The 55,926-nt window shown below is 68.5% G+C and carries 54 protein-coding genes (1 of these 54 only partly in view); 29 read left to right on the forward strand and 25 right to left on the reverse strand.

Annotation, left to right across the window (positions count from 1 at the left end; translation table 11 throughout):
* Positions 1–460 precede the first annotated feature (460 nt).
* Genes SCNU_RS17350 through SCNU_RS17370 form a run of 5 tightly spaced genes read left to right on the forward strand, consistent with a single transcriptional unit; the run spans position 461 to position 4,555 of the window.
* Positions 461–1,090: an MspA family porin gene (locus SCNU_RS17350; RefSeq protein ID WP_009680714.1), complete on the forward strand. Its 630-nt coding sequence runs from the start codon at positions 461–463 to the stop codon at positions 1,088–1,090.
* A gap of 41 nt (positions 1,091–1,131) precedes the next feature.
* Complete coding sequence (locus SCNU_RS17355) at positions 1,132–2,676, forward strand: hypothetical protein (RefSeq protein ID WP_139026091.1); 1,545 nt, start codon at positions 1,132–1,134, stop codon at positions 2,674–2,676.
* 4 nt (positions 2,677–2,680) lie between these two features.
* Positions 2,681–3,388, forward strand: a complete 708-nt coding sequence (locus SCNU_RS17360) for a DUF5642 family protein (RefSeq protein ID WP_139026093.1) — start codon at positions 2,681–2,683, stop codon at positions 3,386–3,388.
* Between the two features lie 10 nt (positions 3,389–3,398).
* Entirely contained in the window at positions 3,399–4,184 is a 786-nt protein-coding gene (locus SCNU_RS17365) for a hypothetical protein (protein WP_139026096.1), read from the forward strand.
* A 35-nt stretch (positions 4,185–4,219) separates the two neighbouring features.
* Complete coding sequence (locus tag SCNU_RS17370; RefSeq protein WP_009680718.1) at positions 4,220–4,555, forward strand: DUF1801 domain-containing protein; 336 nt, start codon at positions 4,220–4,222, stop codon at positions 4,553–4,555.
* Between the two features lie 25 nt (positions 4,556–4,580).
* Here the strand turns inward: SCNU_RS17370 and SCNU_RS17375 are convergent, their stop codons facing one another.
* From SCNU_RS17375 to SCNU_RS17385, 3 genes are all read right to left on the reverse strand, one after another.
* Positions 4,581–5,948 (reverse strand): SagB family peptide dehydrogenase, encoded by a 1,368-nt coding sequence (locus SCNU_RS17375; protein WP_009680719.1) that lies wholly within the window; start codon positions 5,946–5,948, stop codon positions 4,581–4,583.
* A gap of 4 nt (positions 5,949–5,952) precedes the next feature.
* Positions 5,953–6,930: an ABC transporter substrate-binding protein gene (locus SCNU_RS17380; protein WP_139026098.1), complete on the reverse strand. Its 978-nt coding sequence runs from the start codon at positions 6,928–6,930 to the stop codon at positions 5,953–5,955.
* Positions 6,931–7,002: 72 nt separating this feature from the next.
* A complete protein-coding gene (locus tag SCNU_RS17385; RefSeq protein ID WP_009680721.1) occupies positions 7,003–7,923 on the reverse strand; it encodes a TIGR03564 family F420-dependent LLM class oxidoreductase in 921 nt (306 codons plus the stop codon).
* Between the two features lie 215 nt (positions 7,924–8,138).
* Here SCNU_RS17385 and SCNU_RS17390 point away from each other — a divergent pair, with 215 nt between their 5' ends.
* On the forward strand, positions 8,139–9,353 hold the full coding sequence (locus SCNU_RS17390; protein WP_009680722.1) for an oxygenase MpaB family protein: 1,215 nt from the start codon (positions 8,139–8,141) through the stop codon (positions 9,351–9,353).
* A gap of 18 nt (positions 9,354–9,371) precedes the next feature.
* On the opposite strand, the gene SCNU_RS17395 is transcribed toward SCNU_RS17390, so the two are convergent.
* From SCNU_RS17395 to SCNU_RS17405, 3 genes are all read right to left on the reverse strand, one after another.
* Complete coding sequence (locus SCNU_RS17395; protein ID WP_009680723.1) at positions 9,372–9,998, reverse strand: TetR/AcrR family transcriptional regulator; 627 nt, start codon at positions 9,996–9,998, stop codon at positions 9,372–9,374.
* Between the two features lie 104 nt (positions 9,999–10,102).
* Complete coding sequence (locus SCNU_RS17400) at positions 10,103–10,699, reverse strand: hypothetical protein (protein ID WP_040518796.1); 597 nt, start codon at positions 10,697–10,699, stop codon at positions 10,103–10,105.
* Positions 10,692–11,792 (reverse strand): AI-2E family transporter, encoded by a 1,101-nt coding sequence (locus SCNU_RS17405; RefSeq protein WP_009680725.1) that lies wholly within the window; start codon positions 11,790–11,792, stop codon positions 10,692–10,694. The genes SCNU_RS17400 and SCNU_RS17405 overlap by 8 nt, the downstream gene beginning before the upstream one ends.
* Before the next feature lie 139 nt (positions 11,793–11,931).
* On the opposite strand from SCNU_RS17405, the gene SCNU_RS17410 reads away from it, so the two are divergent.
* A complete protein-coding gene (locus tag SCNU_RS17410; protein WP_009680726.1) occupies positions 11,932–12,378 on the forward strand; it encodes a DUF6325 family protein in 447 nt (148 codons plus the stop codon).
* A gap of 44 nt (positions 12,379–12,422) precedes the next feature.
* Entirely contained in the window at positions 12,423–12,779 is a 357-nt protein-coding gene (locus tag SCNU_RS17415; RefSeq protein ID WP_040518798.1) for an SHOCT domain-containing protein, read from the forward strand.
* A 19-nt stretch (positions 12,780–12,798) separates the two neighbouring features.
* On the opposite strand, the gene SCNU_RS17420 is transcribed toward SCNU_RS17415, so the two are convergent.
* Positions 12,799–15,366 carry a winged helix-turn-helix domain-containing protein gene (locus SCNU_RS17420; RefSeq protein ID WP_009680728.1) on the reverse strand — a complete coding sequence of 856 codons (2,568 nt, stop codon included), beginning with the start codon at positions 15,364–15,366 and terminating at the stop codon, positions 12,799–12,801.
* Positions 15,367–15,474: 108 nt separating this feature from the next.
* Here SCNU_RS17420 and SCNU_RS17425 point away from each other — a divergent pair, with 108 nt between their 5' ends.
* The 4 genes from SCNU_RS17425 to SCNU_RS17440 all read left to right on the forward strand — a co-directional run bounded on the left by SCNU_RS17425 (position 15,475) and on the right by SCNU_RS17440 (position 19,071).
* Positions 15,475–17,121: a SulP family inorganic anion transporter gene (locus SCNU_RS17425; protein WP_009680729.1), complete on the forward strand. Its 1,647-nt coding sequence runs from the start codon at positions 15,475–15,477 to the stop codon at positions 17,119–17,121.
* Between the two features lie 121 nt (positions 17,122–17,242).
* The gene (locus tag SCNU_RS17430) at positions 17,243–17,650 is read left to right on the forward strand and encodes a DUF7144 family membrane protein (protein ID WP_040518811.1); all 408 of its coding nucleotides are present in this window, start codon (positions 17,243–17,245) and stop codon (positions 17,648–17,650) included.
* A 106-nt stretch (positions 17,651–17,756) separates the two neighbouring features.
* Positions 17,757–18,407 carry a GAP family protein gene (locus SCNU_RS17435; RefSeq protein ID WP_009680731.1) on the forward strand — a complete coding sequence of 217 codons (651 nt, stop codon included), beginning with the start codon at positions 17,757–17,759 and terminating at the stop codon, positions 18,405–18,407.
* A gap of 19 nt (positions 18,408–18,426) precedes the next feature.
* Positions 18,427–19,071 carry a GAP family protein gene (locus tag SCNU_RS17440; RefSeq protein ID WP_009680732.1) on the forward strand — a complete coding sequence of 215 codons (645 nt, stop codon included), beginning with the start codon at positions 18,427–18,429 and terminating at the stop codon, positions 19,069–19,071.
* Here SCNU_RS17440 and SCNU_RS17445 read toward each other — a convergent pair whose 3' ends face one another.
* The 3 genes from SCNU_RS17445 to SCNU_RS17455 all read right to left on the reverse strand — a co-directional run bounded on the left by SCNU_RS17445 (position 19,072) and on the right by SCNU_RS17455 (position 21,931).
* Positions 19,072–19,722 carry an NAD(P)H-binding protein gene (locus SCNU_RS17445; RefSeq protein WP_009680733.1) on the reverse strand — a complete coding sequence of 217 codons (651 nt, stop codon included), beginning with the start codon at positions 19,720–19,722 and terminating at the stop codon, positions 19,072–19,074.
* A gap of 46 nt (positions 19,723–19,768) precedes the next feature.
* Positions 19,769–20,851, reverse strand: a complete 1,083-nt coding sequence (locus tag SCNU_RS17450) for an ATP-binding protein (protein ID WP_009680734.1) — start codon at positions 20,849–20,851, stop codon at positions 19,769–19,771.
* Positions 20,852–20,932: 81 nt separating this feature from the next.
* Positions 20,933–21,931 (reverse strand): TIGR00341 family protein, encoded by a 999-nt coding sequence (locus tag SCNU_RS17455; protein WP_009680735.1) that lies wholly within the window; start codon positions 21,929–21,931, stop codon positions 20,933–20,935.
* A 184-nt stretch (positions 21,932–22,115) separates the two neighbouring features.
* Between SCNU_RS17455 and SCNU_RS17460 the strand changes: the two genes are divergently transcribed.
* The 3 genes from SCNU_RS17460 (at position 22,116) to SCNU_RS17470 (ending at position 25,531) form a co-directional block, all read left to right on the forward strand.
* Positions 22,116–23,312, forward strand: coding sequence for an NAD-dependent epimerase/dehydratase family protein (locus tag SCNU_RS17460; protein ID WP_009680736.1), 1,197 nt, complete (start codon positions 22,116–22,118; stop codon positions 23,310–23,312).
* Between the two features lie 442 nt (positions 23,313–23,754).
* The gene (locus tag SCNU_RS17465) at positions 23,755–24,198 is read left to right on the forward strand and encodes a YybH family protein (protein WP_009680738.1); all 444 of its coding nucleotides are present in this window, start codon (positions 23,755–23,757) and stop codon (positions 24,196–24,198) included.
* A gap of 547 nt (positions 24,199–24,745) precedes the next feature.
* Positions 24,746–25,531 carry an SDR family NAD(P)-dependent oxidoreductase gene (locus SCNU_RS17470; RefSeq protein WP_009680739.1) on the forward strand — a complete coding sequence of 262 codons (786 nt, stop codon included), beginning with the start codon at positions 24,746–24,748 and terminating at the stop codon, positions 25,529–25,531.
* Positions 25,532–25,547: 16 nt separating this feature from the next.
* Here the strand turns inward: SCNU_RS17470 and SCNU_RS17475 are convergent, their stop codons facing one another.
* Positions 25,548–26,771: a Glu/Leu/Phe/Val family dehydrogenase gene (locus tag SCNU_RS17475; protein ID WP_009680740.1), complete on the reverse strand. Its 1,224-nt coding sequence runs from the start codon at positions 26,769–26,771 to the stop codon at positions 25,548–25,550.
* 142 nt (positions 26,772–26,913) lie between these two features.
* On the opposite strand from SCNU_RS17475, the gene SCNU_RS17480 reads away from it, so the two are divergent.
* Positions 26,914–27,849 (forward strand): LysR substrate-binding domain-containing protein, encoded by a 936-nt coding sequence (locus tag SCNU_RS17480; protein WP_009680741.1) that lies wholly within the window; start codon positions 26,914–26,916, stop codon positions 27,847–27,849.
* On the opposite strand, the gene SCNU_RS17485 is transcribed toward SCNU_RS17480, so the two are convergent.
* On the reverse strand, positions 27,828–28,805 hold the full coding sequence (locus tag SCNU_RS17485) for a D-2-hydroxyacid dehydrogenase (RefSeq protein ID WP_009680742.1): 978 nt from the start codon (positions 28,803–28,805) through the stop codon (positions 27,828–27,830). The genes SCNU_RS17480 and SCNU_RS17485 overlap by 22 nt on opposite strands.
* A gap of 76 nt (positions 28,806–28,881) precedes the next feature.
* Here SCNU_RS17485 and SCNU_RS17490 point away from each other — a divergent pair, with 76 nt between their 5' ends.
* From SCNU_RS17490 to soxR, 4 genes are all read left to right on the forward strand, one after another.
* A complete protein-coding gene (locus tag SCNU_RS17490; protein ID WP_009680743.1) occupies positions 28,882–30,168 on the forward strand; it encodes an aspartate aminotransferase family protein in 1,287 nt (428 codons plus the stop codon).
* A gap of 5 nt (positions 30,169–30,173) precedes the next feature.
* Entirely contained in the window at positions 30,174–33,098 is a 2,925-nt protein-coding gene (locus SCNU_RS17495) for an FAD-binding and (Fe-S)-binding domain-containing protein (RefSeq protein WP_009680744.1), read from the forward strand.
* Positions 33,099–33,122: 24 nt separating this feature from the next.
* Positions 33,123–34,586 (forward strand): NAD-dependent succinate-semialdehyde dehydrogenase, encoded by a 1,464-nt coding sequence (locus tag SCNU_RS17500; protein WP_009680745.1) that lies wholly within the window; start codon positions 33,123–33,125, stop codon positions 34,584–34,586.
* Positions 34,587–34,748: 162 nt separating this feature from the next.
* The gene (gene soxR / locus SCNU_RS17505; protein WP_009680746.1) at positions 34,749–35,210 is read left to right on the forward strand and encodes a redox-sensitive transcriptional activator SoxR; all 462 of its coding nucleotides are present in this window, start codon (positions 34,749–34,751) and stop codon (positions 35,208–35,210) included.
* Between the two features lie 12 nt (positions 35,211–35,222).
* Here the strand turns inward: soxR and SCNU_RS17510 are convergent, their stop codons facing one another.
* From SCNU_RS17510 to SCNU_RS17520, 3 genes are all read right to left on the reverse strand, one after another.
* Complete coding sequence (locus SCNU_RS17510) at positions 35,223–35,888, reverse strand: GntR family transcriptional regulator (RefSeq protein WP_040518814.1); 666 nt, start codon at positions 35,886–35,888, stop codon at positions 35,223–35,225.
* A gap of 5 nt (positions 35,889–35,893) precedes the next feature.
* On the reverse strand, positions 35,894–37,360 hold the full coding sequence (locus tag SCNU_RS17515; RefSeq protein WP_009680748.1) for an amidase: 1,467 nt from the start codon (positions 37,358–37,360) through the stop codon (positions 35,894–35,896).
* Positions 37,361–37,456: 96 nt separating this feature from the next.
* Positions 37,457–38,311: an LLM class flavin-dependent oxidoreductase gene (locus SCNU_RS17520; protein ID WP_009680749.1), complete on the reverse strand. Its 855-nt coding sequence runs from the start codon at positions 38,309–38,311 to the stop codon at positions 37,457–37,459.
* A gap of 32 nt (positions 38,312–38,343) precedes the next feature.
* Between SCNU_RS17520 and SCNU_RS17525 the strand changes: the two genes are divergently transcribed.
* The 3 genes from SCNU_RS17525 to SCNU_RS17535 all read left to right on the forward strand — a co-directional run bounded on the left by SCNU_RS17525 (position 38,344) and on the right by SCNU_RS17535 (position 41,531).
* A complete protein-coding gene (locus tag SCNU_RS17525; RefSeq protein ID WP_009680750.1) occupies positions 38,344–39,735 on the forward strand; it encodes a TrkH family potassium uptake protein in 1,392 nt (463 codons plus the stop codon).
* 74 nt (positions 39,736–39,809) lie between these two features.
* Complete coding sequence (locus SCNU_RS17530; protein ID WP_009680751.1) at positions 39,810–40,457, forward strand: potassium channel family protein; 648 nt, start codon at positions 39,810–39,812, stop codon at positions 40,455–40,457.
* 420 nt (positions 40,458–40,877) lie between these two features.
* Positions 40,878–41,531: a hypothetical protein gene (locus SCNU_RS17535; protein ID WP_009680753.1), complete on the forward strand. Its 654-nt coding sequence runs from the start codon at positions 40,878–40,880 to the stop codon at positions 41,529–41,531.
* A gap of 25 nt (positions 41,532–41,556) precedes the next feature.
* On the opposite strand, the gene SCNU_RS17540 is transcribed toward SCNU_RS17535, so the two are convergent.
* Genes SCNU_RS17540 through SCNU_RS17555 form a run of 4 tightly spaced genes read right to left on the reverse strand, consistent with a single transcriptional unit; the run spans position 41,557 to position 44,435 of the window.
* Complete coding sequence (locus SCNU_RS17540) at positions 41,557–42,510, reverse strand: hypothetical protein (protein WP_009680754.1); 954 nt, start codon at positions 42,508–42,510, stop codon at positions 41,557–41,559.
* Positions 42,507–43,028, reverse strand: coding sequence for an ImmA/IrrE family metallo-endopeptidase (locus SCNU_RS17545; protein ID WP_009680755.1), 522 nt, complete (start codon positions 43,026–43,028; stop codon positions 42,507–42,509). The genes SCNU_RS17540 and SCNU_RS17545 overlap by 4 nt, the downstream gene beginning before the upstream one ends.
* A gap of 4 nt (positions 43,029–43,032) precedes the next feature.
* A complete protein-coding gene (locus SCNU_RS17550; protein ID WP_139026100.1) occupies positions 43,033–43,974 on the reverse strand; it encodes a hypothetical protein in 942 nt (313 codons plus the stop codon).
* Between the two features lie 50 nt (positions 43,975–44,024).
* Complete coding sequence (locus tag SCNU_RS17555) at positions 44,025–44,435, reverse strand: helix-turn-helix domain-containing protein (protein WP_009680757.1); 411 nt, start codon at positions 44,433–44,435, stop codon at positions 44,025–44,027.
* A gap of 449 nt (positions 44,436–44,884) precedes the next feature.
* On the opposite strand from SCNU_RS17555, the gene SCNU_RS17560 reads away from it, so the two are divergent.
* From SCNU_RS17560 to SCNU_RS17570, 3 genes are all read left to right on the forward strand, one after another.
* On the forward strand, positions 44,885–45,214 hold the full coding sequence (locus SCNU_RS17560) for a hypothetical protein (protein WP_139026102.1): 330 nt from the start codon (positions 44,885–44,887) through the stop codon (positions 45,212–45,214).
* Positions 45,215–45,285: 71 nt separating this feature from the next.
* The gene (locus SCNU_RS17565) at positions 45,286–46,359 is read left to right on the forward strand and encodes a mechanosensitive ion channel family protein (RefSeq protein ID WP_009680759.1); all 1,074 of its coding nucleotides are present in this window, start codon (positions 45,286–45,288) and stop codon (positions 46,357–46,359) included.
* 157 nt (positions 46,360–46,516) lie between these two features.
* Complete coding sequence (locus SCNU_RS17570; RefSeq protein ID WP_009680760.1) at positions 46,517–47,224, forward strand: MTB12 C-terminal domain-containing protein; 708 nt, start codon at positions 46,517–46,519, stop codon at positions 47,222–47,224.
* A 65-nt stretch (positions 47,225–47,289) separates the two neighbouring features.
* Here the strand turns inward: SCNU_RS17570 and SCNU_RS17575 are convergent, their stop codons facing one another.
* Positions 47,290–47,901, reverse strand: coding sequence for a hypothetical protein (locus tag SCNU_RS17575; RefSeq protein WP_009680761.1), 612 nt, complete (start codon positions 47,899–47,901; stop codon positions 47,290–47,292).
* A 164-nt stretch (positions 47,902–48,065) separates the two neighbouring features.
* On the opposite strand from SCNU_RS17575, the gene SCNU_RS17580 reads away from it, so the two are divergent.
* Positions 48,066–49,301, forward strand: a complete 1,236-nt coding sequence (locus SCNU_RS17580) for a sensor histidine kinase (protein ID WP_009680762.1) — start codon at positions 48,066–48,068, stop codon at positions 49,299–49,301.
* Positions 49,298–49,987 carry a response regulator gene (locus tag SCNU_RS17585; protein ID WP_009680763.1) on the forward strand — a complete coding sequence of 230 codons (690 nt, stop codon included), beginning with the start codon at positions 49,298–49,300 and terminating at the stop codon, positions 49,985–49,987. The genes SCNU_RS17580 and SCNU_RS17585 overlap by 4 nt, the downstream gene beginning before the upstream one ends.
* Before the next feature lie 28 nt (positions 49,988–50,015).
* On the opposite strand, the gene SCNU_RS17590 is transcribed toward SCNU_RS17585, so the two are convergent.
* The 4 genes from SCNU_RS17590 to SCNU_RS17605 form a co-directional block, all read right to left on the reverse strand.
* Positions 50,016–50,324, reverse strand: a complete 309-nt coding sequence (locus SCNU_RS17590; protein ID WP_009680764.1) for a hypothetical protein — start codon at positions 50,322–50,324, stop codon at positions 50,016–50,018.
* Positions 50,321–51,169, reverse strand: a complete 849-nt coding sequence (locus SCNU_RS17595) for a sulfite exporter TauE/SafE family protein (RefSeq protein ID WP_009680765.1) — start codon at positions 51,167–51,169, stop codon at positions 50,321–50,323. Before SCNU_RS17595 ends, SCNU_RS17590 begins: the two co-directional genes overlap by 4 nt.
* Positions 51,166–51,903: a GntR family transcriptional regulator gene (locus SCNU_RS17600; RefSeq protein ID WP_009680766.1), complete on the reverse strand. Its 738-nt coding sequence runs from the start codon at positions 51,901–51,903 to the stop codon at positions 51,166–51,168. Before SCNU_RS17600 ends, SCNU_RS17595 begins: the two co-directional genes overlap by 4 nt.
* 272 nt (positions 51,904–52,175) lie before the next feature.
* A complete protein-coding gene (locus SCNU_RS17605) occupies positions 52,176–53,723 on the reverse strand; it encodes an acyl-CoA carboxylase subunit beta (protein WP_009680767.1) in 1,548 nt (515 codons plus the stop codon).
* Positions 53,724–53,784: 61 nt separating this feature from the next.
* Between SCNU_RS17605 and SCNU_RS17610 the strand changes: the two genes are divergently transcribed.
* Positions 53,785–55,443, forward strand: coding sequence for a hypothetical protein (locus SCNU_RS17610; RefSeq protein WP_139026104.1), 1,659 nt, complete (start codon positions 53,785–53,787; stop codon positions 55,441–55,443).
* Positions 55,444–55,453: 10 nt separating this feature from the next.
* Here the strand turns inward: SCNU_RS17610 and SCNU_RS17615 are convergent, their stop codons facing one another.
* On the reverse strand, positions 55,454–55,926 hold the final stretch of the coding sequence (locus SCNU_RS17615) for an MCE family protein (protein WP_009680769.1). The gene runs 781 nt beyond the window's last position; only the last 473 of its 1,254 coding nucleotides appear in the window; the start codon falls outside the window, past its right edge; the stop codon is at positions 55,454–55,456.

Consider the following 55,926-nt stretch of genomic DNA (forward strand, 5'->3'; position numbering starts at 1 on the left):
GTCCCCTCAGTCCGCGTTCACAACCTCGCGGGGAAGTACACCTAGGCACGCCCCTGGGGCGTGCTCATCGCTCAGGGCGCCGTCGGGGAGTCCGCTTCTGCCACTATCGGGACCTTCGGTGGTCGATATGGCAGATATCACAATTGCGTCGGCTAACGAATCAATGTTCAGTGTCGACGCAGGTGGCACCGTGGGGCAGCGGCCGAACGGCGATGATCGACAGTGCAGCGTCCGTCGATCAGTGGACGTGCGGTTTGGCTCGACGCCCCGGAACCTGAGATTCTCCTGTGCACGTTGAATCGGAATGTGGCTCTGCTGCAAAGCGATTCCGTGTCGGGGGATATCTATGCGCGGTCGATGCCGCGTGTCTGGAATGCGTGCCGGCCGGAGTCGCCGCGCGAGTCGAGTCGCTCCGCGGAATGATTCCGGAGGAGAGTCGTCAGTGAAATCGAAGTGGGCAATGCGCGTTACGGCGGCGGCTCTGGCCGTGGCGGGGCTGGCAGTCGGCAGTGGAGCGGCGGGGGCGACGCCCTCGGCCCTGGGCTCCAAGCACGACCGGCTCGTGACCGACGACGGGTGGACGATCTCGCTGGAGGCGAGCGAGCTGACAGTCAACCCGATGAGCAACTTGGCGAACTCGGCCTCGTCGCGAGAGGGCTGGATCTCGTCGAAGGTGCAGGGTCGCATCTCCGGACGGGGGACGGAGGCAGTCCAGTCGGCGATCCTCGAACACTTCCTCGTCGTCGGTTGTCAGGTGGACGTGTCCGACGGTGCGACACTCGGACTCGGGCTGCAGGTGGGACCTACGGCAAACGTCACGATCAGCGGGCAGCCGTCGGGCACGATCGGCATCGGGGCCCAGGTCTCGCCGTCGATCACGATGCCGCTCAAGCCAGGCCGGATCACTGAGATCTCGTTGGGTAAGAAGCGACTTCAGACCGACCGGGCCTCGGTGCGTGTCAAACGTGCGCGGGTGAGCGTCGACGGATGCATGGGGCCGACGACCGTCCGGATCATCGCGCGGCTCTCGGTGTCCACCAGGACCGCCGACGACACCATCAACGTCTACTCGGCCCGTCACTGGTTGTAGGCCCGCGAGTCTGACCAGGGGTGGAATCGGGTGGTGAGGTCGTGAGGGAAGAGATGAAGCACGCGGACCGTGCGGGCGGGTTCGGCAGACAGTTCTCGATCACGGTGGTGATCGGCGCAGTGATCGCGCTGATCGTCGCGATGGTCACGGTGCACGGCGCGGCGTCGGCGGAGACGCCGGCCGAGCGATGTGAGCGCGAGACGAATACCTACAACAGCGCGTGGGCGCAGTCGTGGGCCACAGCCAACGACCGCCCGGCGTCGGAGGCCCCGTCGCCTCCAGTGCCGTACATCTGCCACGACCCAGGCACCCCGACGCCGACGACGCCGACGCAGCCGACGATGACGGCACCGGAACTTCCGACTGCGACGCAGACCGCACCCGGAGCGGGCCCGGTGCCGACGGTCCACGCACCGACCGATATCCCGGAACCGGGGGACACGCCGATCGTCGAGGCGCCGGGGCGCCCAGTGCGTCCCTCCGCGGGTGTCCCGGTCCGGCCGACACCGGCGCCGGCCGAGGTCACGACCGCGGAAGATCCCGCTGAACAGCAGGCACCCGCCTACCGGCGGAAGTCTCCGCTGTACGGGCACCGGGGTGATTGCGGAACAGACATGCTGCCGCTGCCCACCGGGTCGAGGACGCCGGAGCAGACCGAGGCGTACAACCGGCTGCGGCCGCAGTCCGACCGGTACAAGGACCGGCGAGACGACGTCGAAGACGAGATCAACGGCGGTGGGAAGTGGCCTGAGATCGCGCCGGGAGAGTCGTTTCAGCTCGACCACATCATCGCGTTGGATCGCCTCGTCCGAGCTCCGGGCTTCACGGACCTCTCGCCCGACGTGCAGGACCGCATCGCCAACTCCGAAGCCAACACGCGGCCGCTGCCGAGCTCGTGGAACGGGTCCAAGAGCAAGCTCTCCTACGCCGAGTGGCCGGATCGTGACCCGACCGGGGCGAAGAACGCACCGACTCGCTCCGAGTGGGAGCAGCTCTGCGCCGAGGAATCACGGGCGACTGTCGAGGTCCGCCGGATGATCGCTGAAGAGCTGGCGAAGCAGGAGCAGGCGGAGCGCGGGACGACCACCGGCACCGATGACGGGTCGTCGACACCGACGGTGACAGCCATACCGGACACGGAGACCGCGTATCCCGGGCCGACTGACGCACCCGTGACTGAGCAGCCGGACACGCCGACGACGCGACAGCCGGAGATCCCGGCCACCGTGCAGCCGGAGATCACCGTATCGCCGCAGCCGGAGATTCCCGCGACACAGCACCCGGAGATTCCGTCGACAACGCAACCCGCGCCGACGAGCACGACGGCGACGACGCAGGACACCACACCCCCGCCCGGCATACGACCGCCGACCACTCCTAACACCCCGAACACCCCGGCGCCGCAGACCACTGAAGCTCCTGACGACGATCCGTCGTGGTGGGAGCGGAACCGCGGAACGATCGGCAAGGTCGCGTTGGGAGCGGCTGTCATCGGCGGCGTCGGCCTGGCATGTGCGACCGGAGTCGGGTGTGCGCCCGCAGTCGGCGCTGGGCTGGCCGGCGGTGCGGCGGTGGCGGCCGGGTGACGACGTGGATTCAGAACTTCGACAGATCGAGAACCAGGAGATCCAGATGATGTGGGCACCGAAACGACTGGCTGCATCGCTCACAGCGCTGGTCGCGGTCGCTGGAGTCGCCGCGTGTGGCGCCGAGAGCGGAGCGGATTCGCAGCGCGTGGATGTGGCTCGGATAGCGACGCTGTCCGCGCCGAAGGGATACCGAACGGTGCCGGGCGCCGACGACACCGATCTGTCTGCGAAGATTGCGGCGCAGCCGCTGCCGCCCGGTTATCAGGTGTTTCCTGCGCACTGCTCCCCGCAGGGGGCGACGGTGAGCAAGGACGATCTCGCGCAGGTGAAGGTCGTCGCCTTCCGTTCCCCAGAATCGGTGATCTCGGCTGTCGCATACCAGGATTCGAGCGGTCAACAGTTCGACGACGCTCGCTGCTCGGATGTCACCGTCACCGGTCCGAACGGTGCCGAGGCGATGACGGTGCCGGTCGACATCGAGGCGGTGCCCTCGGCCGACGACGTGAAGGGTTCCCACACCGTGGTCCGGGAATCAGCCGACAGTCGCGCATACAGTCAGTACGTGTACTCGGCACGGGTCGCCGACAGGTACCGGGTGGTGGTGTATCTGGCACCGGTGATCGACGCCGACGGGCCGAGACGGCCGGTGGATCCGGCGGATGCGGCGGTCGTTCTCGCCGATGCCGTGCATCGGATTGTGATTACCTAGTGTCTCATCGGTGAGGGGGACGGACATGGACGACAACGAGATCCGCGCAGGCTTCCGTGCGGCGTGGTCGGGTGAGTACGTGCCGATCGACGAGCTCACGGCTGATGAGGCCGCGTCGATTCCGGACGGATGGGCTGACCTCGTCGGACAGAGCGGGACCACCGTCGCGGCCGCGGTGTCCGGCCTCTGGCGTGATCTGGCCCCGGGGCTCACGCGGACTGCTGACCTGCTCGAGCGCGACGTCATGCAGATGGGACTGGCGCGGATTCGGACTCCTCATCACTACGTCCAGGAGTACCGGCTCGGGGCCTCCGCCTCGTCGGCGACGACTGAGATCGCGCTGATGTACCTGCTTCGCGACCCGCGGGGGCGGAAGCCGTACATCGCCTGGTTCGGTCGGACCCCGTTCACCGGCGACCTGCCCGACTGGTGGCCTTCCGCGCGTGCCGTCGTCGGGGACCTGGCGACCGGGTTCCACGACGGGTTCATGCGGTACTCGTGGGACTGCGGGCTGCTCGCGATTCCCGACATGCACACCGTGTCGCAGCGGTGGATCGAATACACCGACACCGAGGCGCAGCTGATCGAGGTCACCTCGGGAGACGACGACCGTCCGGTGCCGCGCGAAGCGTGGCCCGACTTCCGCAGCATGCATGTGATCGCGGAGAGCACAAGTGAGATGGGCTGGGCGGTTGCCGACGACGTCGCGAACGGAAGTGGATGGGGCGACGGGCCCGATACGATGCATCCGATCGCGAACCTCGCCGAGGCGATCGAGCCGATGCTCGGTAGGTGACCATCCGACCCGTCCGTCCGACTACCGTTTGATCCATGAGCAGCGATTGGCGGGTTGCCCGCGTCGATGAGATCCGTTCCCTGATCAACAAGGCGGCGCCCGACGTCGTCGAAGAGGCCAAGTGGAAGAAGGCGTCGAACCCGGACGGGGTTCCGACGTTCTCCCTCGACGGACTGATCTGCACTGTCGAGACCTACAAGGCGAAGGTCAAAGTGACGTTCGCCAAAGGCGGGTCGCTGCCCGATCCGGCGGGACTCTTCCTGCCCGCCACCGGTGTTCGCCGCGCCATCGACACCGAGGAGGCCGACGTGCTGGACGCCGATGCGTTCGTCGCACTCGTACAGGCGGCGGTCGCGCTCAACCAGGGCTGACGCCCGGAAGGTCGGCCGCAACGCGTCAGCCGCGCGGCCGTCCCACCACGAACGTCCCGACATTGCACTCGACGAGTTCGTCGCGGCCGGTGGCGGCGGCGAACGCCGCGGTGTCGCCGTAGCCCTGCGCGACACCGCCCAGACCCATCGCGGTGGCGGTCAGATACAGCGTTTGAGTCAGCACGCCGACATGTTTCAGGATCACCGCGTACGGCATCTGCTCGTACGTCCACATGATCCGGCCGGCTCTCGCCGCCATCGTCAGCATCACCTGCGGGAGCTCGCCGTCGGACAGGGTGAGCGCGGCGGGGGAGAGCAGTCGCTGCACCGCGGGGGCGTCGATGTCCGCGACACGCTGGAGCGTGTGCGCAACGGAGTCGTAGTGGTACATCCCGGACTCGACGCCCGCGACGTTACGGACCACCGGATAGACCTCGAGCTCATAGATCGAACCACCGGAGGGGTAAGGGCGAGAGGGTAGTTCGGTGACGGCCGTGCCCGGCTTCTCGATGGTGCGAACGCCCCGGGTGCGCGCACACCGGTACAGCAGTTCGCCCAGCTCCTCGATCGTCATCGGGGCGGCATCGTCGAAACTCCTTGTCGAGACCCGGCTCTCGGTCGCGCGGGTCAGTGGAACGTCCGTCGTGGCCAGTCGCTCCAGATCGGGTGCAGGCAGTTCGACGACCGCGCCGTCGTATGGCTCGGGGGCCGCCGGGACCGGGGCGAATCGGCCTTCTGCCCAGCGCGTCGGACCGAAGTGAGCCCAGCTGGTGCCGCGGTCACCCACCGTGCTGCGGCGGTGGAACCACAGCTCGTGCGGACTCCAGGACGCGGCGCCGAACTCGGACTCCTCGACTCCGGCGTCGGGTACGGCGTGGCCCGTCCAGGTCAGATCCGACCAGAACGAATCGGCGACGACCGCGTCGACGGTCCCTGGCGCCCCCGACAGCAGGCCCGCGACGCCGGCGTCGTGAACCACCACGTCGCACCACGACCGCGGGTGCTCGGCGACGAACTCCTCGCTGACGCGGCGGAGCACCGTGAACCGAGACAGCACTGCGCGGGCGTTCGCCGGTTCCGGGCGGGCCGAGTCCGTCGCACGGAACGGCCGGAGGCTGTACAGCGGAGTCTCGCCGCGCGACACGGTGAGTTCGACGGCGCCCGCGGACAGCAGCCGACGGAGCAGATCGGCGACCGGGGGCGGCGGGGTGGCGTCGAATGCGACGGGACCCGCGTTGAGGGCCTTGAGGAGGCCGCCCTGGATCGGCGCGAGCCCGGTCAGCTGTTGTTTGGCGGGCAGCACGGTGGCCGTCCCGGGAGCGCCGAGAACGGCTTTGCTCCCGGGCCGCCACGCGTAGCCGGTGCGCAGGTCGGCGGCGGAGGATCCGGTCATCGGATCAGTTCGCGGCCTTGGTCAACGCGGGCTTCATCTCGTCGAGCAGGTACGGAATCGACAGCGGCGTCGGCTGATTGAGGCCGCTGATGTCCGCGACGGAGAGTTCCGAGACGGCACCGTTCTGGACCGACGTGAGGCTCGAGTAGCCGGGCAGCTTGTGCAGCGCGTCCTTGAGCGCGGGGCTGTTCGCCGTCACGGCCAGGAGGTCGCCTTCGAGCATCGGCACGTTCTCCGTCGAGATCGGGAAGCGTGGATTCTTCGTCTTCTCGTACTGCGCCAACAACTTCGGTGCGATCTTCATGCCCAGTTCGTTGAACAGATATGCGGCGCCGTCGTTCGGGTCGGCCATCACCTGGATCTGGTCGGTCGAGTACATGTAGGCCATCGCGTAGGTCTTGCCTGCGAGTCCGGGCAGCTCCTGCTTGACGTCGGCGATCTGCTTGTTCACTCCGGCCGTGATCTCCTTGGCCTTGCCGTCCTCGCGCAGCAGGGTGCCCATCAGCGAGACCAGGTCCTGCCACGGATCCACCTGCTGACCGGTGACTCCGGGGATGGTCGGGGCGATCTTGCTGATCTTCGCGAAGTTCTCCGGCTGCGACTTCGGCATGTAGCCCTCGGCGAGGATCAGATCCGGCTCGGCCTTGGCGATCTGCGCGACCAGGTTCTCCGGATCGAGCGCGGTGGAGCCGTCGAGCTGGTCCTTGGTCCACGGCGACGGGCTGCCGGTGAGGATCTGAATGTTGTCGAGGTACGCGACGGGCTTCACGCCGAACGCCAGCGCGGTGTCGATCCACTGGGCCCCGAGCGTGACGATCCGCTTCGGGGTGCCGTTGATCGTGACCGGGCCCTGAGCGGTGTTCACCTGGATCGGGCCGCCCGCGGACTGCTCCTCTTCGGGGGCGCTGCAGGCGGACACCGCCAAGACCACGGCGAGCAGTCCCGCCACGAGCGCCAGGACGGTCTTCGTTGTCGACTTCATGAACCGAAGCATAACCCAGGCTCACCTAAGTTAGGTTAGTCGGCCCTGCCTGAAATCGAGTGGGCCGAGGGCTCAGTCCTCCAGGGTCCGAAGCAGTGCGCGTGTCCGGGCGCGGCCCTCGGCGTCGCGGTCGAAGAGGATGCCGACGAACTCGTCGACGCCGAACGCGCCGAACTCTCGGATGCGGTCGGCGACCGTGGCCTCGTCGCCGATGATCGCGGCGTCGGCGGGTCCGGTGAAGCCCTCCCGGTCGAGCATCGCCTTGTACGACGGAAGCTTGTCGTACATGGCGAACTGCTCGGCGGCCGCCGAACGCGCGCCGTCGACGTCGTCGGTGACGGAGACCGGGAGCATGGCGACGGTGCGGACGTCCGAGGTCTGCCGTCCGGCCTCCTGTGCGGCGGTGCGCAGGGTCGGGACGATGTGATCGCGCAGCGTCTTCGGGCCGGTCATCCAGGTCACAGTGCCCGCGGTGCGGCTGCCCGCGATGCCGAGCATCTTGGGGCCGAGGGCGGCCAGATAGACCGGGGGCGCGGGGACTTCGGAGATGGTGAGCGATCCACGGGTTGTCACGAGGTCGCCCGCGCTGCTGACCTTCTCGCCCTTCAATAGGGGAAGGAGACCGTCGAGGTACTCGTTGGTCCGCTGGATCGGGCGCTTGTACGAGACGCCCCACATGCCCTCGGTGACCACCTGGTGGCTCAAGCCGAGGCCGAGGTGCAGACGCGGGCCGATGATCGCGTTCGTGGTGAGCGCGCGCTGGGCCAACAGCATCGGATGCTGTACCTGCATGGGCAGGACGCTGGTGCCGAACTCGATCTCCGGCACCTCCCAGCCGGCGACGGTCAGCATGGTGAGCGCGTCCGGCTCGTTGGGCATCTGGGTGAGCCAGACCCGACGGAAGCCCTCCTGCTGGATCACCGCGAGGTTCTCCACGGCCTTGTCGATGGAGGCGGTGCGGGCATTGATCGTCCAGACGACGCTGACATCCATGAGGTGCTCCTGTGACGGGGACTGTGGTTGTCGATCCTATGCCTGCGGGGAAGCGCGCCAGAACTGTCGAATCGATGTTCTGCAGGAACGACGACTCGACGGTCTTCTCATGTTCCCCGAGGAGGCTGCGACAGCCGCCGATGGTTCGGGGCGAACCTGAGACGAATTGGTCACATGGTCTCAAAACGAGACGACGATCTCGTAGGGTCACCTGCATGCAGCTCGTCGTCTCGCCGGTACATCAACGACTCCGGGATCGCGTCAAGCGGATCGCGCGCATCGAACTGTTCCCCCGCGAGGAGGTGCGGGCCGCATTCGCCGCCGGTCACACCGCGGGCGATCCACTTGCCGAGGCCTTCGTCGCCGAGACGTATCACGGTGAGATGGGTGCGGAGAAGGCGCGCGAACTGCTCGACGAGGCGCTGCGGGTGGGGATCGACAACGTCCCGCATGCCCCCGACTCGATGCGCGCTCTCTTCGCGGAGTTCGAGACCGTGCCCGACTGGGTGGACCCGGACCTCGTCGAGCAGGGCGCGGCGGTGTGGCGCCGCTGGGGTTACAGCCTCGGCGCGGTCGGCAACGCCGGAACGATGGACACCTACACGGAGGCCTCGCTGGCCGTGCCGCTGTCGTTGTCGGGCGGCTACGCGGGTTCGAGTGCGCTGAACCGGTATCTCGAGACCAGTCGGTGGTGGCTCGAGGTCTGCCGGCCGGGCGCGGTGCTGTCACCGGGATCGACGGCGCGCGCAGTGTCGCTCAAAGTGCGGGTGATGCACGTGTCGGTCCGCGCCCGGGTCGCCGCGCATCCCGAGTGGGACTCGGCACGACACGGGCTGCCGATCAGCCAGAGCGAGATGATGCTGACCCTGCTCGGCGGCAGCGTGGGTCCGGCGCTCGGGCTCACGGCGCTGGGATTCCTCACCAGCTCCGCGGAAGTGCGGGCGGTGCTCCACTTCAACCGCTACCTCGGTCACCTGGTCGGCTGCCGCGTCGACGAGATATACCCGCAGACCTACGCCGACGGTCTCCGGCTGCTCTACTACTTCGACGCCACGCGCAGGCACGACGCCGGTCCGCTCGGCGCCGAACTGGTGGAGTCGTTCGTGCCGTCGTTCCGTCCGGCCCCGACCGTGCGCGGACTCGCGCGACTTCGCGCCGCATTCCACCTGCACCTCCAGGCCGGCTACACCCGATTGTTCATGCTGCCGTGGAATCGCCGCGGCTATCGACTGCCGAGCGGCATCCCCGGATTGATCCTGCTGCTCGGCAGGGCGCCGTTCATCGCGTTGATCGAAGTCATGCGGCGAGCGGTACCCGGCGTCGACGACCGCTGGCAGGCGGCCTCGATGAGGCGCTGGCGTCGTTGGCACGCCTGGCATCTCGGCCAGCGGGAGGAGGCCTTCGACGCCGGCCGCGCCCTACGCCGCTGAAGGTCCCGGATCCGCGGGTCAGACGGCCGTCCGCAGCGCGTGGTACACGCTCGTTCCGAGGAACTCGGCCAGTTCCTCCGGCGTCCACTCGGGATTGGCGAGCAGGGTCCGGACCGCTCCTTCGCTGGTCGACACCCACAATTCGACGAGCGGATAGAGCTTCTTCTCGACCTCCGCGTCGGGCATGCCCCACGCGGTGAGCGTGGGCCGCAGCAATTCGGTGCAGCGCTGAACCGCGTCGGCGCGGCCGCGGCCGAAGAGCTCGGCGACTTCGGCGTCCGGTGACCCGTACACGAGGCCCCACGTCTTCGGCTGTTCGGCGACCGTCTGCAAGAGCGCTCGGTACCCGTCGATGAACACCGAGGCGTCTGCGTCGACGGCACGACGGCGTAGCACCGTCGTCATCGACTCGCGAAGACGCCCCTCCTCGCGCTGAACGAGTTCCGCGAGCAGATCGACGCGATTGGCGAAGCAGGCGTAGACGACCGGTCGCGTGACATCGAGCCGATCCGCGACCGAGGCGATGGTGACCGCCGAAACACCTTCGGTTGCGGCGATGTCCAGAGCCGCGTCGAGGATCTGCGGTCGCCTGCGTTCAGGCCCGAGATGCTCGGCGCGCCGTCGGTGAGAGTTATGGGGAGGCATCGGAAGTCGAGTTTAGTCCGTACATGATCGGTCGATCACACCGTTTCGCGTCGTTGCGGCGCTCTCGACGTCGTTCGCCTGTGCCCGCTGGTCCGCCGTCCGGTTCACGACTGCGGCGCGGCCTTCTTTCTCGGCTCGATGCCGAGACGGTCGGCGAACAGGCGTCGCTGAACGATCCAGCCGGCCACCGACAATGCGACCCAGACGGCATTCGAGGTGATGCTGGTGATAGCGGAATCGGGGCTGTCGATCCAGCGCAGCCGCTCGAAGGTGAGCCCGATTCCGATGAGGATCATGCTGGCGCCGCCGATGGAGGTGAGCCACAGCAGGGCCCGCGCCCGGTACTTGTCGGCGAAGAACGCCGCGGAGACGGCGATCGCGACGATGATGATCGCGCTGGCCGCCCACGAGTTGTCACCGGGCTGAACGAGATCCGCGATGCGGGCACCGGCCACCGCGCCGGACAGTCCGCCGACGAAGAAGGCTGCGAACTTGAAGATCAGCGAGCAGACCACCCACGCCGACACACCACCGATGAGGCCGAACAGGAACAGCGTCAGACCGGTCGCATTGAAGAGACTGCTGATCATCCAGCCGGCGCCGAAGCCCGCGGCGATCACCCCGAGGTGAACCGACCGCACTCCGTAGAAGCAGAGGAGCGCACCGACGGCGAGAATCACCAAGCCGTTCGCATCAAACATCGTCGTGCCTTTCTGGTCCGGCGCTCGCGTCCGGTCGGACGGAGTCGGCGATCAAGAGGTTGACCCATCGCGTCGAGGGATCGATGTCGATCAGGAGGCACTTGACGAAGATCGTCAGCGGCACGGCGAGAATCGCGCCGAGCGGTCCGAGGATCCACGTCCACACCACGAGCGACAGGAACGTCAGCGTAGTCGACAGCCCGACGGCGTCGCCGACGAACTTGGGCTGAATGATCGACTGGATCACCACGTTGATGGCGCTGTAGACCACGATGACGATCAGCATCTTGCTCCAGCCGCCGTCGAGCAGGCCGAGGATCGCCGGCGGAATGACGCCGAGGACGAAGCCGATGTTCGGGATGTAGTTCGTGATGAACGACAGCAGGCCCCAGAGCAGTGGCAGCGGGATGCCCAGCGCCCACAGGGCGCCGGCGTCCAGGACTGCGACGATCAGACCGAAGACGGTGCTGACGACGAGATAGGTGCGCGTGCCCGCGGCGAAATTGTTCAGGGCCACCGAGACATTGGGCCGGAGACGGTCGAGCGCGGTGAGCCGATCGGAGAAGCCGACGGCGTCGACCGCCATGAACAGTGCGACCACCAGCACCAGGACCAGCCCCGACGTGGTCGACACCAGCCCGGAGAGGAGTGAGCCCGCGGCCGAGATGATCTTTCCGGCGTCGACGTTGGACAGCATGTTGTGGATGCTCTCGCTGTTCACGCCGTGCTCGCCGAGGAAGTGCTTCAGGTCGTCGACGATCGAATCGAACTTGTCGGCGTACTGCGGCATCAGGGTCGTCAGCCGGGCGGCCGAGTAGATGATCGAGCCGAACAGGATCACGAGGATGCCGTACACGCCGATGACCAGGGTGAGCGCCGCGAGCCATGCGGGGCAGCCGTGCCTGCGCAGCCAGCGGCCCATCGGATGGACCGCGATCGTCAGCATCAGGGCGAGGAAGACCGGGGCGATCAACCCGGCGATCAGCTTCATGCCGGCGACCGCGACGACGATCCCGGCGATACCGACGAGCACGATGATGCCGCGCGGCACCGTGGCCGGCGCGGTGTCGTCCGCCTGGGGGGAATTGTCCATGGGGGAAGTATTCCCCGGGGCGTCGCTGTGAACGCGGACTATCGCCCGGCGAGGATGAGACTTAGGCATTCGGCCGCCGCCCGCTGACATAGTCGATGGTGGAAAAACCCAGGTGACCGCGACTTTGGAGGACATACCCATGACTGGCATTGCCGACTCAGGATCGACGCTGTTCGGTCCGGTTGAACTGAACGTCATCTCGCTGCCCGGCTCGGCGCCGTCGCCGGAACTGCTCGCCGCGGTGGTCCAGCAGGTGCGATCCGGCGTGGTGCGTGTCCTGGACTTCGTGGTGGTCACCAAGGCGGAGGGTGGAGAGGTCGTGATCGAGGAGATCGACCTCGACGAGTCCGGCGTCACCGATCTGAACGTCGAGATCGTGGTGCCGGGACTGACCAGCAACGACGATCTCGAGCTGCTCGCCGCCGACCTCGCGCCGGGAACCTCGGCCGCCGTCGTCGCGTTTGAACTGGTGTGGGCCCGCGATCTCGCCGCACAGGTGGCGGCTGACGGTTGCACGGTGCTCGCGAGCGAACGCATTCCGGCTCCGGTCGTCAATGCGCTCGTCGAAATGGAAGCGGAGAGCTGAGACCGGCATCGGTCCAGGCGTCACTAGAGAAGGGATACCCCGACATGATGAGACGAGCCGGAAGGCCGGGACTGATCGGACTCGCCGCGCGCACCGCTGTGGTGGCCGGAACCGCCAATGCAGTGAGCGGCCGCCAGATGGACCGCCGCGCGCAGAAGCAAGAGCAGCAGGCGATGGCAGAGCAGCAGCGGCAGATGATGGCGCAGCAGCAGTACGCCCAGCAGCAGGAGCAGTACGCCGCTCAGCAGCAGTATGCGGCTCAGCAGGCCCAGCAGGCACCCGCCCCGTCTGCGGGGTCGGACCTCACGGCCGAGATCATGAAGCTGGCCGACCTCAAGACGCAGGGTCTGCTCAGCGACGAGGAGTTCGCGGCGGCGAAGGCGAAGCTGCTCGCAGGCTGACGCGGTGCGGCTGGCGTGCTCAGTGCGTCAGCCGCACGGCCTCGCGTCGCGACGCCACCCCGAGTTTGCGGTAGATCGCGCGCTGATGGGTCTTCACCGTGTTGATCGAGACCCCCAGATGCTCGGCGATCTCCTGCATGGTGCGCGTGGTACGGAGCTGTGAGTAGACCTCCAGCTCGCGATCGGAGAGCGCCGTGAGCGGCCCGTCGGAGACGGTCGTCGCGAGGCACTCGGCGATGAAGTCGTCGTGCTTCGTCCCCCAGGCCAGGTGGGCGGTGAGCAACTGTCGCAACTCCACACCGTCTCCCGCGAAGAGCCGTCGCAGCTTCTCCGGCGCGGCGATCTCGAGGGCCTGCTCCAGAATCTCGTGTGCACGGTTCGGCTGACCGTCGTTGAGCAAGGTCAGTGCGTCCGCCATCAGCGCTGCGGCGCGCACATACGAGATCCCCGAATAGCGATCGACCCGCCGGAGCATCTGGGATGCCACCCGCGGGCGCCGGGCGCGGATCGCGATGCCCGCCAACACCACCGTGACCATCGGGACGTCGTCGGCGTTCTCGTAGGCGAGCACGATCCGCATCGCGCGATCCCGGTGCCCGGTGGCCTCGAACAGTGCGGCGAGTGCGACGTGCCGGAACGCCGGCCACGACAGACCCTGCTCCATGTCCGCCGGGACCGCACGCAGCTCCGCGAGTGCTCGGCTGCATGCGGCGGGATCACCGCTCGCCGCCGCGGTCAGAGCGAGCATGATCCGGGCGCCGCTCACGAACGATCGATTGGACGCTCCGCTGCCGACCGCCCGTTGGAGCTGGTCGCGGGCGATCTCCAAGTCGTTCTGCCAGTACGCCATGTACCCGGCGCCGGTCGCGGCCGATCCGCCGACATAGATCGACCATGCGGTGTCGTCGGCGACGTCGAGCTCCCGGTCGAGAACCGCTCGCGCCTCGGTCATCCGGCCGGCCCAGGCGAGCGCATACACCAGATGCCCGAGCGCACGATGCGCCAGATGGGACTCGCCGGCCGTCCGTGCCTCTTCGGCCGCAGAGCTGAGCAATTCCACCGCGCGGTTCGACGAGGTGCGCAGCCTGATCTCGGCCCAGCCGAGCAGGTACAGCGTGGCCGCCCGATCGCGAGTGTTCAGCGCGGAGCTCTCGAATCGTCGCCGAACAGCCGTGCTGACTCGACTGAGTTCCGCGCGATCGTCGACCAGGAACAGCTGGGTCTGATCGCGCAGGAGGGTGTACGCGTCGCAGGCACCGTCCGGATCGTCTCGGGTGGTGGCGCGCGACTCGGCGCGGCTGTGGAGCATGCGCGCGTAATCGGTGTCACCGATCACCTCGTGCGCTGAGGCCCTGATCTCGAGGACGCGCGGGTCGTCGTTCCACGGCTCGGGCAGTGCGACGCAGAACTTGTCGACGGCTTTGGCATACGGTCCCACCACGAGGCCGACCCATCGCGTGGACAGCAGCTGAACCGCGTCTTCGGGTCGTCCGGCTTGGACCAGGTATGACGCCGCCGTCAGCGGCTGCGCGTCCTCCAGGTGGCTCGCCGCCGCCAGTCGTGCGGCCAGCAGACGCTCGGGCCGCGAGCTCTCGAGGATGCCGCGACAATGCCGCGCGAACGTGGCGTGCCACCGATACGCACGACCGTCGGTGGTGCGGTGACGGTCGATGAAGAGTCCAGCGCGAACGCACTGCTCCAGCAGATCGTCGGCGTCGTCAGCACCGCTGACCGCGGCGGCCAGCGGGATCGTCAGATCCTGGCACGCGGAGGTGACGAGCGCGAACTCGGCGAGTTCGGCGGGCACCGAGGCGAGGACGTGGTCGCGGATGTACGACTGCATCACCGTGTCGGCGGAGCCGTCGGCCGGGTCCGGACGGACCCCGGTCATCGCGATGAGCCGGACGGCGATGGGCCAGCCGTTCGACTCCGCGAGAATGAGATCGTGGTCGAGCTCGGTGCCCGACGAGGCGGCGTATGCGGCGACCTCCTCGGCGTCGAACGCGAGGTGGTAGGCGCGGATCACCGCATGGGGGCGAATCAGTGCAAGTCGGCTCAGTGCGAGCTCGGTGTAGCTGGTGCCAACCACGACCAGACGCAGGCCCGGCAGGTCGGCATGGATGAGCGCGCCGAGCAGACCCTCGTTGAGCGCGTCGCGGCCCACCTGGGCGTCGTCGACCACCAGTCGCACCGGCTCGGCCAGACCCGAGAAGCTCGACGCGATGGCGTCGAAGGCCGCCGCGGGTCCGGTGGTCTCGGGGTCGAGTCGGCGGAGGCGGTCGTAGGCGGACTCGGACAACTCGGCAGACAAGGACCGGAGAGCTCGCAGAATAGTCGCGGAGATTCGGGCGGCGTCGGTGTCGAATCGCCCGAGGGTCACCCAGACCACGGGGCCGGCGACCTGGGACGCCCACTCGGCGACGGCCGACGTCTTCCCGTATCCGCTCGGCGCCACGACCATCACGGTCGGTTCGTCTGTCCCGATCTTGTCGAGGCAGGCGATGACGCGCGGCCGGGCCAGGTGGCCAGGCTGCTGGAGCGGTGGCCGAAACTGGGAAGCGGCGACGGCGCCGCTGAGTTCGGTCATGGAGCAAATATACGTGCTGGGGCCTTCCGTCCTCTTCGTCGATCTCACCCATCGAGATCGAGGAGGCAGTCGGAGTCGAAGGAGAGACCGCGCCGCTACGGTGGTCCTATGACGACCGGTAACCCATCCGAGGCCCGGTCGACGGTCGCGGGTCTGTTTCGCCTCCCGGGCTTCTCGAAGCGGAACCTTCCCAGGGAACTCCTGGCGGGCATCACCCTGATGACCATTGCGGTTCCGCTGAACATCGGCTACGCGCAGATCGCCGGCCTGCCGCCGAGCGCGGGTCTGTACGCACTGATCATCCCGACCGTCGTCTATGCGCTGGTCGTATCGTCGCGGCAGGTGGTGGCATCGCCGGATGCCGCGGCGGCTGCGCTCGTCGCGTCCTCGCTCGGCGGGCTCGCCGCGGCAGGCAGCGACGCGTACCTCGCGATGGCACTTGCCCAGGCCATCATCTGCGGCGTCGTCATGCTCCTGATGTCGGTGTTCCGACTGGGCTTTCTCGCCGCCTTCCTGTCTGAGCCGATTCTTGTCGGCTTCATCAGCGGACTCGCACTTGAAGTGCTGGTCTCGCAGATCGCGAAGATGCTCGGGATCCACCTGGATCCCGGCGGGGAGTTCGTCTCCAAAGTCATCGATCTGGTCGCCGGGATTCCACACGCGAATATCTGGGCGGTGTCGATCGCCGCGGTGTCGCTCGTCGTGCTCCTCGGCCCGCGACGCAAGCTGCCACGCGTCCCATGGCCGCTGGTCGTCCTCGTCGCGGCGACAGTGGTCGTCGCATCGACCGATCTGACGGATCGGGGAGTCTCGGTCCTGGGGGAGATCCCGAGCGGCCCACCGGTATTCACCTGGCCGCAATTGGGCTGGCTGGATTGGATCGCCCTGGTGCCGTCGGCACTGGCGCTGGCGATGGTCGCAACGGTCGAGGGTCTGCTGATCGCGCGGTCGTACGCAGAGCGACACGGCTATCCGGTGAGTCCGGATCGCGATCTGGCGGCGTTCGGGTTAAGCAATGTGGCGGCGGGATTGACCGGTGGGTTCGCCATCGGTTCGTCCACCTCGCGGACCGCGGCCATGGAAGAGGCAGGCTCTCGTTCGCAACTGCCGTCTCTGGTGATGGCCCTGACGACATTGGCGCTCTTGCTGTGCGGCACCGGGTTGCTCGCGGACATTCCGTCGGCGGCGATCGGGGCGATCATCTCGGTCGCGGTGGTGCCGCTGCTCGGTGTCTCCAGATTCGTGGAACTGTGGAGACTCGAGCGATTCGAGTTCGGGATCGCCGTGGTGTGTTTCGGCGTGACTGTGCTCGTCGGGCCGATTCCCGGGATCCTCGTCGCCGTCGTCTTGGCCTTCATGAACCTCGCTCGACGTGTCGCGACTCCGGCGATCGAGGTCCGGCGGCTCGGTGGGGCTCAAGGCCCGGACGGGGTGACCATCGTCCGCATGTCCGGCCCTCTGTTCTTCGCCAACGCCGACGTCTTCGCGCGCACCCTGAAGTCTGTTGCGTGCGACGGCTCCGATTCCGTGCGATCGCTGCTGATAGACATGGGCGAGGTGACCGACGTCGATGTGACGGCGGCTGAATCGTTCCAGCATCTGCGGTCGTGGCTCGTCGGACGCGGTATCGATCTGGCCTTCGCCCGGCCGCGCGGGGCGCAGCTTCTCCGACTCCGGCGGCTGGGCGTGATTCGAGTCGACGATCGAGTCTTCGCGACCGTTCAGGAGGCCGAGGCCGCACTCCGCGGCGGCTGATCGCCGGAGGCGACGTCAATGAACGACTATCACTCGATTGCCCGAATCACTCGTAACGGGTGATGTGCGAGAGGCGTTCGGGGAGGATGATGGCAGTCACAACAACAGATGGGAGTTCGTCATGTCCGCTCCGAATCAACGTGAGGAGCACCCGGTACAGCAAGGATTCGCAGGCGGTACCACCTTCGCCGCAGCGATCCTCCTGTTCGTCGCCGGGCTGCTCGGTCTCTTCCAAGGTATCTCGGCCGTCGCGAAGGACGATCTGATCGTCGTCGGCCCGCAGTACACCTACGCATTCGATCTGACGACGTGGGGCTGGATCCACATCATCGTCGGCATCCTCGGCATGATCATCGCGGTGGGCCTTCTGGTCGGCCAGACGTGGGCTCGCGCCGCGGCGATCGTCATCGCGGCACTGTCGATCATCGTCAACTTCCTGTGGCTGCCGTACTACCCGTGGTGGTCGATTCTGATCATCGCCGTCGACCTTGTCATCATCTGGGCCGTCGCGACCTGGAAGACCGACTGATCACCAGTCCTCGCGCCCGGTCGGCCGTCTCCGACAAACACGTCGGAGACGGCCGACCGGGCGTTTGTGCGGTGACCGTCATCCCTTCGACGTAAGGACCAAAGACATGGGTGCAGTGATCGGCGACCTTCTGCCGATGGCCGTTGGTGTCGCGATCTCGCCGATCCCGATCATCGCGGCGATTCTGATGCTGCTCGGCAAGCACGCCCGGACGACGAGTCTGGGCTTCGCCGCCGGCTGGATCATCGGTGTGGTCGCGGCGACCGCGATCTTCACCACCGTCGGGTCCGCGGCCAGCGGCTCGTCGACCGCGGTCGGATGGGTCAAGCTGGTGCTCGGCGTCCTGCTACTGGCCGAGGGCGTCCGTGAGTGGCGCGCCCGCTCGGGACCGGCGTCCACCCCGAAGTGGATGAAGGCGATCGACGAGATGAAGGCGCCGGCGGGCGCGGGCATCGGCTTCGTCCTCGCGGCGGTCAATCCGAAGAACCTCATGCTGTGCATCGCTGCGGGCATGCAGATCGGTGCGGCGAGCCTGAGCACCGGCGACGACATCGTGGCGATCGTGGTGTTCTCGCTGATCGCCAGTTCGACCGTCGTGGTCCCGGTGCTGGCCTATCAGGTGGCCGCCGATCGCCTCCGCGGGCCGCTCGACTCCCTCAAGGCCTGGCTGGAGGCCAACAACAAGACCGTCATGGCGGTGCTGATCCTGGTGATCGGCGTGGTCCTGATCGGCAAGGGGATCGGCGGCGTGGCCTGATCGTGGTCGCCGAGTCGTCATGATCGGGGACGTCGGGTCGCTCGCTCTCGCCGTGTCGGTGTCGCCGGTTCCGGTTCTCGCCGTCCTGCTCGTCCTCCTCGGAAGACATGCCAGGGCGGCGAGTCTCGCGTTCGCCGCCGGTTGGGTGCTCGGCCTGGCGAGTGCGACCGGCCTCTTCATCCTGCTGGGGCGATCGGCTCAGGGCGTCTCCGCCGTCACGTACTGGATTCAGCTGGTCCTCGGTGTTCTGCTGGTCGGCGAAGGGCTGCGCCAGTGGCTCACCCGGGGCCGTCCGCGGCCGACACCGCGGTGGCTGTCCGCGGTGGACGAGCTCGTGCCGGCCGCGGGATTCGGTCTGGGGCTGGCGGTGTCGGCACTGAACCCGAAGATATTGGTGCTGTGCGCGGCCGCCGGAATCGCGATCGGCACGACGACAGCCGCGGTGCGCGACGATGTGCTCGCTCTCGTCGTCTTCACTCTCGTCGGCAGCTGGACCGTGCTGGTCCCGGTGGCCGCCTACCAGATCGCCGCGGATCGTCTGCGCGGGACACTCGACCGATTGAAGAGCTGGCTCGACGTCCACAACCGCGTGGTGGTGGCCGTCCTGCTGATCACCATCGGCATCGTTCTCACCGTTCGCGCGATCCCGGGGCTGACGCGATGATCAGGCGAGGGCCTGCTCGATCGGCACGGCGCCGTCGGTGAACGGCACCTCTCTGCCGATGGTCGACGGCGAGGCGAGCGCGGCCGCCGCGACCAGGGCGACGTTTGCGCGAGAGGTACCGGGATTGTCGGTCGAACGCTGAGCGCCCGGATCGACGGCGCCCGTCGGCTCGTCGAACGTCAAGCGGCCGGGCATCAGAATCGTCCAATCCAGATCCGACGATCGGAGCGCGGAGTCCGCGGCGGCTTTGGCTTCGGCGTACGGGAAGAACGAGTTGCCTTCGGGCACGCCGTGATCCGGACCCGCGCCGAGATACGACACCAACACATAGCGTCGGACGCCCACCGACTCGGCGGCCCGCATCGAAGCGATGGCGGCGTCGCGGTCGACGGCGTAGGTGCGGGCCGGATTCCCGCCACCGGCACCGGCGCTGAACACCACCGCGTCGGCCCCGCGGATCGCCTCGCCGATCTCGTCGGCACCGGCCTGCTCGATGTCGAGGACCAACGGTCGTGCACCGGTCGCGGCGACCTCGTCGGCGTGATCGGCGTTGCGGATGATCGACGTGACCGTGTCGCCGCGCGCGACGAGTATCGGGGCGAGGAGCAGAGCGATCTTGCCGTGACCGCCGATGATCGTGATGTCAGCCATGCCTTCGACGGTACGTGCGACTTCGCCGCGCGTCAGCCCGGTGGCGTCAGCGGAGCGGAACCGCGACGTCCGAGCCGCCCTCCTCGGTGAGTCTGGTGCCGACTTGGACGAGCTGCGCCTCCGGGGCGAATCCGCCGGCGAAGAGCGCCTGCCCCTGGCCGAAGGTCATGGCGCGGTCCAGCATGTCGGCCGGCGCGAATCCGAACACCTGGCCCAGGTCGACCAGGTCCCTCGCGGAGCTCATCCGCATCAGCGCGAGGTTGTCGCACTGCGACAGCGCGTTCGGATGCACCTTCGACGGCCGCTGCGTCGAGAGCAGCAGCCAGATCCCGTACTTGCGGCCCTCCGCGGCGATCTGAACGATCCGGTCGGTCAGCAACTGCTCCAGCGGGCTTCCGGGGGTCGGCGAGCACAGGTTGTGGGCTTCGTCGATGACGACGAGCCTCCCGACGCGTTCGTGACGCTGTGCCCAGAGCTGGTCGAGGACGGCGAGAGCGGCGGTCTGCATCTGCTCTTTGACGCTGAACGAGCCGAGATCGACGATCGTGGCGTCCGGCTTCTCGTTGATGACGGCCGTGACGTCGTCGTCGCCGTACGCCCAGAGGTCCCAGTCGACGATGCCGAGGTTCTCGATGCGCTGAGCGATGCTGTGGAAGGCGGGATTGTCGGTGCCGCGAAGGATCTCGACCAGCGGCATGTCGCGGTAGGGCAGCTCGGCCTCTTTGACGCGCAGCATCGTGTTGTACTCGACGGCGTCGAGAATGGGATCCAGCTGCAGGATCGCCGCGCGCGATCGGATGTCCATGTCGACGAACTTGACCTTGAGCTCTTCGCCGACGCCGCGCTTCGAATGGAGCACCCGGATGTCCCGTTGGGCCAGGTCCGCGGCCTCGTCCGCGGGAGCGTCGTCCCGGATCTCGCCGAGCCGGACGAAGTCCGAGTTCGGGTCGAGGACCACCAGCGGCAGCCGAGTGTGCAGGAGCACCTGCTCGAGCATCACGCCGAGCGAGTAGGTCTTGCCGGATCCACTCTGGCCGCACCAGAACGTGTGCCGGTTGAGTTTGGCCGCGCGCAGATGAGCGGGTCCGTCGAGATCGAGCAGGGTGCCGATGGGCAGATCAGTGGCCATTGGAGGATTCTAGATACTCTGCGGCGCGCGGTCGGCGAATACGGCGCACGATTTCCGCCCCGTCGCCGTCACCCGTCGCCGTCACCCGCCCGATGTCGTCCGGCCGCCGACGAAGTGCACCACGACGACTCGTGGATGCCACGGCACCAGACTGTCGACCGAGTTCTGCAGGTCGGTCAACGGCGGGAGGTCGGCCGGGCCGATGACGTCGACCGTCGCGGTTCGGCCCTGGATCGCCACGTCGCTCACCTCGGCTCCGGGACTGTCTGCGAGCCACTGCTTCGCGGCGTCGGAGATCTGCAGGGCCCAGAGCGTCGAGAAGGAGTTCACCGTCATCGGCACGGCGACCACGAGCAGTGCCGTCGCGAGGACCGCGTACGTGCGCCAGTGCCGTACGTGCGACCGGGTCGATTCGGACGCCGGAGTGCCGCCGGCGTAGCCGGTCAGAGTCAACACGATCACCGCGGTGATGATCAGGGCGACGACGTTCGAACAGAACAGCACGAACGCACCGAACGCGAGCCCGGGGGCGCCCGACCCCAGGCAGACGCCGACGACGCCCAGCGGGGGTACCAGCGAGATCGCGACCGCGACGCCGGGCAGCACGTCGCCGACGTCGCGCCGGGCCAGCGCGACCGCGGCGACGACACCGGTCGCCAGAGCCGCGGTCAGATCGGTGAGTTTGGGCGACGTCCGGCCGGTCACTTGGGAGTTCGTCAGCACATTGGTCGGATTGGGCAGCAGTTGGGCGAACACGATGCCGAGTCCGATGACCACCGCGACGCCGAGGATCAGTAGGACCGCGCTCCGGACGACCACCCGGCGATCGCCGGTCGTGATGCCGAAGCCGATGCCGAGGATCGGAATCGACAGCGGGGCGACGATCATCGCGCCGATCACCGTGGCCGTCGAATCGCCGATGACGCCGGCGATCGCGATGACGGCCGCGAGCACCAGCATGATCCAGAAGGCGGACTGCTTGGACCGGACGTCGCCGTCGGACAGGTCGACGCGGCCGCGGAGGTCGTCGAGGTCGCGTCGCTGGTGGTCGGGAACGAGGAACTGCAGGACGGATGACATCGCGGCACCTCGGGTGGTCGCACTGGACGGATGGGTGATGCGTTCACTGTTCTATCCGACCGCTCGACGCCGCGGAGCAGTTCCCGGCGGGTGTCACCCGATCCGGGTGATAGCGGCCACACCGCGGCCTGCATTCCACGTCTGATGGGCTGACTGACGTAAGACCGATTACCTAGGAGTGACAATGCGGATCATCGTTCTCGGTGGAGACGGATTCTGCGGGTGGCCGAGCAGCCTGCACCTTTCGGACGCCGGTCATGACGTGACCATCGTCGACAACCTCGTCCGCAGGGACATGGACGTCGAGCTGGGCGTGCAGTCGCTGACACCGATCTCCGACATCGAGACGCGTCTGGCCGCCTGGAAAGAGGTCACCGGTCGCACGATCGGCTTCGCGAACTTCGACGTGGCCGCCGACTACGACGCCCTCGCGCGGCTCCTGGACGAGGTCCGCCCGGACGCCGTGGTGCATTTCGCGGAGCAGCGTTGTGCGCCGTACTCGATGAAGTCGGCCTGGCATAAGCGCTACACGGTCAACAACAACGTCAACGCGACGCACAATCTCCTCACCGCCATCACCGACCTGGGTCTCGAGACCCACGTCGTGCATCTGGGGACGATGGGCGTGTACGGCTACGAGACCGTTCCGGTCGACCTTCCCGAGGGATATCTGACCGTCAGCTACCCGGACCGTCACGGCGACATGCGAACGCGAGAGATCCTCTACCCGACGAAGCCCGGCAGCGTCTACCACCTGACGAAGTCGCTCGATCAGCTGCTGTTCCAGTACTACGCGGGCAACGACCGGCTGAAGATCACCGACCTGCATCAGGGCATCGTGTGGGGCACGCAGACTGAGGAGACCTCACGCGATCCTCGGCTGATCAACCGTTACGACTACGACGGTGACTTCGGCACGGTGCTCAACCGGTTCGCCGTCCAAGCCGCGGTCGGACTTCCGCTGACGGTGCATGGAACCGGCGGCCAGACACGCGCCTTCATCAACATCAACGACACCGTGCGATGCATTCAGCTGGCGGTCGACTCCGTCGACCAAGTCGGTGACCGCGTCCGCGTGATGAACCAGATCGCCGAGAGTCATCGCGTCAGCGATCTCGCGAAGATCGTCTCGGAGCTGACCGGCGCCGAGGTCCGGCAGGTGTGGAATCCGCGCAACGAGGCCGAGGCGAACGAACTGCAGGCCCGGAACGATCACTTCCTCGCGCTCGGACTCGACCCGATCCGGCTGCGGTCGGAACTGCTGGAGGACGAGATCGAACTCGCGCGCAGGTACGCCGACCGGCTGGACCCGGAGCGAGTGCCCGCTAAGTCGTACTGGAACCGGGACCGCGCGGCCGCGCCGGCGGACGCGGCCGAGTGAGCATGTCCGGCGAGCACGCTCGCCGGGAGGCGCAGAGCTGACGGTTCGCGCCGAACCGAGGCGGACGGCCGGACCTCGTCTATGGCGAGGCCGGCCGTTCGCCCTTTGTGTTCTGCGGTTCGACCATGGACAACTCGCTGTCGGACCCGCCGCCGTACGCGAAGATCGCGAGCGTGGTGACCGCTATGAGAATCGTGAGGACGACCAGGACGCAGTTCACTAGTCGGTACTCGCGGTCACTAGGGCGGTTCGGGACACGTTCATTTTCTCTTTCTCATCGCAGTGGAGGCGCACTGCGGGGCGCTTGACTCGTCTTCGATATGACAGTTTCTGCCACAAATCCGTGTGTGTCAAACCACATGGTGAGCAGTGGTGTGAGCGGGCGCGGCTTCCTGCGTCGACTATTGACATCAAGCGCACTTGATGAAGCACGCTGTCGAGCATGAACACGGAACCAGTCCATGAGATGCCCGCTGAACGCGCGGAGTCGATCAGCGCTGCTGATCGAGATGCCCTCCGCGCGATCGTCGCCGATGTCGAACGCGGCTTCAACACCAACGACCCGGATCTGATGAACAAGCACGTCGCCGACGACGCGGTCATCGTCAACGCGGTGGGCAGTGTGCTGCGCGGGCGGTCCGAGATCGACGAAGCGGCCCGCGCGGCTCTGGCGAACGGGGTCCTTCGCGAGGCGAACGCGCATTACCGGCTGTCGGACATCGCCTCGGTGGCACCCGACGTGGCGGTCGCGCAGAAGAGCGCATGGTCGACGCCCGAGGCCGCGGACTCGGGCCAGGCACCGGAGATGAACGCGCTGTACGTCTTCGTCAAGCGCGGCGGCCGCTGGTGGATCGCTCGTCGGCAGAACACTCTGGTGCCTCGATGAGTGATTCCGGCCGGGTGCCGATCTCGGGAGGAGCGGCGCTCGTCGGCCGAGTTCTGGGGCGCCGTTTCGTCGTACCTGCGCGATGGTGTGCACCCATAACGACGATCAGAGACATGATCGATCACGTGGGTCGGTCCGGAGGGGCGGTGAGCAGCATGGATGCACAGTCCGCGATGGTGCTGCCGGACGACCCGGCCGCCCTTGATCGACGGGCCGCACGCCGGACACGTCGCCTGGCGACCGATCACCGGCGGCCGAGGGCGGAAAGCCTGGCGAGTCAACCAGATTCATCACGCGTAACTGCTACCCGATCAAGGGCCACATGCCCCACCGGCACCGGAGCACTCCCGCGCGGAGGCCCACCTCACCCGCCTCACCGCCGCCTGACCGACAAGCTCAGTCCGGTCTGGGCTCCAGGCTGCCCGTAGTCCGCTGCGCCGGTTAGCGGATCGGCTCGTTCCGCGAAGGGCTTTCGCCACTCTCGTACGACCGCCGCGGCGAGTCGATAGCTTCGACCGAGTCGGGGGTCGCGCTAGAAGGAGAAGCTATGAGTGACAAGCGGTTGCCGGGCCGGGTGGCGGTCGTGATCGGCGGTGCATCCGGCATCGGCTGGGCGTCGGCGCAACTGATGGCCGAGCACGGCGCGTCGGTGGTGATCGCCGACATCGACGGCGATCATGCCGCCGAACGTGCGGCGTCCCTGGGGGCGGCCGCGCGGGCACAGCGCGTGGACGTGACCGACGAATCCTCGGTCGAGGCGCTGTTCACTTCGGTGTCCGACGACTTCGGGCGCTGCGACGTGGTGCTGAACTGCGCGGGAGGCAGCGGGATCGGGCTGGTCGCGGATCTCGACGCCGATGTCTGGCGGCAGACCATCGACCTGTGCCTGACCGGAGCGTTCCTGGTCGTCAAGCACGCTGCCCGGGCGATGGGCGACGGCGGGTCGATCATCACCATCGCCTCCCTCAACGCCCGGCAGCCGGGGGCGGGATTCGCTGCGTACTGCTCGGCGAAGGCCGGTGTCGCGATGCTCACCGAGGTCGCCGCTCTGGAACTCGGTCCGAAGTCGATCCGAGTGAACGCGATCTCCCCGGGCTTGGTCGAGACGCCGCTGGTCGCCGGGATCACGGCTGTCCCCACGATTCAGGACGACTTCACCGAGAACATTCCGCTGGTCCGGAACGGACAGCCGGACGACATCGCGGCGGCGGTGCTGTACCTCGCCTCCGAAGACTCGTCATGGGTGACCGGCGAGGTCCTGAACGTCAACGGCGGCGGGCACCTGCGGCGGTATCCGGACATCCTGCGGCACCTCACCGAACTGCAGGGATAGGCCGCCTCGGCGTGAGTCACGGCACGACGAGCGGCTCCGCGGACCTGGTCGTCGACGAGACGTCGGCGGTCCAGCGGACGGGTCCGTGCGCCGGCGTCCAGTCGGTCAGCAGCGCCGAGACCTTGGCGTCCATCCTGGACCGGAGGCGGTCGAACGAGTCGCGGTAGTCGGTGCCGACGTGTCCGAGCAGCAGCCACCAGGCCCAGGCCACGGCGCCGGCGTTCGCGATGAAATCGGGGACCACCGCGATGCCGCGTGCGGTCAGGTCGAGTTCGGCGTCGGCCGTCGTCGGGGCGTTCGCCGCCTCGACGACGATCGGCGCCTGGATCCGCGCGGCGTTCGAGGCGGTGATCGCGTACGAGACCGCGGCGGGCACGACGATGTCGCAGTCGATGCCGAGCACGGCTTCGCGGGGCAGTCGCATCACGTCGGGGGCGACCACGGCCCGATCGATCTCGCCGTACCGATCGCGCGCGGCGAGCAGCGTCGGGACGTCGAGGCCTGCGGGGTGGTAGAGGGTGCCGCTCGCGTCCGCCAGCGCCACCACCCGCATCCCCGCTTCGTGCAGATAGAACGACGCGCCGCCACCCATCGTGCCGACGCCCTGCACGGCGACGGTGGTCTCGGCAGCGGACTGACCGCGCACCCGAGCCGCGGCGAGGCACGCCTGGGCGACGCCGTATCCGCCGATGACGTCGCCGAGCCGCCCACCGGGAGCGGCGGCGTTCAGTCCGCCCAACACGCGCGCGGCGGTGGCCTGCGGGTCCGCGGAACGCTCGATGGCCGCGTGATACGACTGCCGCATCCCGAGCTCGGCGAACACGGAGTCGATGGTCTCCTGCGAGACGCCGAGGTCCTCTGCGGTGACCCAATGGCGGTCGAGGAACGGCCGCATCGCCTCGCAGAAGCGCGTCAGCACCGCATGCGCCCGCGGATCCTTCGGATCGAAGTCGATGCCGCCCTTGGCGCCGCCGACGGGGAGGTCGAAGGCCGCGGTCTTGTTCGACATCCCGCGTGCCAGGTCGGCGACCTCGTCGATCGTGCACCCCGCACGCATCCGCGTCCCACCGGTCGCCATGCCGTGGACCAGGGTGTCGATCACCAGGTAGCCGACCGCGCCGGTCTCGGCGTCCGACCACTCCATCCGCAGGTACGGCGGACGACGGCGGTCGACGCCGGGCACGGGAAGGACGGCGTCGACGCCGGCGGCCGTCGCTGGACTGATCGGGGTGAGTGTCATGGCTCGTCGCCTCCTCGGGTCGGCGCGTTCTCTCCTGGCCCCATGATCGGATTCGCCGGGAACAACGTCCATGTCGAATTTGTGCAGTGGATCGTTCAGTTTCGGTGACCGATCGCGGGCGGGGAACCACTAGGGTCGAGGCATGGAGGTCTCGCTGCACCGCCTGAAACTGCTTCGGGAGCTTCGGTACCGCGGCACGGTCACCGCGGTGGCCGACGCCCTCCACTACTCGCCGTCCGCAGTCTCCCAACAGCTTTCGCTGCTCGAGCGGGAGGCCGACACTCCGCTGTTCGAGCGCCACGGGCGGCGGATCGCGCTCACCGAGGCGGGCCGAGTGCTCGCCGACCACTCCGAGGAGATCCTCGACGCCGTCGAGAGTGCGGGCAGCGCCATCGAATCACTGCGCGACGGCTCCACGGCGACGCTGCGCGCGGGCGTGTGGGCGTCGGTGGCGACCGGGCTGCTGCCCGCCGGACTCGCACTTCTGCGCCAGCGCGCCCCCGGCGTCTCGGTGCACTCGGTGGAGCTGGCGCCGGAGGCCGGGTCCGATGCCGTGCGGGACGGTTCGCTCGACCTGTCGTTCGTGATCGACTACTCCAACTACGCGATGCCGCAGGTGCGATCGCTCGCGCGACGCACCATCGCCGTCGAGCGGATATACGTCGCCACCCCCGCCGGAGCGGCCGGACCCTCACCGGTGGAGTTGGCCGGACTAGCGGGGTCTGCGTGGATCCTGTCGGACTCGCGATCGCACTTCGGCCGCGCAGTCCGGATGGCATGCCGTGAATCCGGCTTCGAGCCGGACGTCCGGCACGTGGTCGGTGAGCAGTCGACGGCGCTGGCGCTCGTCGCCGCCGGTCAGGGGGTGACGCTCGTGTCCGACCTCGGTGCCGCCACGGCTCCCGCCGGGGTCGAGCTCACGCCGCTGGCCGGGCGGTTCGAGCGCAATCTCTCCGTGGCGTATCGGAGCCGCGACGACGGGCGACGGTCGCTCCACGCGTTCATCGACGCGATGGCCGACGCGGCGCTGGAGGTCGGTCTGCGGCCACCCGACGGTCAGGCGGTGCCCGGAACGTAGCCGCGCCTCTTGTCCACCGCCGGGCCCGGCTCGACACCCTGCGCGTAGCTCCGGAGATTGTCGAGGAACTGTCTCGACAGCGTCCGTCGCCAGCCGACGACGTCGCCCGACATGTGCGGGCTCACGTGGGCGCCGGGCAGCGTCCAGAGCGGATCGCCGTCGGGCAGTGGCTCGCTGACCAGAACGTCGAGGTGCGCCGACAGTCGACCTTCCGTGATCTCCGCGGTCAGCGCCGCTTGATCGATCAGCGCGCCGCGGCCGACGTTGATCACGTGGGCACTGTCCGGCAGCGCCGCCAGCGCGGCCGCGTCGAGGAGGCCGCGCGTGGCGTCGGTCAGCGGGGCGGCCATCACCAGGTGATCCACGTCCGCCAGGTGCGCGGCGAGATGCGCGGAGTCGATGACCGTGCCGAAGTCGGGATCGTCCTCGCGGGCGGTCCGGCCGGCACCGCGGACCTCGAGTCCGACGGCGCGGAGCAGTCGTGCGGTGGCGCGCCCGATGCCGCCGGTGCCGACGACGAGCACGCGCCGCCCGGCGACGCGCAGGGTCTCGCGGTGCGCCCACTGACCTCGTCGGCGGAACTCCTCGGTCTCGTGGAGCAGCTTGTCGTGTGCCAGCACGCACGCCAGCACGTACTCGGCGATCGGTCCGTCGAACACTCCGCGGGCGTTGGTGACCAGCACGTCCGAGCGGCGGAGGTCGTCGAACAGGACGGCGTCGACCCCCGCGGCCGCCACGTGCACCCACCGCAATGAGTCCGCCGCCGACCACGCATCGGCGAGGGCACTGGAGAAGATGTCCCACACCAGCAGGGCGTCGGCACCGGGGATCGTGTCGGGCAGGGTGTCCGCCGTCGCCGTCCGCACGTCGGCGATCTCGCGGATCGCGTCGAGGTCCGGAGGCGGTTCCACTCCATCGGCGGTGAGCAGGACCAGGATCGGGGAACGCTCGGACATGACCTCACCGTAGCCTGGAGTGATTGTCGACAATCCTACCGTTGACAAGAGTAGTGACGGGGCACACACTGGCGACATGAGCGGCGCATCTCTGTCTCCGGTACTCAAGCAGGCCACCCCGGTGGTGGTCGATCACGCGGCGGGCTCGTGGATCCACGGTACCGACGGTCGCCGATATCTCGACTTCACCACTGGCATCGGCGTCACCAGCACCGGACACTGCCACCCGGACGTGGTCGCCGCCGCGCAGGAGCAGTGCACCAAGATCATCCACGCCCAGTACACGACCGTCATGCATCAGCCGCTGCTGAGACTCACCGAGCGCCTCGGCGACTTCCTCCCCGACGGCATCGACTCCGTGTTCTACGCGAACTCCGGATCGGAGGCGGTGGAGGCGGCGGTCCGGCTGGCGCGCATGGCCACCGGGCGCCAGTACATCGTCACCGTCCAGCGAGGGTTCCACGGCCGCACCGTCGCCGCGGCCTCGCTCACCACCGCGGGCACCAAGTTCTCGGCGGGCTTCGGTCCGCTCATGTCCGGCGTCGCGACCACGCCCTTCCCGGACGCCCTGCGGCTCGGGATGACGACCGACGACGCCGTCGACCACGCCCTCAAGGAGTTCGACTACCTGCTCGCCACACGACTGTCGCCCAGCGAGCTGGCGGCGGTGGTGATCGAGCCGTTCCTCGGCGACGGCGGCTATCTGGCCGTCCCGCCCGCGTATCTCGCGGGACTGCGCGAGCGCACGGCCCGCCATGGCGCGCTGCTGGTGCTCGACGAGGTGCAGGCGGGTGTCGGACGAACGGGCAGATTCTGGGGACATCAGCACACCGACGGGCTGGTCCCCGACGTCATCATCACCGCGAAGGGCATCGCATCGGGCTTCCCGATCTCGGCGATCGCCGCTCCGGAGGCGATCATGGCCAAGGCCTGGCCCGGCTCGCAGGGCGGAACCTACGGCGGCAACGCGGTGGCCGCGGCAGCGGGCGTCGCGACGCTCGACGTGATCGAACGCGAAGGGCTGGTCGAGAACTCGCGTGTGCGCGGGGCCGAACTGCTCGACGGACTGCGCTCCGGACTCGCCGGGATCGATCAGATCTGCGACATCCGCGGTACCGGACTGATGCTGGCCGTCGAGTTCGGCGATCCGACGGCGAACGCCGGGGGACCGCGGGCCATCGAGGCCGCCCGGCTGGCGTCGTCGGTGCAGCAGGCGTGCATCGACGAGGACCTGCTGACCCTGACCTGCGGGCCCACCGGATCGATCGTCCGGCTGATCCCCGCACTGGTGGTCACCGCGGACGAAGTCGTCACCGGCACAGAACGTTTCGTTCGCGCCGTCCGGCGTGTGGTGGAAATGTAGAAGTCATGACTGACCCGGACGCGTTGATCGAGGCACTGCGCGCGGAAGGGCTCGATCCGGAGTTCTCGGCGCGGCGGATCGCCGAGTACTCCTACGATGCGTCCAACTACCGGGTGCGACCGGTCGCGGTACTGTTCCCCCGAACCGAAGCGGACGTCGCCGCGGCGCTGGCCGTCTGCCACCGGCTCGGTGTTCCGGTGACCGCGCGCGGGGGCGGCACCTCCATGTCCGGCAACTCGATCGGTCCGGGCGTCGTGGTCGACCTCTCCCGGTACATGCGCGCGGTGATCGACGTCGACGAGGTGGCGCGGACCGTGACGGCGGAGGCCGGCGTCGTGCTGACCGAGCTGCGAGCCGCGGTACACCGGGCCACCGACCGCAGGCTGACGTTCGCGCCGGATCCGTCGAGCCAGACTCGGGCCTGCTTGGGCGGCGCCATCGGCAACGACGCGTGCGGCAACCACTCGGTCCGGTACGGGCGGACCGCCGACCACGTCGTCGAGCTCCGCCTCGTCACCGTCGACGGCGTGCGACTGACGGCCTCGCGCAACGGAATCCGTGCGACAGAGCCGGGCGATGCGACCGCTGTCGCCCGCGCCGAGCACCTGGCGGCCGAGCTGCGGGGACTGGCGTCGGACTATCTGGCGGACATCCGCACCGAGCTCGGCCGGATCCCACGGCAGGTGTCCGGATATCACCTCCGGCACCTGCTGCCGGAGGAGGGCTTCGACGTCGCGCGGGCGCTGGTGGGCAGCGAGGGCACCTGCGGGGTCGTCACCGCAGCGACGGTCGCACTGGTGGAGGAGTCGTCGCAGACCAGGCTGATCGTGGCCGGCTATGCCGACATCGTCGACGCGGCCCGCGACGTCCCGTTGCTGCTGCGGCACCGGCCGTCCGCGGTGGAGGGTGTGGACGAGGTGATCGTCGAGACGATGCGGCTTCGGCGCGGTGCCGACGCCGTCGCCGACCTGCCCGCCGGGCGGGCCTGGCTGTTCATCGAACTCGACGGGACCGACAGCGAGGCAGCGGATCTGGAGTCGGCGCTCCGTGCGGACGGACACGTCGTCGACCTGCGGCAGGTTCACGATCCCACCGAGCGGGCGGACCTCTGGCGGGTCCGCGAGGACGGGGCGGGACTCAGCTCACAGCTCACCGACCCGTCGACCGGGAAGACCGTCTCCACCTGGCCCGGTTGGGAGGACGCCGCGGTGCGGCCCGACCTGCTCGCCGACTACCTCGCCGAGTTCCGCGAGCTGCTCGACCGGCACGGACTGACAGGCGTGATGTACGGCCACTTCGGTGCCGGGTGCATGCACATCCGGATCGACTTCGATCTGCGAACCGAGCACGGCCGCACGGTGTTCCGGGCGTTCTGCACCGATGCCGCACATCTCGTGGTGCGGTACGAGGGATCACTGTCGGGCGAGCACGGCGACGGTCGTGCACGGTCGGAGCTGCTGCCGATCATGTACTCGCCGCGCATGCTGTCGGCGTTCGACCGCTTCGCCGCGATCTGGGATCCGAAAGGCCTGCTGGCGCCCGGCGGGCTGCGTGAGACGCGGCCGATCGACGCCGACCTCGCGCTCGCGGACGTCGCACCGCACCCGGCGCAGGCGTGCATCGGAATCGGGCGGTGCCGGACACACGCCGGCGGCGTGATGTGTCCGTCGTATCGAGCGACGGGAGACGAGAAGGATTCGACGCGCGGCCGCGCCCGCGTGCTCCAGGAACTGGTGCGAGGCGGCGTTGCGGCCGACTGGAACGCGCCGATGGTCACCGAGTCGCTGGATCTCTGCCTGGCGTGCCGGGCGTGTTCGTCCGACTGCCCCACCGGTGTCGACATGGCGGCGATGAAATCCGAAGCGCTGCATCGTCGTTACGACGGTCGTATCCGCCCCCGCGTGCACTACACGATCGGGATGCTGCCCACCTGGCTGCGGATCACCCCATATCTGGCCGCACCGCTCAATCGACTGGCGGCCACGAGGTTCGGCGTCGCGGGCGCTCGCCTCGCCGGGCTCGCGGACGGTCGCGTCCTGCCCGAGTTCGCCTCGGCCGCGCAACTGCGCGCGCAGCTCCGCCGAGTGCCGTCGTCAGTCGGATCGTCGAAGCCCGCCGAGGTGGTGCTGTTCCTCGACTCGTTCACGCGCGGACTCCGGCCCGAGGTAGCAGGCGCGGCCGCCCGGGTCCTCGGCGGCGTGCACTCGTCGGTCACGTGCGACACCGACCACTGCTGCGGGTTGACGCAGATCACCACCGGCCGCCTCGACGCCGCACGGAAGACATTGCGGCGCACCGCACGCCATCTCGACAGCCAGGGCGACGGCACCTCGCCGATCGTCGTGGTCGAGCCCAGTTGCGCCGCCACCCTCCGCGACGAACTTCCCCGTCTGCTGACCGGCGACGCAGTCGGGGCGGACGAGGCCGACCGGGCCCGCCGGGTCGCGGCGCGCGTGCGCTCCGTCGCCGCCCACTTCGGCGAGCTCGCCGCCGGCGACCGTGCCCCGGAATGGCCGGCCGGGGCGCCGGAGACAGTCGTCGTGCAGACCCACTGTCACGAGTACGCGACCTTCGGCAACCGCGTGCAGCGCGGCACGCTCACCGCGCTCGGGGTCCGCAACGTCGTCGAGGCGACCGGATGCTGTGGCGTGGCAGGCGACTTCGGATTCACGGCGGGGCACGAGGAGGTCTCGGACGCCGTCGCCGAACAGGCGCTGGCGCCCGCGCTCCGCCGGCACCCCGATGCTCCGGTGCTCACCGACGGATTCTCGTGCGCCACCCAGATCCGCAGACTGGCGGTCACCGACTCGACCGCGGGCGGGGATGCGGGTGCCGACCGTCGCGGCTTGCACCTGCTCCAGCTTCTGGACCCGGATCCGCTCGACGCGCGTGACGGAGCACGTCGGGGCCGAAACCGTGAACCGATGTAGAACACCACACCTGGGAGGTGCGTCATGACTCGAAACGTCGCCGATATCGTCGCCGGTCTCGGCACCGGCATCCACATCGACGGCCGATGGCGAACGGCATTCTCCGGGGACACTTTCGACGTTGAGAATCCGGCCACCGGGGAGGTGCTCACCACCCTGGCCGACGGCGGTCCACGAGACGCCGCGGCGGCGATCGACGCCGCGGCCGCGCACCAGAGGGACTGGGCCTCCGTGCCGGCGCGCGACCGGTCGGAGATCCTGCGGCGGTCGTACGAGCTGCTGGTCGAGCGGGCCGACGAGGTTGCGCAGTTGATGACCGCGGAGATGGGCAAGCCGCTCGCGGAGGCGCGCGGTGAGGTGGCTTACGGCGCCGAGTTCTTCCGCTGGTTCGGTGAGGAGGCGGTGCGGATATCGGGCGACGCGCGCCGCAGTCCGGACGGAAAGTCGCGGTTCCTCATCACCCGGGAGCCGGTGGGACCGTGCATTCTCATCACCCCGTGGAACTTCCCGCTCGCGATGATCTCCCGCAAGATCGGTCCGGCGATCGCGGCGGGCTGCACGATGGTCTACAAACCGGCGAGTCTCACTCCGCTGACCTCGCTCTACGTCACCGATCTTCTCGCCGAGGCGGGGCTGCCCGACGGCGTGCTGTCGGTGGTGTGCACCTCGTCGGCCGGTTCGGTGGTCGAGCCGTGGATCGACTCCGGGAAGGCGCGGAAGCTGTCGTTCACCGGCTCCACCCGGGTCGGCAGACGACTGCTGGAGCAGTGCGCCGGAGGAGTGCTGCGGACGTCGATGGAGTTGGGTGGCAATGCGCCGTTCATCGTGTGCGAGGACGCCGATCTCGACGTGGCGATCGACAGCGCGATGGCCGCGAAGATGCGGAACATGGGCGAGGCCTGCACCGCAGCGAACCGGATCCTGGTGCATCGCAGGGTGATCGACGAGTTCGCCGACCTGCTGACGGAACGGATGTCGCGGCTGACGGTCGGCGACGGCGCGACGGACGGCACCGACGTCGGACCGTTGGTGGACCGGGCGGCCGTCGACAAGGTGGAGCATCTGGTGGACGACGCCGTCGCCCGCGGTGCACAGGTGCGGTGCGGCGGTCGTCGGCTGGACGGGCCCGGCCACTTCTATCCGCCGACGGTGCTGACCGGGGTGGACGCGCGGGCGGAGATGATGAGTACGGAGGTCTTCGGTCCGGTGGCGGCCCTCGTTCCGTTCGGCTCCGACGACGAGGCCGTCGAACTCGCCAACGACACCGAGTTCGGGCTGGTGTCGTACGTGATGACCGAGTCGATGGATCGCGGTCTGACCATCGCCGAGCGGCTCGAGACGGGAATGGTCGGCTTGAACACCGGTCTGGTGTCCAATCCCGCAGCACCCTTCGGTGGCGTCAAGCAGTCCGGCCTGGGCCGCGAGGGCGGTCTCACCGGGATCGACGAATTCTTGGAGACCAAGTACGTCGCGATCCCGGTCCGCTGACAGCGGACCCTTCGTCGGTTGAGCGGCACCCTCGCTCAACCGGCGGGTGGGGGATGGTGTGTTTATGTGGTTGTGGACGAGCCTTTCGTTGGTTGAGCGGCGCCTTTCGTTGGTTGAGGGGTGCGCTCGCCCAAGCGGCGGACGTCTTCAGAGAGGAAGTCGATGACTGAGATACCGACCGATGCCGTGTGGCTCAAACCCGGCGAGGTCGCGCGCCGCGCGGGTGTGGCGGTCTCGACCCTGCACTACTACGAGAAGATCGGCCTGATCCGGAGCCGACGGACGTCGGGGGACCGACGCGAGTATCGCCGGGACACGTTGCGTCTGATCGCCTTCATCCGCGCGTCGCAGTCCCTGGGGATCGGCCTGGCTCAGATCAAGGCGGCGCTCGACGACCTCCCGCACGACCGCCCGCCGGACAAGCACGACTGGGCGCGCCTGGCGCGGGAGTGGCGCGACGACCTCGACGATCGCATCGCCCGCCTCACCGCCCTGCGCGACAACCTCGCCAATTGCATCGGCTGCGGCTGCCTGTCGCTGACCGCGTGTCCGTACACGAATCCCGGCGACGTGATGGGCCGCGACGGTGCCGGCGCGCGCAGGTTGATTCCCGACGCGGATTGACCGGCGGCCCGGCTACTGTGCCAACCGCTGGGCGCCGTCGCGCATGTGGGCTTCGAGCGCGGCGACCGCGCGCACGAGATCCCCTGCGCGGACGGCGGCGGCGAGCTCCCGATGCTCGGACACCCGATCCTCGCCGGGACCGTACGCGAATCGCAGAGCGCGCAGGCACATGCTGGTCTCGACGATCACCGTCTCATGAACCCGCGAGAGTCGGCGGCTCGCAGCGGATTCCACCAGCGCCCGATGGAAGTCGAGGTCGGCGTCCATCATCTCCTCCGAATCGGGGCGATCGGCGACCGCCGACATCCTGGCGACCGCGGCGTCGAGCAGATCGGCGCACGCGGGACCGGCTCCGGTCTGCAAGAGACGTTCGACGGCGGCGCGTTCGACGGTGGTCCGCAGCAGGTACATGTCGTCGACGGCGTCAGACGTGAGGTCGGGAACGAAGAGTCCCCGGTTCCGGTGCGAGACGAGCAGCCCCTCCTGCGTGAGTCGCTGCATCGCCTCGCGGAGCGGTCCGCGACTGACGCCGAGCTGCTTCGCGAGCGCCGCCTCACCGAGCTGCGATCCCGGCGGAAAGTCGCCCGCGGCGATCGCCCGTCGCAGCGATCGCGCGATGATCGCCGGAGTCGACTCCTGGACGACGGGTTCCAGCGACGACCTCGGCGCGGCCCCCATGATCGTCACGCCGCTCCGCCGCACGCGTGGATCCGTGGCCGCGGCACGCGAGACCCGACGACCTGCTGCAGTGCAGCGCCGGTCCGCATCACGCGGCGGTCGGCGAATCGCGGTCCGACGATCTGCACGCCGACGGGGAGCCCGGTATCGGTGACGCCGCACGGGACCGACAGTGCCGGTTGCTGAGTCATGTTGAAAAGGTAGGTGTACGGCGTCCACGAGGTCCAGTCGGGGCCGGTGGAGCCGGGTGGAACGTCCGCACCCGCGGCGAAGGCGGGGATCGGGGTGGTCGGGGTGACGAGCAGGTCGTACTCCTCATGCAACTCGCCGAGGTGGACTCCGAGTGCCATCCGGACGGCGACCGCGTCGAGATAGTCCTGGGCGCTGAAACCGCCGTGGCGGGCGAGGGCGTCGCGAAGCTGCGGATCGACTCGGTCGACGGCCGCCTCCCCGAACGGCTTCAGCACCGCCGCGGCACCGGCGAACCACAGGACATGGAATGCGTCGACCGGGTCGGAGAGGCCGAGGGCCACTTCGTCGATCGACGCGCCCAGCTGTTCGAGCTCGGAGATCGCCACGCGCACTTCGCGTTCCACCTCTGGGTCGGTGGACCCGAACCCGAGGTCGCTGCTGTAGGCGACGCGCAGCCCGACGAGCGGGCGGTCGGACCCGGTGCCGTCGATCGCTGCCGCCAGGAATCCGCCGACTTCGGGCGACGTGGCAGAGCGGGGCACCGCGGACCAGTCGCGCACGTCGGGACGGACAAGGGCGTCCAGGTAGGCGGCGGCATCGGTCACCGTTCGGGCCATCGGCCCGGCGTGCGCGAGGGTGCCGAACGGGCTGGACGGGTACATCGGAACCACGCCGTAGGTCGGTTTGAGGGCGACGGTGCCGGTGAACGCGGCGGGGATGCGCACCGAGCCGCCGCCGTCGGTGCCCACGGACAGTGGACCGAGTCCGGCCGCGACCGCGGCGGCCGACCCGCCACTGCTGCCGCCCGGGGTGAGCTCGGGGTCGTACGGATTCCGGGTGACGCCGGCCAACGGCGAGTCCGTGACGCCCTTCCAGGCGAACTCCGGTGTCGTGGTCTTCCCGAACACGACGCATCCGGCCGCCCGTGTCGCGGCGACCGCGGGAGCGTCGACGGTCGGTGGCGAGCCGTCGTCTGCATCGGCCAGGAGCCGGGATCCGCGATGGGTCGGCAGGCCGGCGGTGAGGAAGATGTCTTTGATCGACGCGGGCACGCCGTCGAGCGGACCGAGCGGCGTGCCGTCGAGATACCGCTGTTCAGCGGCTTTCGCGGCCGTCAGTGCGCCGGGCTCGTCGACCAGACAGAACGCATTCAGACTGCCGTCCACGCGGCGGACTGCGGCGAGGGTCTCGGCGGCGACATCGACAGGGGAGAGGATTCGGCGGCGGTAGGCGTCGGAGAGTTCCAGCGCGGTGAGTCCGCACGTGGCCGCTGATTCCATGACGTCGACCGCCTCTCATAGAGGTTGTTGATTGTCGACAATCGTACGCCGGAGTGGCGTGCGGTCAAGGTCCCGCGGCGATGGGGCCGGGGCCGCTCAGCCGAGTCCGCGCGACGCGAGCCGCTCGAGCACTCCGACATCACCGCGGTACGGGTCGGTCTCGCGCGGCCAGTGCACGATGACGTCGGTGAACCCGAGGTCGGCCGCGCGGCCGACCATCTCGTCGAACCGGCCGACCGACTCCAGCGGGTTCACCGGCGAACTGTGGAGATTCAGATAGGCGTCCGGCGCCCGGCGATCCGCGTCAGCCGCGGTCTCGGCGAGCAGCGCGCGTCCCCGGCCGACGGTGCCGAACCAGTCCTCGAGCGACTCGGTCTGCGGACCGGTGGTCACCCAGCCGTCGCCGTGGCGTGCAGCGAAACGCACCGACCGAGGACCGTTGCCCGCCAGCACGAACGGAACGCGGGAGCGGATCTCGCCGCCGACGAGCCGCATGTCGCGGGCTCCGTAGTACACGCCGTCGGCGTCGACGTGATCCTCGCGAAGCGTGCGATCGAGGAGTCGGCTGAACTCCTGGAATCGGTCGACGCGTGCCCGCGCATCGAGAGGCGGGCTGCCGAGGACGCGGTCGTCGGGGCTGCCGCCGACGCCGAGTCCCAACAGCACTCGGCCGTCGGAGATGTCGGTCAGCGTCTGCACCTCGCGGGCGAAGGCGACCGGCGTCCGGAAGTTCGGGGAGACGACGTAGGTGCCGAGTGCGATCCGGCTGGTGGCGCACGCTGCCGCGGTGAGCGTCGGGATGCAGGAGAACCAACGGGAGTCGGGCAGGCCACCCCACACCAGGTGGTCGTAGGTCCAGGCGTGCTGGAAGCCCATCTCCTCGGCACGCTCCCACAGGGGCCGCGCCGTGCGCCACGGCATGTCCGGCAGAATGCACACTCCGTATCGCATGGTTTCGAGGGTAGCTGTCGTAATCTCTAGGAATGTCCAAGCTCGCGCGTCGGCAGGCTCCGGCGCTGCGGCCCGCCGGATTGATCGTGGCGGGCTTCATCCTGGTCATCATGGTCGGCGCGCTACTGCTGACGCTGCCGATGTCGTCGGCGGACGGCACCGGGACGGGTCTGGTGACCGCGCTGTTCACCGCGACCTCGGCCACCTGTGTGACGGGTCTGATCGTGGTGGATACCGCGACCCACTGGTCGACGTTCGGCGAGATCGTGATCCTCGCACTGATCCAGATCGGCGGGCTCGGCGTCATGTCGCTCGCCGCACTGTTGGGGTTGCTGGTGATGCGCCGGGTGGGACTGCGCACCCAGATGGCCGCACGGGCGGAGACGAAGTCCGTCGAGTTCGGCGACGGACGCCGGGTGATCCTTCGGGTCATCGGGACGAGCCTGGTGGTGGAGGCGGTGATCGCGGCGGTGCTGACGGTCCGGTTCGCCGTCGGATACGGCCAGGGTCTGGTGCACTCGGCGTATCTCGGTGTCTTCCATGCGATCTCGGCATTCAACAATGCCGGGTTCGCGCTGTACAGCGACAACCTCGTCGGATTCGTCGGCGATCCGTGGATCATCCTGCCGATCTCTGCGGGGCTGGTGATCGGCGGTATCGGCTTCCCGGTGATCTTCGAGCTGCGCCGGGCGTTCCGGCGCGTTCGGGGCCGCGCGGCCCATCCGGACCGGAAGACCCCTGCACGGCCGTGGTTCTCGCTGCATGTGCGGATGACGTTGATCGTGTACGGCGCGCTTGCCGTGATCGGCGTGGTGGTGCTCACCGCCTCGGAGTGGCGCAACCCTGGGACGCTGGGACCGCTCGGGTTCTCCGACAAGTTGCTCGCCGGACTCTTCTCCGGATTGTCGCCCCGCACTGCGGGATTCAACAGCATCGACGTCGCGGCGATGCATCCGTCGTCGTTGCTGGTGACCGACGTCCTGATGTTCATCGGCGGTGGTAGCGCCGGTACCGCAGGCGGTATCAAGGTCACCACCTTCGCGATTCTCGGCTATGTCATCCTCAGCGAGATCCGCGGGGAGCCGACCGTGCACGCGATGCGGCGGCGGATCAGTCCGGAGGTCCAGCGGCAGGCCGTCACCGTCGCGCTGCTCGGTGTCGGCGCGGTCATGCTGGTGGCGCTCGCGCTGATGTACCTCACCGACTTCCGCCTCGACGCGATCCTCATCGAGACCGTCTCCGCCTTCGCGACAGTCGGACTGTCGACCGGCATCACCCCGAGCATTCCGGCTGCCGGACAACTCCTTCTGGCCGCGCTGATGCTTCTGGGGCGTCTCGGCCCGATTACCCTGGCGTCTGCGCTGGCATTGCGCGAGCGTGTTCGCCGTTTCGAGCGACCCGAAGAACGTCCGATCGTCGGCTAGCCGGGGACACGAGACTAGGAGAAGTGGTGGCCAGAAAGTCTGCGGTACGGAGATCTGCTGGGCGACAGGCCGACTTGCGCGTCGCAGTCATCGGTCTGGGGCGCTTCGGAGCGTCGCTGGCGGTCGAGCTCGTCGAACAGGGCGTCGAGGTCCTCGGCCTCGACGGCGATCCGGCCCTGGTGCAGAAGTACGCCGACGAGGTCTCCGATTCCGCGGTGGTCGACTCGACCGATCCGCAGGCCCTCAAGCAACTCGGCGTCGAGACCTTCGATCACGTCGTCGTCGGGATCGGGTCGGACCTGGAGGGCAGCGTCCTCACCGTCTCGGCGCTCCTCGACATCGGGGTGGCGGATATCTGGGCCAAGGCGATCTCGCGGCAGCACGCGCGCATCCTCGAGCGCATCGGCGCGCACCACGTGGTGCTTCCAGAGCACGAGATGGGCGCCCGGGTGGCGCACCTGGTCATCGATCGGCGAATGCTCGATTATGTCGAGTTCGACGACGACTTCGCGATGGCCAAGGCTCCGGCGCCGAGGGACCTGGTCGGCTTCGACCTCAAGTCCAGCAAGATTCGCACGAACTACGACGTGACCATCGTGGCGGTGAAACGACGAGGCGCGGAGTTCACGTTCGCCGGTCTGGACACCGTCGTCCACGAGGGCGACGTGCTGATCGTCGCCGGGCACCGCCGGGCTCTGGCGAGGTTCGCCGAGTCAGAATGACGTCTGCGATTTGTCGGCTATTCGATCTACCTGCATGAATGCGTGGAAAGATGCCGCGTCTAGGTGATTTATCCCCCGTTCGGAGGATAACGGTTGCATAACGAAACCATCTTTCGTGTGATCGATCTGACACGTCGGCGCAACCTGATGAATACGTTCGATTGACGAACAATCGGGCGAAACACCCTCCTAAGAGAAAGAAGTACGACCATGGCTGATGGCCCACTCCGCTTGGAAATCGACTTCATCACCCCGATCATCGAAGCACTCGGCTCCGGCTCGGCCGGCGGCAGCAGCGGCGATACCCCCACGACCCCGTAGTACCGCACTCGACCTAGACATTGCGACGGGTCGTCTCGCGTATTCGCGAGGCGGCCCGTCGTCGTCGATACCGGCCCACCACCCTCAGAAGGAGGCCCGATGACGACCGTCATCACACTCGACGACAACCGGCTGGAAGAGGCTGTCGGCGTGCTCGAGCAGGGGATCGGTGAGATCCCGCTGTATCAATGGCTGCTCGGCGACCACGTCGCCGATCCGGCCAAGCGCGAATGGCTCGCGGAACTCCTCCTGCGTCCGCTGCTGCGCGTCGGCTGCGCGGTCGGGGCCGAGGCCGACGGCCGGCTGGTGGGTGTGCTCGCCTGGCACCCGCACGACGTCGACCTGTCGCCGGACGGTGCCGCGCCGCTCACTCCCGCCGACGTCGAAGTCGCCGTTCGGACGCCGGGGCTGCGCGAGCGACTGTTGGAGCTGTGGACCAGTCGGCCCCTGCCGCTTCCCGTGGACGATGCGGTCAACTGCATGCTGGTCGCACTGACGCCGGAGGCTCGCGGTGGGCGTGCGGTGATCGACATGATGCGGGAGGTGGAGCGCTTCTGCCGAGACCACGATCGTCCCTTCTACGCGTGGACGGGCTCGCCGCCGTTGCGCGACTGGTTCGTGTCCGGCTGGAATGCGACGGAGTTCGCGGTCACCGAATGGAACGGGGTGACGATGTACGGGGTCGTGTCCGACCGTCCGCCGGTGGCCAAACCGGTGCCGCGGGATCGTGACGTCGCAGATCGTGTGAGCTGACCGAACACCTTCCCTGGGACTCGGCCTAAACCGCGGTCGGCGCGCGGTCGTACTCGCGGGCGATCAGCCGAACCCAGCGTCGATCGGACAGCTCGTCCGGCGTGGTGAGGAGCCGGGGGTCGACGGGCGCGGCGTCCGGGTCGCGCAACCATGCGGCGATCGCGCGGGCCCGCTGCCGTGGACCGGCGGCATCGTCGCCCGGGTCGGGGGCGATCAGGCCGGCGCCCGCGTGCAGATACAGACCGTCCAGGATCTGCGAGACACGGTCGTCGGCCCGCAGCACGGTGGTCGCCGACTGGTAGTCGCCGTCCCCCAACTCCGGGTGTGCGGCGACCAGGGACCGCAACAGTGCGCGGGTGCGGCGCAGGTCGCGACGTGCGACGAACCACGACTCGATCATCACTGAGCAGCAGGAGACACTCAGGATGATGATCGAGACCGCCCACCACCGACTGGCCGGTTCGGTGTGGGACGGGTCGAGTGCGAGCACGACCGTCACGACGGCGATGCCCACCAGGTAGTAACTGATCGCGCGGCCCAGCGGGTTCCAGGCGATGTATCGGACGCCGATCACCAACGCGAACAGGCACGCGATGATGACGAAGATCGAGCCGATCGCCATCTCTCCGGTCACCGACATCGCCACCAGGACCACGGCCGCGACCGTCGGGATCACGATCGAGACCGCTTCCAACGTCTGTCGTCCGACCCGGGGTGACGCCGCCGACGCGATCAGCGCGGTCGCGGTCGCGACCACCACCCAGCAGCCGATGAACGTGAGCATTGGGACGTCGCTGTCGGGGGGACCGAGGATCACCGCGACCGTCGGCGTGCGGACGGCTGCGGCGACGGCCACCGCGATGGCCGCTGCGGCGACGGAACTCCGCGCCAGCGACGGCGGGCGGACGGTCAGCCTGCCCATCCGTGCACCGACGGCCGCCGCGCAGAGTACGGCGATCACCCAGGTGAGCCAGGTCATCCGAGTGCCTCGTCGTACCGGAGCATCGGCCGCCACGAGTGCCCGCGGTAGAGCTGCGCCAGCCGCTGGAGCAGTCGTGCGGCGAAGGCCTCGGCCTCCCATTCGTGCAGGTCCCGGTCGACGTCGACCGGCGGTTCCGGCGGTGCCGATGTGCCGAGCATGTAGGCGATGAGGTCGTCCTCGGCGGCGACGGCGGCTACCTCCGCAGTGGCGCCCGGATGGTCGAACACCACGTGCCCCAGTTCGTGGGCGAGCGTCCGTGCCTCGCTCGGCAGCGAGCGTGCGAGCACGATCTCGTCGTGGTCGGCGTATTCGCGGCGCTGGCCCCAGACGCCCGGAGCGAGGTCGTCGACGGCGACCGTGATCGGGCGTTCGCGGCTCTCGCCGACCGCCTGCACGATCTCCAGCAGCGATCCGGCATGCTTCTGGACCGCGACGTCGAGGACCGCGTCGACCGCCGCGTGAATCCGGCGGTGTGAGCGCCGCGCTCGCTGCGACCGGCCGACTGCGTCGGTCATGTCATCACCTCTTCGGTCCCAGGAACTCGGCGCGAGCGGCGTTCACTCGGACACGGCCGGCGCGTGCGCCGCGATAGCTGACCGCTCCGGCGCCCGCCGCGATGATCAGCAGGCCCGCGACGCCCGCGCCGGCGGCGGCGTACTGGGTCGGGCCCGGTCCGGCCGCGACGACGGCTGCCGTGCGGTGTGGCTCGTCGGTCTGCGGGCCCGCGACCGCAGCCTCTCGTCGTGCGGTCGTCGGCTGCGGTCGACGCGGCGGTGCGGGGCGCGCAGACACGTCGTCGGCGCGGCCGGACGACCCCGACTGCGGTGCCGCCGGGGTGCCGGTCGACGGCGCGACGGGTACCGGCCTCGTCCGCGGGCGGCGGGGGCTGGGCCGATGCGGCGTCGCTGCGGCCGGGTCGTCATTGTCGGTGTAGATGGTGGACGGGTCGTGATCGTTCGGAGAGGACGCGGTCGAGTCGCCGCCGCCGGAGGTCCCGGCCGGTGGCGAGGGGGCGACGGCTCCCGGGTCGTCGGTCGGGGTGCCCTGATCGTCGTCGCTGCCGCCATCGTCGTCGCTGCTGCCGTCGTCGCCGGGATGGTGATGGTGTCCGTTGTCGTGCTCGTGGCCGGAGTCCTCCGATGGATCGGACGGCCCGGTGGCCGACGGGCCCGTGGTCGACGGGGAAACAGTCGACGGGCCGGTGACGGACGGTGAGTCCGGCGTGGGATCGGCGGTGTCGGTGGACTCAGACGGCGTGGTCGGGTCGTTCCCGGAAGTCGACGGATCGGCGGTCGGTGTCGATGAACCGTCCGGTGCCCAGGCGCCGTCGTCGCACCAGGTGTGTTCACAGGGGTGGTGTGGAGCGGCGGACGCCGTCGCCGGCGCCGCGAGGCTCACGCCGATCGCGACCGCGATGGCGCTCAGCGGTCGCGCGGTGCGCGATGACTTCCGAACGTGCATCGGTTCCACAAACTACCTTCAGGCTGTCGGCGACTGTCCAATCTTGCTGGTCAGTCGGGTGGACTCTCGGGCAGACCCTCGCCGCGGCGCAGCTTCTCGGCCATGGCTGCGAGCATCTCCTGCGATTCCTCGGAGAGGTCGAACGCGCGGCTCGAGAGCCTGCGGAGCCCGTGCCCGCGCAATTGGGACAGCAGCTCGAGGTCGTGGTCGATCTGGGCTGCGTAGACGTCGTCGTAGAAATAGTCGGGCTTCACCTTGAAGAATCGGGCGAGTGCCGCGACGGTCTCCGGTGACGGATTGGTGCGGTGCCCGTTCCTCAGCTGCGAGAGGTACGGCTTCGAGATCTTGTGCCCGGCGGCGGACAGGGTCGCCGCGACCTCCGCGTTGGTGTGCGGTTTCCGGCCCGGAGGGTGCACGGTCTCGAAGAGTCGGTTCAGCCGCTCTGCAAAGCCGTCGTCCATCGTGCGTCTCTCGGTCCTGTCCGGGTGTCGTGGGTGGCGGGGTTGTGCCAACCGTCCCATTCTAGCAATTTCAGATTGCTGATTGCAGGCCATGTTCGCTGACCTGTCCCGCGATCTGCGTTCAGAAGCGGTCCGTTGCCAGCCTTAACCGTTGCTGACATGCTCATTCGATGCGTCAGATGTTCCTGATCACGCGCAGGCTCCGCCCCTCCGCTAGACCCTCAAAAATGTTTGCTGTACGGTAACTGGCGTGAGCCGGGGAGGCCGGCCACGGCAGCGATTGTCCGACGAACGGCCGACAGTCAGACGTCACGCCCGTCGACCCCGGCAATCACTGCATCCGCGCCCGTTCGGCGCGGTGTCGCCGTCGGTGGCGGGCGATTTCCTGGGGGGAGCGCCCGCCGCCGCGGCCGGTACCGACCATCTCCGTCGGAAGGCTCCAATTGATTATGCCCACAGTGACTTTCGTGTTCGCCGGACAGAGATACCCGATCAGTGCTGAGACCGGCGACCGGATCGTCGAGTTCGTGACCACAGCGGTCGAGGACGGTGTCGGGTGCTATCCGCACGTCGTGCCGACCACCGACGGTCGGCAGGTCATTGCGAATCTCGGCCCGTCCATGCCCTATGCGATAGAGGTCGGCATCGCTGCCGACCAGGACTCGGGCGCCCGGTCTCCGGAAGAGGACCGTGTCCGTTCTCTCGCGGACGACCTGGAGACGGTGTCCGATCGTGAGATCCGGCTGGCGCTGGAGCTGTTCAGGGAACGAGAGTTCTGAGACCACCGGTATGCGGTGCGCGTGGCTGCGCGACGGTGTCGGGGCCGGTGCTCGATCCGTAGCATCGGGCCATGACTCAGCTAGCGTTTCGAATCACGGACACTGGCCAAGTATGGCTGATCGATCGACCTGCGCAGATCGCGATCTATGTCGCGTTGGGGCTCGTCGTTCGCTATCTGCTGCATCGGGCGATCGACCGCGTCACCCGGCCGCAGACCGGCGAGGGATCTCCCTCACGCCGAGAGCGACGGCGGCAGAAGAGAGCGGACCGAGAGGCGGAGAAGCGTGCCGAATCGGTGGAACAGCCGGTCAAGGGGCCGCGCGGCGCCAAGCCGAAACTGGGCATCGATCCGGGTAGTGGGCTGACCGCCGCGTTCCTGCGCAAGAACGTCCGTCAGCGAACAGAAGAGGATCGTCGTGCCGAACGTCAGCGCGACGAACGGCGGGCGATGCGTTTCGCGACGATCGGCTCCGTGCTCAAATCGCTGGTCTCGTTCTTGGTCTTGATGTGGATCATCCTGCAGACGCTCGGCATCCTCGGAGTCAATGTGGCGCCGTTCGTCGCGTCGGCGGGCGTCGTCGGCGTCGCACTCGGATTCGGTGCGCAAGCTCTGGTCCGCGATTTCCTGTCGGGGTTGTTCATGTTGTTCGAGGATCAGTACGGCGTCGGCGACTGGGTCGACCTCGGCGAGGCCTCCGGGACCGTCGAGAGTGTGGGGCTCCGTGTCACGACGGTCCGCGACCTCCACGGCACTCTCTGGTATTGCCGGAACGGCGAGATCATGCGCGTCGGCAACTACAGTCAGGACTTCGGGGTGGCGCTGCTCGAACTGCCCGTCTCCTACCGGGCCGACATCGACGACGCGTGCCGAGTGGCGAAGGAGGCCGCGACGGCCGCGGCTCAAGAGGAGCCGATGAAGTCGAATCTCCTGTCCGCTCCCGAGTTGCAGGGCGTCAACGACCTCGACTCCGATTCCTGGACGATGCGGATGACCGCGGTGACCCGTGCCAATGCCCAGTGGGCCACCGAGCGAGAGCTTCGCCGTCGTATCCGGATCGCATTCGATGAGGCGGGCATCGACGCGCCGTACCCGGGTGGACTGCCGGTGCTGGCCCGTTCCGGGAACGGCACGACGTCGGGTTAGCCGGGCCCCCGAAAGTCCCGTTGTCTGTCCCGGCGGCTTGAGCCGCATTCCCGCCGGTCCGGTAGTAGTTTAGGCTTGCCTAAATTGAGCCGCGTGGATGCGGCTTGCGGATGGACGATCGACGAGCGGTCGCCCCGTGTCGTCAGGAGAGTCGTCCATGAGTCGCGGAGACAACGGGAAACAGGGTGGCGGCGTCGGATGGCCGACGGTGATCGCATCGGCGGGACTCGCGGGTGTGACTTCGGCGGTCATCGTCGTCGTGGGGATCGTCGGAATGATGCTCAGTCGAGACCCCGGCGCTGCGACGGTCGCCGAACCGCCTGCGACGGTGGTGAATCTCGGTGACGCGCAACAGGCGATGACTCCCGCGAATCAAGTGCCGGCCACCTCAGCCACTCCGAGTGTCGCGCAGGCACCGGTGCCTGCGGTGTCGGCGCCGACGCCGGGGGCACCGACCGACCCTCAGCAGCAGCCCGCAGTGGTCCCGAGGCCGGGCGGCCCGGCTCCGTCGGCGCCGACGGCGGCGAGCCTCGGTGAGTTCAACCGGCAGTTGGCCACGTTGAGCGGGGATTCGTCGTCGGCGGAGAAGGCGAAACTGCTGGAGGGCGGAGCCCGGGCGGTCGGACCGATCTCCAAAGTGCTGTACCTGGTGAAGCAGTACTCCTACACAGGTTTTCGGTACGAGGTGGTCGGGCCGCTGACTCAGAACGGGACGACCGCCAGTGCCAGACTGCGGATGACTCTGCCGGGGTCGGGGTCGCGCTACATTCCCTTGCGGTGGGTGTGGCAGGACGGCGGGTGGAAGCTGACGAACAAGTCGGTCTGCGATATCGCCGCCTATGCGCAGATGCCCTGCAGCCTGTGAGTGACTGAGCCGCCGCCTCGGCTCGGGCCGAAGCGACGGCATTCGCTCAGTTCACCGGCGTCCGCTCACGCCCGAACTGAGCATTCACCTGCGCACTGAGCGGATGTACCAGTCCCCGTTCGGGACTCGCCGGAATCCGGCAGCAGGATCTTGTCCAGCAGCCACGCCGAGGCAGCCATCAGCAGACCTGCGTCGAGGTAGTGGCAGGCCATGGCGCCGAGGTAGGTCGGACCGCCCCATGCGTTGACGGTGAACGCGGGGTCGAGGCCACCGATGATCTGCACGCCCACCCGAAAGGCGCTGTACAGCAGCAACGCTGCGGGTGCTGCTGCGGCAAGGGCCCTCCCGCGCCCGGTTCCTGCGCGGGCGGCGGCGAGGGTGAGGCGGACGCGCCGGGCTGCGCGCTCGCCGATGGGGAGGAGTAGGACCGAGCCGCGGCGCCCGGCCCGGCGACGGTGAACGAAGACGCCGATCGACAGAACGACCGCGGCCGCGGCCAGGACGGCGTGCGGCCACCAGGCGGAGGTCCCCGGCACGTGCTCGGACTCGAGCGGTGATCGGCCGGCGTACAGGACTGCGCCGTGGACCACACCGGCGGTGAACAGGGTGCCGAACGCGGCGGCCAGCGACCGCGAGAGGCGGGAAGGGTTGCAAGGACGTGCATTCTGAGTGGACATGCCTCTACCGTGCTCCGGACTCGGCGCCGCGTCGTCGGCCCACAAGCCCGACTGTGTATGGGCCCCGGAGACGACGTCCTCGGGCGCGTCCTACCGCGGGAGGACACCGAACCCGGCCGCGAGGATGACGCCGCGACACGCCGCGAGCTCATACATTGAGACGCATGGTCATCTCGCCGCCGCCGTCGCCCGTCGAACTCACGCGGACACCGTGGCCGGTGAGAGTCGAGAACCGTCTGGGTGCTCGACGATCGGCGGCACTGGTCGATGGATTGATCGCGATCGGGTGTTTCGTACTGTTCACCGGCCCCGTCCTGTTGGGGGCGGCCGATCGTCACGGCTCACCGGCATCGCAGGCGCTCTTCGGTCTGCTCGCCGCAGCACCGCTGATCGTCAGACGCCGTTGGCCGATCGCCGTCCTGGCCTGGATCACCGTGGTCCTGGCGACGGCCGTGCTCGTGGGAGTGCAGTTCACGCCTTACGTGTCCGACGCCGGACTGGTGTTCCCGATCGCGGTCTACACGGTCGCCTCGAGATACGAGAGGCGGACGTCGTCGTGGGTGACGGTGGCCGCGGTGCTGACGGCCTCGATCGGTGCGCTGATCGCCTACGTGATCCATCCGGACATCGATCAGGACGCGGTACAACTGGCGCTGGCGATCCCGGCCTGGCTGATCGGCGACGCCACCCGGACCCGCCGCGACTTCCAGAGGCGGGCCCGCGAGCAGGAACGACAGGCGGCGAAGGAGCGGGAACGGCGAATCCGCGCCGAGGAGCACCTGCGGCTCTCGCGCGAGGTGCACGACGTCGTCTCGCACGGGCTGAGCATGATCGCCGTCCGCGCCGGGATCGCCAGGATGGTGTTCGACGACCAGCCCGACGAGGCCCGCCGCGCTCTCGCCACGATCGAGACCGCCAGCCGATCGGCGCTCACCGACCTTCGCGGACTGCTTCGCGACATCCGCGTCACCGAGACGGACACGGTCGCACCCGCACCCGGGTTGGCCGACCTGCCCGCGTTCGTGGAGCGGATCGGCCACGATGGTGTGGTGACTGTGAATCTCCGACACGAGGGAGTCCCGCGTGCCTACTCGCCCGCCGTGGAGTTGTCGGGCTATCGCATCGTCCAGGAGGCGGTCACCAACGTCATCAAGCACGCCCCGGGTGCTGCGGTGACGGTCGAGCTGATCCACCGGCCCGGCGAACTGGTTCTGAGCGTGCACGACGACGGCGCCGAGCAGCCCGAGAACCCCGTTGGCGGAGCAGGTCTCGGACTCGCGGGCATCCGCGAGCGCGCCGAACTCCTCGGCGGGGAGGCGACCGCCGGTCCGGGCGTCGACGGCGGATTCACGGTGCGCGCACGACTGCCGCTCGGTACCGACACGGCGACGCCCGCATGACCGAGGCTGCGGAACCCACTCGGGTGCTGGTGGTCGACGACGAGCAACTGGTCCGAGCCGGTTTCCGCCTGCTGATCGACTCCACGCCCGATCTGACAACCGTGGGCGAAGCCGGGGAGGGCGGCGAGGCCGTCCGCGCCGCCCGGCGGCTGCGCCCGGACGTGGTGGTGATGGACATCCGGATGCCCGGGATCGACGGTCTGGAGGCGACCCGGCTCATCGCCGACGACGAGGCGGCCCCGCGGATTCTGATCGTGACGACCTTCGACCACGACGAGTACGTGTTCGCCGCGCTCCGCGGTGGCGCCAGCGGTTTCCTGCTCAAAGACACTCCTCCCGAAGAGCTGCTGGAGGCCGTACGGACGGTCGCGCGGGGTGACGCGCTGCTCGCGCCTGCCGTGACGCGGCGGCTGATCACCGAGTTCGCCCGCGCGCCGACCGCTCCGACGTCGAGGCCCGCGGTCCTCGATGTCCTCACCGAGCGGGAACTGGAGGTCTTCGAACTGGTCGCGGTGGGCTTGTCGAACGGTGAGATCGCCGATCGCCTCCATCTCGGGTTGACGACCGTGAAGACCCATATCGGGCGGTTGCTGACGAAACTCGATGCGCGTGACCGCGTCCATCTGGTGATCCGCGCGTACGAGACGGGTCTGGTATCGGCCGGCGGATCTGCGGAGGCGGGGTGAGCGAGGCCGTCGCGTCGTCGACCGTCGATCAGATCCAGCAGCCGCCGGCGGCCCCGGCACCGATGAGACACAGGACGAGAACGCAGACGGGGACGAATCCCGGTGCGGTACTACGGAAGTGAATCGACATCAGCACGAGCCGTGCGACCGGCAGCAGGATCAGGATCGCGCAGCCTCCACATAGGAACGCGGCGGCCGATCGGTCGGTCCCGAAGGCGCTGAGCACGACGCCTACGATCAGCACGGCCGCGGAGACGGTGCAGCCCGCGCGCATCAGGACGGCTATCCGCTCGCGGAGCCGTCGGTCCCGCTGTCCGGTCGTGGTCGTCCCGGTCATGACGAGACGCCCCAGTCGAGCCCGAAGGCGGTGGCCGCCATCGGGATCGCAAGCGCGATGAGCACGACGGTGAAGACCACCCGCAGCGACTGCCCGGAGACTCGAACCAGAATCCGTGCGCCGACGAGCGAACCGGCCAGCGAGCCGAGAACGACCGGCGCCGCCAACTGGAGGTCGAGGGTGCCGGACACCAGGTAGGCGATCGCCGCCCCGCAGGCGGTGACGCCGATCATCAGATTGGCGGTGGCGCTGGAGACTTTGATCGGCAGCCGCATGGCCGAGTCCATCGCCGGGATCTTGAGGACACCGCTGCCGATGCCGAGCAGTGCCGAGAGCACGCCCGCGCCGAACATGTACGTCATGCCCAGCGGGAGGCGCGCCACCTGATATCCGACCGCCTCACCGTCGTGGTCGCGATACGTTCCCGCCACGCTGCGGGACACCGATGACGCGGGGCCTGCCGGGACCTGCTCGCCGGTACGTCGGCCCGCGATCAGCTGTGCCGCCGAGATCAGCAGCACCGCGGCGAACGTGGCGTACAGGACCGGATTCGGGACCATGCCGATCATCAGTATCCCGAGCAGTGCCCCGGCCGCCGTGCAGACCTCGAGGACCACGGCCAGGCGGAGATTGGTCAGACCGGAGACGAGGAACGGCGGGGCGCTCGCGCAGGAGCAGGCGATGACCGACACCAGGCTCACGGCGACGGCGGTGAGGAACGGAACGTCGGCCACCAGCGTCAACAGCGGCACCACGAAGATCCCGCCCGCCATGCCCAGAGCGCTGCCGAGGGCTCCCGCGGCGAGGGCGCCGAGGAACAGGACGGTGAAGAGTCCGGCAGTCACCGATCACCGTCGCTGACGTCGTGTCGGGGCAGCCGGGTGGTGAACGTGATCGCGTCGCCCCGGTAGTGGAGGATCTCGTAGTCCACCGGGATCCGGCCGGTGGTGAACGACGTCCGCTCGATCCGGAAGATCGCGCTGCCCGTCGGGATCTGGAGGGCCTCCGCGACCGTCGCATCGGCGGTCTCGGCCGTGAGCGCGTAGGACGCCTCGACCAGCGGTGTGTCGTGCCGGTTCTCCAGGAGTGCGAAGATCGGCTCGTTCTCCAGATCGTCTTGCGCCACGAGACGTCCCACGTCCTGCGGCAGATAGGTCCGGTCGTAGGACACCGGATGACCCGCCGCGACTCGCACCCGCTCGATGGCGACGACGGCCTCGCCGGGCGGCAGTCGCAGGGCCTCGCTCACTGCGGCCGGCGCCCCGATCTCCTCGACGCTCAGCACCCGAGCGCGCGAGTTCACCCCCTGTGCGTCCATGTCTTCGACGAACCCGGTCAACGCGGTCAGCGGCTGCGTGAACCTCGGTGTCGCCACGAAGCTCCCAACCCCGCGCCTGGTCACGACGAGTTCCCTGGCGACGAGATTCTGCAGCGCTCGGCGCACCGTGATCCTGCTGACGCCGTACTCGGCGATCAGCTCGTCCTCGGTCGGCAGTCGGTCGCCGGGATGCAGATCCACGCCCAAACGGGCCGCGAGAGCGGCCTCGACCTGTGCGTACAGCGGCTGATTCGAGGTCACGGCTCCAGCGTACGCGAGTTGTTATAACAAGTTTCGCCGGCGCTCCCTGACAGTCGGAGGCGGTAACAGTACAAGAATCAGGACGAGAGCGACGCCGTCCTCCGCGTCCCCGTCAGCACATGTCATGGACATATGGTCCACGAGCAGTCCTCACGGGGACGCGCAGGTCACCCGATCGGATCGACCACCCTGGGGAAGCCTTGAAGAGGCCGACAGCCTGGAAGGCTGGGACGGACCTTCGCATCGCGTCGGACACTCCTCCCGAACGCTCGTCACAGCGGCATCAGGTGGTGCTTCCGCGGGGTGTTCTGCACGCTCTTGTCGCGGAGCAGTCGCAATGCCTTGCGGATCTCCAGCCGGGTCTCGGACGGATCGATCACCGCGTCGATGTAGCCGCGCTCGGCCGCCGTCCACGGAGTGGCGACGGTGGCGTTGTAGAAGTCGACCATCTGCTGACGCATCGCCGGCCGCTCCTCTTCCGGCAGCGCGGCCAACTGGCGCCTACCCATCAGGCCGACCGCCGCTTCGCCGCCCATGACGGCGATCCGTGCGGTCGGCCAGGCCAGATTGATGTCGGCACCGAGCTGCTTGCAGCCCATCACCGCGTACCCGCCGCCGTACGCCTTGCGGACGATGACGGTGACGATGGGGACGGTGGCCTCGACGACGGCGTAGAAGAATCGTCCGCCGCGCTTGATGACGCCGATCTTCTCCTCCTCGACGCCGGGCAGCACGCCGGGTGTGTCGACGACGAAGATCAACGGAAGGCCGAAGGCGTCGCACAGGCGGATGAAGTGGGCCGCCTTGTCGGAGGCCCGCGCGTCGATCGCGCCGCTGTGGACCATCGGCTGGTTCGCGACGACGCCGACGCTGCGGCCGTCGACCCGCGCGAACCCGGTGATGATGTTCTGCGCGGTGATCTCGCTCATCTCGTGGAACGCGCCGTCGTCGAAGAGTCGCAGCAGGACGTCGTACATGTCGTAGCCCATGCGATCCGAGTCGGGAATGATCACGTCGAGCTCGAGATCGTGCTCGGTGACGGCGGGTTCGATGCCGGGGTTGATGACGGGAGCCTGTTCGGTGCAGCTGCTCGGCATGAACGACAGATATTCGCGCGCCCAGGCGAACGCGGCCTTCTCGTCGGGCGCGACATGGTGGATGTTGCCGTTGAGTGCCTGGTTGTGGGCGCCGCCGAGCTCCTCGAGGGTGACCTCCTCGCCGGTGGTCTCCTTGATGACGTCGGGGCCGGTGACGAACATGTACGCGTCCTCGGTGGCGACCAGGACGTCGGTGTTGATCGGTGCGTAGACCGCGCCGGCCGCGCATTTGCCGAGCATGATCGAGACCTGAGGGACGACGCCCGAGAGTCGCAGCTGGCGTCTGCTCATCGCGGCGTACCAGGCGATCGAGGTCACCGCGTCCTGGACGCGCGCGCCGCCGGAATCGTTGATGGCGACGAACGGGCAGCCGATGTCGGCGGCGAAGTCCATGGTCGCGGCCACCTTCCTGCCGAACATCTCGCCGACCGAACCGCCGTAGACGGTCTGATCGTGCGAGATGACCGCCACCGGACGACCGTCGACGGTGCCGTGACCGGTCACGACGCCGTCGCCGTAGGGAGCGTCGGGTGCACCGGGCTGGCGCACCAGGGCGCCGATCTCGGTGAAGCTTCCCGGGTCGAGCAGCATGTCGATGCGCTCGCGCGGACTCGGGATGCCCTTGGCCGCGCGTTTCGCGATCCCGGCGTCGCCGCTCGGCTCCTGCGCCTGCGCGAGGCGCTTGCGCAGGTCGGCGAGTTTGTCGGCGGTCGTGTCAGTCATGCCGCGACCGTAACCGCAGTAGACGCGTCTACACCATATGAACTGCAATAGACTGAAGTGTATGTCGTCTATATCTGTGCCGGGGGAACAGCCGGGCTCGTATCAGCAGCGCAGCGGCCGGATCCGCGAGGAGCGGACGCGGGCGATGATCGTCGCGGCAGCGGCCGCGGTGATGACCGCGAGGGCCGACGCGGGATCGATCGGCGAACTGACCATGTCGGAGGTGTGCGCGGAGGCGGACTATCCGCGGCGCGACGGCACCGTGGGACCGATTCCGAAGGCCACCGTCTGGAAGCACTTCCGGAACCTCGGCGACCTCGCCGCCGCGGTCGCCGAGCATCTGGACGCTCAGCGACTTCGAGTGCCCGAAGGCATCATCGGCCTCGCCCATCCGGGCGGCACGGAGTCCGACCGAGGCGCGCACGCGGAGAGTTCGCGACGCCTGGAGGTCCGGTTCGCCGCCGACAACTTCGGCATCGACGAGCTCGTCGACCAGTACGACGACGCGACTCGGCGCGACGACCGCGCCGATCGGCTCTATTGGGCGGCGGAGCTGTCGCGGCGATGCCTCGGCGACGCGCGGTCGTCGGGGAGACGGCGTGCCGAACGGGCGAGGGATTGGGCGAAGACGGCGCTCGGTCTGGTGGATGCCTCATCGAAGATCGAATGCATGATCGGCATGCGCTGCGCGCGAACCGCCACCGCTGCCGAGACGATCCTCGCACGTAATCCCGGCTACGAGCCGACCGCGTTGAGCCGGATTCGGACGATCAACGAGACAGCGGCGGGCTTCGCGAGAGCCTGGGGCTTCGCGCTGCAGGAGGCGATGGCCGCGTATCGGGCCGATACCGCGCGGGCACTCTGCGAGGAGGATCCGGTCCGCGAGATGCGCGCGGTGCACACCATCGCTGCGACCTTGACCGACGAGATGCGCTCCGAGGCGGACGATGCGCAGCCGTCACACGATCTGCTCGACGGCGACGATGTCGCCGTCGTCGCCGAGCATCTCTGCGAGGTCGAGGTCGCCTACGCGTCTCACCCCGGATACCGAGAGGTGTTCGGCACCTCCATGTCGCAGCTCAAGCGATCGATGCCCGAATGCTTCCGGCTCACCGCCGTGACGACGAACCGCCATCGGGACAGCGTCGAAGCGCTGCTGCGGCTCGACGCCTTCGCGCAGCTGATCTCGGAGGACGGCGTGCGGTCGAATCCGGCGGCGCTCGAGTACGCGGTCGACGACTACGAACGGGCGTCGCTCGACATCCTGCGCACCGCGAGGTGCGGGCCGATTCGGGATGTTCTCGTGGCGAGCTACCTGTCGAGCAAGGCGACGGTGCAGGAGCATCGCGCGGGCGATGCGGTCGGCGAGGTCGGTCGCGGTGTCGGACTGCCGACCGGGTTGTCACCCAGTCCGATCGCCCTGCGGGGATCGGCGATCCGTTTCAACAGGCGGGCCGCGCGGGTGGCGAGCGGACGCGGTGCGCAGTCGGCACTGAGGGGGATTGCGGACGAGGCCTGCGCGGAGCTGACGCGGCTCGCTCCCGACGACGGCGACGAGCCGAGTGGCGTCGACGCCGACCTCGGCGACCTGGCGAAGAGTATCGACGACCTGATTCTGATTGCGATCAGTCGGCCGAATCGATTCAGCGGCAAGGAGATCAAGCGGCTGCTGGAGATCGCGGACCCGCTGTACTACTACGTGACGACCGGGCGGAACTGAAGTCGCGCCGTCAGCCCCGTATCGGGCGCACGCCCATCAGCTGAGCGAGTTGAGCGGCGAGGGGATTGAGGTTCAGCTTGTCGGGATCGCGCTTGGCGTTGTTGTCCCACGGCTGCGCGTAGGCGGGGTTGGCCAGCTGCGCATTGTTGGCACCGCGGACGGCCGTCGGGCTGCCGGTCGGGACGGTGCAGCCCGCATCGGTGTTGAACGGGAAGTCGTCGTAGCTGACGTCGAACGCCGGGTTCTTGCGCTTCATCTCGGCGATCATCTTCCAGGTGCTCTCGTAGCCGCGCGTGCACGACGGCGGGTTGCCGGTCTCGAGAACGATGCCGAGCCGGAGCGATCCGTCGGGTGATGCCGCGCTGTGGCTGCCGGCCGACAGCAGTGACAGCATCGCGAACGTCATGCCGGCGGCGTACGACGTCGGGGCGACCTCGTCCGCCGTCTTGCCGAGCTGGCCGATCAGCTTGGTCGCGTCGGCGC

Origin of the sequence: Gordonia neofelifaecis NRRL B-59395 (assembly GCF_000192435.1) — a bacterium.
Classification (GTDB): domain Bacteria; phylum Actinomycetota; class Actinomycetes; order Mycobacteriales; family Mycobacteriaceae; genus Gordonia; species Gordonia neofelifaecis.

Coding starts and splice junctions, on each gene's coding strand:
- SCNU_RS17400 (WP_040518796.1), bottom strand. CDS start 10,699: ATGTTTGATGCGAACGGCTTGGTGATTCTCGCCGTCGGTGCGCTCCTC.
- SCNU_RS17560 (WP_139026102.1), top strand. CDS start 44,885: ATGCCCACAGTGACTTTCGTGTTCGCCGGACAGAGATACCCGATCAGT.
- SCNU_RS17350 (WP_009680714.1), top strand. CDS start 461: ATGCGCGTTACGGCGGCGGCTCTGGCCGTGGCGGGGCTGGCAGTCGGC.
- SCNU_RS17520 (WP_009680749.1), bottom strand. CDS start 38,311: ATGCGATACGGAGTGTGCATTCTGCCGGACATGCCGTGGCGCACGGCG.
- SCNU_RS17525 (WP_009680750.1), top strand. CDS start 38,344: ATGTCCAAGCTCGCGCGTCGGCAGGCTCCGGCGCTGCGGCCCGCCGGA.
- SCNU_RS17430 (WP_040518811.1), top strand. CDS start 17,243: ATGTCCGCTCCGAATCAACGTGAGGAGCACCCGGTACAGCAAGGATTC.
- SCNU_RS17370 (WP_009680718.1), top strand. CDS start 4,220: ATGAGCAGCGATTGGCGGGTTGCCCGCGTCGATGAGATCCGTTCCCTG.
- SCNU_RS17555 (WP_009680757.1), bottom strand. CDS start 44,435: ATGGACGACGGCTTTGCAGAGCGGCTGAACCGACTCTTCGAGACCGTG.
- SCNU_RS17390 (WP_009680722.1), top strand. CDS start 8,139: ATGCAGCTCGTCGTCTCGCCGGTACATCAACGACTCCGGGATCGCGTC.
- SCNU_RS17415 (WP_040518798.1), top strand. CDS start 12,423: ATGATGAGACGAGCCGGAAGGCCGGGACTGATCGGACTCGCCGCGCGC.
- SCNU_RS17420 (WP_009680728.1), bottom strand. CDS start 15,366: ATGACCGAACTCAGCGGCGCCGTCGCCGCTTCCCAGTTTCGGCCACCG.
- SCNU_RS17435 (WP_009680731.1), top strand. CDS start 17,757: ATGGGTGCAGTGATCGGCGACCTTCTGCCGATGGCCGTTGGTGTCGCG.
- SCNU_RS17510 (WP_040518814.1), bottom strand. CDS start 35,888: ATGGGGGCCGCGCCGAGGTCGTCGCTGGAACCCGTCGTCCAGGAGTCG.
- SCNU_RS17470 (WP_009680739.1), top strand. CDS start 24,746: ATGAGTGACAAGCGGTTGCCGGGCCGGGTGGCGGTCGTGATCGGCGGT.
- SCNU_RS17490 (WP_009680743.1), top strand. CDS start 28,882: ATGAGCGGCGCATCTCTGTCTCCGGTACTCAAGCAGGCCACCCCGGTG.
- SCNU_RS17475 (WP_009680740.1), bottom strand. CDS start 26,771: ATGACACTCACCCCGATCAGTCCAGCGACGGCCGCCGGCGTCGACGCC.
- SCNU_RS17465 (WP_009680738.1), top strand. CDS start 23,755: ATGAACACGGAACCAGTCCATGAGATGCCCGCTGAACGCGCGGAGTCG.
- SCNU_RS17440 (WP_009680732.1), top strand. CDS start 18,427: ATGATCGGGGACGTCGGGTCGCTCGCTCTCGCCGTGTCGGTGTCGCCG.
- SCNU_RS17550 (WP_139026100.1), bottom strand. CDS start 43,974: ATGCACGTTCGGAAGTCATCGCGCACCGCGCGACCGCTGAGCGCCATC.
- SCNU_RS17445 (WP_009680733.1), bottom strand. CDS start 19,722: ATGGCTGACATCACGATCATCGGCGGTCACGGCAAGATCGCTCTGCTC.
- SCNU_RS17450 (WP_009680734.1), bottom strand. CDS start 20,851: ATGGCCACTGATCTGCCCATCGGCACCCTGCTCGATCTCGACGGACCC.
- SCNU_RS17565 (WP_009680759.1), top strand. CDS start 45,286: ATGACTCAGCTAGCGTTTCGAATCACGGACACTGGCCAAGTATGGCTG.
- SCNU_RS17610 (WP_139026104.1), top strand. CDS start 53,785: ATGTCGTCTATATCTGTGCCGGGGGAACAGCCGGGCTCGTATCAGCAG.
- SCNU_RS17385 (WP_009680721.1), bottom strand. CDS start 7,923: ATGGATGTCAGCGTCGTCTGGACGATCAATGCCCGCACCGCCTCCATC.
- SCNU_RS17500 (WP_009680745.1), top strand. CDS start 33,123: ATGACTCGAAACGTCGCCGATATCGTCGCCGGTCTCGGCACCGGCATC.
- SCNU_RS17395 (WP_009680723.1), bottom strand. CDS start 9,998: ATGCCTCCCCATAACTCTCACCGACGGCGCGCCGAGCATCTCGGGCCT.
- SCNU_RS17515 (WP_009680748.1), bottom strand. CDS start 37,360: ATGGAATCAGCGGCCACGTGCGGACTCACCGCGCTGGAACTCTCCGAC.
- SCNU_RS17495 (WP_009680744.1), top strand. CDS start 30,174: ATGACTGACCCGGACGCGTTGATCGAGGCACTGCGCGCGGAAGGGCTC.
- SCNU_RS17455 (WP_009680735.1), bottom strand. CDS start 21,931: ATGTCATCCGTCCTGCAGTTCCTCGTTCCCGACCACCAGCGACGCGAC.
- SCNU_RS17570 (WP_009680760.1), top strand. CDS start 46,517: ATGAGTCGCGGAGACAACGGGAAACAGGGTGGCGGCGTCGGATGGCCG.
- SCNU_RS17375 (WP_009680719.1), bottom strand. CDS start 5,948: ATGACCGGATCCTCCGCCGCCGACCTGCGCACCGGCTACGCGTGGCGG.
- SCNU_RS17585 (WP_009680763.1), top strand. CDS start 49,298: ATGACCGAGGCTGCGGAACCCACTCGGGTGCTGGTGGTCGACGACGAG.
- SCNU_RS17590 (WP_009680764.1), bottom strand. CDS start 50,324: ATGACCGGGACGACCACGACCGGACAGCGGGACCGACGGCTCCGCGAG.
- SCNU_RS17410 (WP_009680726.1), top strand. CDS start 11,932: ATGACTGGCATTGCCGACTCAGGATCGACGCTGTTCGGTCCGGTTGAA.
- SCNU_RS17460 (WP_009680736.1), top strand. CDS start 22,116: ATGCGGATCATCGTTCTCGGTGGAGACGGATTCTGCGGGTGGCCGAGC.
- SCNU_RS17545 (WP_009680755.1), bottom strand. CDS start 43,028: ATGACCGACGCAGTCGGCCGGTCGCAGCGAGCGCGGCGCTCACACCGC.
- soxR (WP_009680746.1), top strand. CDS start 34,749: ATGACTGAGATACCGACCGATGCCGTGTGGCTCAAACCCGGCGAGGTC.
- SCNU_RS17605 (WP_009680767.1), bottom strand. CDS start 53,723: ATGACTGACACGACCGCCGACAAACTCGCCGACCTGCGCAAGCGCCTC.
- SCNU_RS17480 (WP_009680741.1), top strand. CDS start 26,914: ATGGAGGTCTCGCTGCACCGCCTGAAACTGCTTCGGGAGCTTCGGTAC.
- SCNU_RS17380 (WP_139026098.1), bottom strand. CDS start 6,930: ATGAAGTCGACAACGAAGACCGTCCTGGCGCTCGTGGCGGGACTGCTC.
- SCNU_RS17580 (WP_009680762.1), top strand. CDS start 48,066: ATGGTCATCTCGCCGCCGCCGTCGCCCGTCGAACTCACGCGGACACCG.
- SCNU_RS17485 (WP_009680742.1), bottom strand. CDS start 28,805: ATGTCCGAGCGTTCCCCGATCCTGGTCCTGCTCACCGCCGATGGAGTG.
- SCNU_RS17425 (WP_009680729.1), top strand. CDS start 15,475: ATGACGACCGGTAACCCATCCGAGGCCCGGTCGACGGTCGCGGGTCTG.
- SCNU_RS17405 (WP_009680725.1), bottom strand. CDS start 11,792: ATGGACAATTCCCCCCAGGCGGACGACACCGCGCCGGCCACGGTGCCG.
- SCNU_RS17575 (WP_009680761.1), bottom strand. CDS start 47,901: ATGTCCACTCAGAATGCACGTCCTTGCAACCCTTCCCGCCTCTCGCGG.
- SCNU_RS17540 (WP_009680754.1), bottom strand. CDS start 42,510: ATGACCTGGCTCACCTGGGTGATCGCCGTACTCTGCGCGGCGGCCGTC.
- SCNU_RS17535 (WP_009680753.1), top strand. CDS start 40,878: ATGACGACCGTCATCACACTCGACGACAACCGGCTGGAAGAGGCTGTC.